This is a genomic window from Pseudomonas sp. K8, from assembly GCF_014889455.1.
Lineage (GTDB): Bacteria > Pseudomonadota > Gammaproteobacteria > Pseudomonadales > Pseudomonadaceae > Aquipseudomonas > Aquipseudomonas veronii.
This window is the reverse complement of sequence record NZ_VJWO01000008.1, coordinates 112324-169032: the sequence shown is the minus strand read 5'-3', so window position 1 is coordinate 169032 and position 56709 is coordinate 112324. Positions and strand designations below refer to the sequence as shown.

Annotated in this window: 53 protein-coding genes and 2 pseudogenes (2 of these 55 cut by a window edge); 36 read left to right on the top strand and 19 right to left on the bottom strand. The window is 61.5% G+C overall.

Translation table 11 applies throughout. From position 1 onward, the window contains the following. From INT12_RS08720 to INT12_RS08705, 4 genes are all read left to right on the top strand, one after another. Positions 1-561, top strand: the 3' portion of a protein-coding gene (locus tag INT12_RS08720) for an amino acid synthesis family protein (protein ID WP_126585847.1). It extends 42 nt beyond the left edge of the window; only the last 561 of its 603 coding nucleotides appear in the window; the start codon falls outside the window, past its left edge; its stop codon occupies positions 559-561. Between the two features lie 63 nt (positions 562-624). Continuing rightward, a complete protein-coding gene (locus INT12_RS08715; RefSeq protein ID WP_017846971.1) occupies positions 625-2232 on the top strand; it encodes a bifunctional 3-(3-hydroxy-phenyl)propionate/3-hydroxycinnamic acid hydroxylase in 1608 nt (535 codons plus the stop codon). Further along, positions 2229-3008: a 2-keto-4-pentenoate hydratase gene (locus INT12_RS08710; protein WP_046483238.1), complete on the top strand. Its 780-nt coding sequence runs from the start codon at positions 2229-2231 to the stop codon at positions 3006-3008. Before INT12_RS08715 ends, INT12_RS08710 begins: the two co-directional genes overlap by 4 nt. Positions 3009-3083: 75 nt before the next feature. Beyond that, the gene (locus INT12_RS08705) at positions 3084-4025 is read left to right on the top strand and encodes a helix-turn-helix domain-containing protein (RefSeq protein WP_017846973.1); all 942 of its coding nucleotides are present in this window, start codon (positions 3084-3086) and stop codon (positions 4023-4025) included. 7 nt (positions 4026-4032) lie between these two features. Here the strand turns inward: INT12_RS08705 and INT12_RS08700 are convergent, their stop codons facing one another. The 5 genes from INT12_RS08700 to INT12_RS08680 all read right to left on the bottom strand — a co-directional run bounded on the left by INT12_RS08700 (position 4033) and on the right by INT12_RS08680 (position 8442). Then, positions 4033-4953, bottom strand: coding sequence for an ABC transporter six-transmembrane domain-containing protein (locus INT12_RS08700; protein ID WP_193058820.1), 921 nt, complete (start codon positions 4951-4953; stop codon positions 4033-4035). Further along, positions 4941-5303, bottom strand: coding sequence for a hypothetical protein (locus INT12_RS08695; RefSeq protein ID WP_104903561.1), 363 nt, complete (start codon positions 5301-5303; stop codon positions 4941-4943). The genes INT12_RS08700 and INT12_RS08695 overlap by 13 nt, the downstream gene beginning before the upstream one ends. A 293-nt stretch (positions 5304-5596) precedes the next feature. Then, positions 5597-6700 (bottom strand): ATP-binding protein, encoded by a 1104-nt coding sequence (locus tag INT12_RS08690; RefSeq protein WP_017846976.1) that lies wholly within the window; start codon positions 6698-6700, stop codon positions 5597-5599. After that, positions 6697-7425, bottom strand: coding sequence for a response regulator (locus INT12_RS08685; protein WP_017846977.1), 729 nt, complete (start codon positions 7423-7425; stop codon positions 6697-6699). Before INT12_RS08685 ends, INT12_RS08690 begins: the two co-directional genes overlap by 4 nt. A 189-nt stretch (positions 7426-7614) precedes the next feature. Then, positions 7615-8442 (bottom strand): AraC family transcriptional regulator, encoded by an 828-nt coding sequence (locus tag INT12_RS08680; protein WP_046483329.1) that lies wholly within the window; start codon positions 8440-8442, stop codon positions 7615-7617. 185 nt (positions 8443-8627) lie between these two features. Here INT12_RS08680 and INT12_RS08675 point away from each other — a divergent pair, with 185 nt between their 5' ends. From INT12_RS08675 to INT12_RS08635, 9 genes are all read left to right on the top strand, one after another. Beyond that, a complete protein-coding gene (locus INT12_RS08675; RefSeq protein WP_026140023.1) occupies positions 8628-9767 on the top strand; it encodes a tyramine oxidase subunit B in 1140 nt (379 codons plus the stop codon). Between the two features lie 31 nt (positions 9768-9798). Continuing rightward, entirely contained in the window at positions 9799-10221 is a 423-nt protein-coding gene (locus tag INT12_RS08670; protein WP_017846980.1) for a RidA family protein, read from the top strand. 57 nt (positions 10222-10278) lie between these two features. Beyond that, positions 10279-11571, top strand: a complete 1293-nt coding sequence (locus INT12_RS08665; protein ID WP_193039657.1) for an NAD(P)/FAD-dependent oxidoreductase — start codon at positions 10279-10281, stop codon at positions 11569-11571. 34 nt (positions 11572-11605) lie between these two features. Beyond that, a complete protein-coding gene (locus INT12_RS08660; RefSeq protein WP_193039658.1) occupies positions 11606-12454 on the top strand; it encodes an alpha/beta fold hydrolase in 849 nt (282 codons plus the stop codon). 221 nt (positions 12455-12675) lie between these two features. Continuing rightward, positions 12676-14805 carry a TonB-dependent siderophore receptor gene (locus INT12_RS08655; RefSeq protein WP_193039659.1) on the top strand — a complete coding sequence of 710 codons (2130 nt, stop codon included), beginning with the start codon at positions 12676-12678 and terminating at the stop codon, positions 14803-14805. A gap of 250 nt (positions 14806-15055) precedes the next feature. Then, positions 15056-15415 (top strand): response regulator, encoded by a 360-nt coding sequence (locus tag INT12_RS08650; RefSeq protein WP_017846984.1) that lies wholly within the window; start codon positions 15056-15058, stop codon positions 15413-15415. Continuing rightward, positions 15415-16026, top strand: a complete 612-nt coding sequence (locus INT12_RS08645) for a chemotaxis protein CheC (RefSeq protein ID WP_017846985.1) — start codon at positions 15415-15417, stop codon at positions 16024-16026. Before INT12_RS08650 ends, INT12_RS08645 begins: the two co-directional genes overlap by 1 nt. A gap of 12 nt (positions 16027-16038) precedes the next feature. Continuing rightward, positions 16039-17367 (top strand): ATP-binding protein, encoded by a 1329-nt coding sequence (locus INT12_RS08640; RefSeq protein WP_017846986.1) that lies wholly within the window; start codon positions 16039-16041, stop codon positions 17365-17367. A 2-nt stretch (positions 17368-17369) separates the two neighbouring features. After that, on the top strand, positions 17370-17807 hold the full coding sequence (locus INT12_RS08635; RefSeq protein WP_017846987.1) for a response regulator: 438 nt from the start codon (positions 17370-17372) through the stop codon (positions 17805-17807). Positions 17808-17828: 21 nt separating this feature from the next. Here INT12_RS08635 and INT12_RS08630 read toward each other — a convergent pair whose 3' ends face one another. The 4 genes from INT12_RS08630 to INT12_RS08615 form a co-directional block, all read right to left on the bottom strand. After that, on the bottom strand, positions 17829-18635 hold the full coding sequence (locus INT12_RS08630; protein WP_017846988.1) for a CheR family methyltransferase: 807 nt from the start codon (positions 18633-18635) through the stop codon (positions 17829-17831). A gap of 21 nt (positions 18636-18656) precedes the next feature. Beyond that, the gene (locus INT12_RS08625; protein ID WP_102618299.1) at positions 18657-19190 is read right to left on the bottom strand and encodes a chemotaxis protein CheW; all 534 of its coding nucleotides are present in this window, start codon (positions 19188-19190) and stop codon (positions 18657-18659) included. A gap of 42 nt (positions 19191-19232) precedes the next feature. Next, positions 19233-20888, bottom strand: coding sequence for a methyl-accepting chemotaxis protein (locus tag INT12_RS08620; RefSeq protein ID WP_193039660.1), 1656 nt, complete (start codon positions 20886-20888; stop codon positions 19233-19235). Positions 20889-21462: 574 nt separating this feature from the next. Next, on the bottom strand, positions 21463-22086 hold the full coding sequence (locus INT12_RS08615; protein WP_193039661.1) for a hypothetical protein: 624 nt from the start codon (positions 22084-22086) through the stop codon (positions 21463-21465). A 435-nt stretch (positions 22087-22521) separates the two neighbouring features. Between INT12_RS08615 and INT12_RS08610 the strand changes: the two genes are divergently transcribed. From INT12_RS08610 to INT12_RS31215, 14 genes are all read left to right on the top strand, one after another. Further along, positions 22522-25416, top strand: coding sequence for a PAS domain S-box protein (locus INT12_RS08610; protein ID WP_226926076.1), 2895 nt, complete (start codon positions 22522-22524; stop codon positions 25414-25416). Next, positions 25416-26045, top strand: a complete 630-nt coding sequence (locus tag INT12_RS08605; protein ID WP_017846992.1) for a response regulator — start codon at positions 25416-25418, stop codon at positions 26043-26045. Before INT12_RS08610 ends, INT12_RS08605 begins: the two co-directional genes overlap by 1 nt. 70 nt (positions 26046-26115) lie before the next feature. Continuing rightward, positions 26116-27393 (top strand): methyl-accepting chemotaxis protein, encoded by a 1278-nt coding sequence (locus tag INT12_RS08600; RefSeq protein ID WP_081610152.1) that lies wholly within the window; start codon positions 26116-26118, stop codon positions 27391-27393. Between the two features lie 13 nt (positions 27394-27406). After that, the gene (locus INT12_RS08595; protein WP_017846994.1) at positions 27407-27775 is read left to right on the top strand and encodes a response regulator; all 369 of its coding nucleotides are present in this window, start codon (positions 27407-27409) and stop codon (positions 27773-27775) included. A gap of 33 nt (positions 27776-27808) precedes the next feature. Continuing rightward, on the top strand, positions 27809-28126 hold the full coding sequence (locus INT12_RS08590; RefSeq protein WP_017846995.1) for a lipid asymmetry maintenance protein MlaB: 318 nt from the start codon (positions 27809-27811) through the stop codon (positions 28124-28126). A 4-nt stretch (positions 28127-28130) separates the two neighbouring features. Next, entirely contained in the window at positions 28131-30272 is a 2142-nt protein-coding gene (locus INT12_RS08585; protein ID WP_193039663.1) for a chemotaxis protein CheA, read from the top strand. Between the two features lie 25 nt (positions 30273-30297). Continuing rightward, a complete protein-coding gene (locus INT12_RS31915) occupies positions 30298-32445 on the top strand; it encodes a methyl-accepting chemotaxis protein (RefSeq protein WP_193039664.1) in 2148 nt (715 codons plus the stop codon). Positions 32446-32448: 3 nt separating this feature from the next. After that, positions 32449-32961 (top strand): chemotaxis protein CheW, encoded by a 513-nt coding sequence (locus INT12_RS08575; RefSeq protein ID WP_226926074.1) that lies wholly within the window; start codon positions 32449-32451, stop codon positions 32959-32961. Between the two features lie 55 nt (positions 32962-33016). Further along, a complete protein-coding gene (locus tag INT12_RS08570) occupies positions 33017-33541 on the top strand; it encodes a chemotaxis protein CheW (protein ID WP_026140027.1) in 525 nt (174 codons plus the stop codon). Between the two features lie 21 nt (positions 33542-33562). Then, positions 33563-34366, top strand: a complete 804-nt coding sequence (locus tag INT12_RS08565) for a CheR family methyltransferase (RefSeq protein ID WP_017847000.1) — start codon at positions 33563-33565, stop codon at positions 34364-34366. Continuing rightward, a complete protein-coding gene (locus INT12_RS08560; protein WP_046483201.1) occupies positions 34359-34880 on the top strand; it encodes a chemotaxis protein CheD in 522 nt (173 codons plus the stop codon). The genes INT12_RS08565 and INT12_RS08560 overlap by 8 nt, the downstream gene beginning before the upstream one ends. Continuing rightward, positions 34877-35947, top strand: coding sequence for a protein-glutamate methylesterase/protein-glutamine glutaminase (locus tag INT12_RS08555; RefSeq protein ID WP_017847002.1), 1071 nt, complete (start codon positions 34877-34879; stop codon positions 35945-35947). Before INT12_RS08560 ends, INT12_RS08555 begins: the two co-directional genes overlap by 4 nt. 371 nt (positions 35948-36318) lie before the next feature. Next, a complete protein-coding gene (locus INT12_RS08550) occupies positions 36319-37071 on the top strand; it encodes a hypothetical protein (protein WP_017847003.1) in 753 nt (250 codons plus the stop codon). A gap of 276 nt (positions 37072-37347) precedes the next feature. Further along, entirely contained in the window at positions 37348-37518 is a 171-nt protein-coding gene (locus tag INT12_RS31215; RefSeq protein WP_226926067.1) for a hypothetical protein, read from the top strand. A gap of 114 nt (positions 37519-37632) precedes the next feature. Here the strand turns inward: INT12_RS31215 and INT12_RS08540 are convergent, their stop codons facing one another. Next, complete coding sequence (locus INT12_RS08540; protein WP_102618293.1) at positions 37633-38784, bottom strand: MFS transporter; 1152 nt, start codon at positions 38782-38784, stop codon at positions 37633-37635. 352 nt (positions 38785-39136) lie between these two features. On the opposite strand from INT12_RS08540, the gene INT12_RS08535 reads away from it, so the two are divergent. Continuing rightward, positions 39137-40132 (top strand): diaminopimelate epimerase, encoded by a 996-nt coding sequence (locus INT12_RS08535; protein ID WP_193039672.1) that lies wholly within the window; start codon positions 39137-39139, stop codon positions 40130-40132. A gap of 43 nt (positions 40133-40175) precedes the next feature. Here INT12_RS08535 and codA read toward each other — a convergent pair whose 3' ends face one another. From codA to INT12_RS08505, 6 genes are all read right to left on the bottom strand, one after another. Beyond that, positions 40176-41411 (bottom strand): cytosine deaminase, encoded by a 1236-nt coding sequence (codA, locus tag INT12_RS08530; protein ID WP_046384046.1) that lies wholly within the window; start codon positions 41409-41411, stop codon positions 40176-40178. Between the two features lie 27 nt (positions 41412-41438). Next, a complete protein-coding gene (locus tag INT12_RS08525) occupies positions 41439-42644 on the bottom strand; it encodes a PucR family transcriptional regulator (protein ID WP_046384045.1) in 1206 nt (401 codons plus the stop codon). Further along, positions 42641-43909 (bottom strand): cytosine permease, encoded by a 1269-nt coding sequence (codB, locus tag INT12_RS08520; RefSeq protein ID WP_193039666.1) that lies wholly within the window; start codon positions 43907-43909, stop codon positions 42641-42643. The genes INT12_RS08525 and codB overlap by 4 nt, the downstream gene beginning before the upstream one ends. Positions 43910-44100: 191 nt before the next feature. Then, a complete protein-coding gene (locus INT12_RS08515; protein WP_017847009.1) occupies positions 44101-44724 on the bottom strand; it encodes an NUDIX hydrolase in 624 nt (207 codons plus the stop codon). A gap of 31 nt (positions 44725-44755) precedes the next feature. Continuing rightward, the gene (queD, locus tag INT12_RS08510) at positions 44756-45112 is read right to left on the bottom strand and encodes a 6-carboxytetrahydropterin synthase QueD (protein ID WP_017736453.1); all 357 of its coding nucleotides are present in this window, start codon (positions 45110-45112) and stop codon (positions 44756-44758) included. 77 nt (positions 45113-45189) lie between these two features. Then, positions 45190-46269 carry a patatin-like phospholipase family protein gene (locus tag INT12_RS08505; protein WP_193039667.1) on the bottom strand — a complete coding sequence of 360 codons (1080 nt, stop codon included), beginning with the start codon at positions 46267-46269 and terminating at the stop codon, positions 45190-45192. Positions 46270-46428: 159 nt separating this feature from the next. On the opposite strand from INT12_RS08505, the gene INT12_RS08500 reads away from it, so the two are divergent. From INT12_RS08500 to INT12_RS08485, 4 genes are read left to right on the top strand one after another with little or no spacing between them, the layout of a single operon-like run. Beyond that, positions 46429-46731 (top strand): PepSY domain-containing protein, encoded by a 303-nt coding sequence (locus INT12_RS08500; protein ID WP_017847011.1) that lies wholly within the window; start codon positions 46429-46431, stop codon positions 46729-46731. Further along, a complete protein-coding gene (locus INT12_RS08495; RefSeq protein WP_017847012.1) occupies positions 46731-47042 on the top strand; it encodes a PepSY domain-containing protein in 312 nt (103 codons plus the stop codon). The genes INT12_RS08500 and INT12_RS08495 overlap by 1 nt, the downstream gene beginning before the upstream one ends. Then, positions 47042-47710, top strand: coding sequence for a response regulator transcription factor (locus tag INT12_RS08490; RefSeq protein WP_193039668.1), 669 nt, complete (start codon positions 47042-47044; stop codon positions 47708-47710). Before INT12_RS08495 ends, INT12_RS08490 begins: the two co-directional genes overlap by 1 nt. Continuing rightward, entirely contained in the window at positions 47707-49020 is a 1314-nt protein-coding gene (locus INT12_RS08485) for a sensor histidine kinase (protein WP_193039669.1), read from the top strand. The genes INT12_RS08490 and INT12_RS08485 overlap by 4 nt, the downstream gene beginning before the upstream one ends. Positions 49021-49263: 243 nt before the next feature. Here the strand turns inward: INT12_RS08485 and INT12_RS31910 are convergent, their stop codons facing one another. Continuing rightward, positions 49264-50019, bottom strand: a complete 756-nt coding sequence (locus INT12_RS31910) for a methyl-accepting chemotaxis protein (RefSeq protein ID WP_376741854.1) — start codon at positions 50017-50019, stop codon at positions 49264-49266. A 102-nt stretch (positions 50020-50121) separates the two neighbouring features. Then, positions 50122-50268, bottom strand: a pseudogene (locus INT12_RS31905) (HAMP domain-containing protein); the annotation flags it as partial. 1385 nt (positions 50269-51653) lie between these two features. On the opposite strand from INT12_RS31905, the gene INT12_RS08475 reads away from it, so the two are divergent. The 3 genes and pseudogenes from INT12_RS08475 (at position 51654) to INT12_RS31895 (ending at position 54725) form a co-directional block, all read left to right on the top strand. After that, positions 51654-52973 carry a Na+/H+ antiporter family protein gene (locus INT12_RS08475; RefSeq protein WP_193041122.1) on the top strand — a complete coding sequence of 440 codons (1320 nt, stop codon included), beginning with the start codon at positions 51654-51656 and terminating at the stop codon, positions 52971-52973. Between the two features lie 72 nt (positions 52974-53045). Further along, a pseudogene (locus INT12_RS31900) lies at positions 53046-53867 on the top strand (cache domain-containing protein); the annotation flags it as partial. Positions 53868-53903: 36 nt separating this feature from the next. Beyond that, a complete protein-coding gene (locus INT12_RS31895; RefSeq protein WP_370737509.1) occupies positions 53904-54725 on the top strand; it encodes a methyl-accepting chemotaxis protein in 822 nt (273 codons plus the stop codon). A gap of 6 nt (positions 54726-54731) precedes the next feature. Here the strand turns inward: INT12_RS31895 and yegQ are convergent, their stop codons facing one another. Continuing rightward, on the bottom strand, positions 54732-56054 hold the full coding sequence (yegQ, locus tag INT12_RS08465) for a tRNA 5-hydroxyuridine modification protein YegQ (protein ID WP_079443293.1): 1323 nt from the start codon (positions 56052-56054) through the stop codon (positions 54732-54734). Between the two features lie 161 nt (positions 56055-56215). On the opposite strand from yegQ, the gene INT12_RS08460 reads away from it, so the two are divergent. Further along, positions 56216-56709 carry the 5' end (the start) of an AI-2E family transporter gene (locus tag INT12_RS08460; protein WP_193058818.1) on the top strand. It continues 574 nt past the right edge of the window, so only the first 494 of its 1068 coding nucleotides appear in the window; its start codon is at positions 56216-56218; the stop codon falls past the right edge of the window.

Sequence of the window (56709 nt, the reverse complement as noted above, 5' to 3'; positions counted from 1 at the left end):
TACAGCTTCATTGAAGAAACCCTGGCCAACGAAACCGGCCAGTTGGCCGATGGCGAACCTGTGTACAAGTACGCCATCGCCGCAGTGATTGCCAACCCCTATGCCGGCCGCTTCAGCCAGACGCTGGATGCATTGGTGGACGACTCGCCGTTGCTGGGCGAAGAGTTCGGCCGGCGCATCAACGCACTGGCCGGCGAGCACGAGATTGTCAGCTACGGCAAGGCGATCCTGGTGGGCAGCGCGGGCGAGTACGAGCACGGCAACGCGTTCCTGACCAACCCTGCCGCCGATCCGATCCGTGTCGCGCTGGGCGGTGGCAAGTCGTGGGTGCCGTCCACCGGCAAACGTGGCGGTCCGGGTTCGACCATTGACGTGCCATTGGCTCACAAGGACGCGCTGTATGTGCGCTCCCATTACGACAGCATGTCGCTGATGTTCGGTGACGGTCCTTCGCCCGACGAGATCGTTGTGATCTGGGCCTTCGCCACGCGCGGACGCCTGCATGCACGGCTCGGCGGTTTGCAGGCGGCGGATGTGCAAGGTCTCGACGGGCTGCACTGAGCCCGGGCGCAAGGCCTTGCGTGGCATTCGATCAACACCACAACAAGAAAGCGGTGACTAGCGATGAAGCAGGACAAAACCCAGGTGGTCATTGTCGGCGGCGGCCCGAACGGGATCACGGCCGCACACTATATGGGGATGTACGGTATCGACTGCGTCGTCCTTGAACTGGCCGACGGCATCCTGCCTTATCCCCGCGCAGTCGGCATGGACGACGAAGCGCTGCGCGTGCTGCAGGGGATCGGCATTGCCGAGCTGGCCGCACGTGACATGATCTGCGATGTACCGCTGCGCTATTACAACGCGCGTGGCGTGTGTTTCGCCGAGGTCAAGCCGAGCGTCGCGCAGTACGGTTGGCCGATGCGGAACATCTTCATGCAGCAATTGCTCGAAGGCACCCTGCGCGAACATCTCGTGCAGCACGCCAGCGTCCAATTGCGCCAGGGCCATGAACTGCTCGAACTGGAGCAGGACGAGCAGGGCGTGACCTTGCAGGTGCGCGATGCCCACGGCGAGCTCTACCAATTGCAGGCGGACTATGTGATTGGCGCCGACGGCGGGCGCTCCACCGTGCGCAAACAGTTGGGCGTCGAACTGCTCGGGCTCACGCATCCGCGCAAATGGGTGGTGGTCGATACGGCCAACGACACCCTGGATGCGCCGTACACCGCCCTGCATGCCGATCCGCAACGGCCCTTCGTGTGCATCTACCTGCCTTATCAGCAGCGGCGCTGGGAGTTCATGCTGCTGGAGGGCGAAGACGAAGCGAAAATGTGCGACGAGGCGACGATTCGTGAACTGATCCGCGGCCATATCGGCGCGGCCGTGGATCAGTTGAACATCATCCGGATCCGCGCTTACACCCATCACTCCCGCGTTGCGGCGCGGTTTGTCCAGGGGCGGGTCGCGCTGGTCGGCGATGCGGCGCATATTTCGCCGCCCTGGGCCGGGCAGGGCCTCAATTCCGGCCTGCGCGACGTGGCCAACGTGGCCTGGAAACTGGCGGCGATCATTCAGGGCCGCGCGGCGCCGTCGATCCTCGCCAGCTACGACCAGGAACGCCGCGGCCACGCCACCGAGCTGGTGGCGCTGGCCGACAACATGGGCGCCGTGCTGGGGTTGACCAACCCGCTGATGGCCGGCGTGCGCGACTGGCTGTTCCAGGCGGTCAACAGTGTCGACAACCTGCGCTCGCACCTCTTGGAATTCAAGTTCAAACCCAAGGCCACCATCACCCAAGGCCTGGTCTATCACGAGCGTGCCGAGCTGCGCGAAGACGACCTAGTCGGGCAACTGTTCGTGCAGCCTTACATCGAAGATGCCCAGGGCCAACGTCGGCGCCTCGACGACATGCTGGGCAACTCGTATGCCGTGCTGGGTTACCGCACCAATCCCCGGGCGCCACTGAGCGAGGACATGGCCGCGTATTGGGCGCGTTGGAACACGCGCTTTATCCAGGTCAACCGTTCGCGCAGCGGCGTGGGGCGCAACCAGCCGCTGACGGCGATGGACGCGATCAGTGTGGAGGACGTGGATAACCGACTGGCCGAGTGGTTCTCCAAGGTGCGCGACTGCATCGTCGTGGTGCGTCCGGACCGCTTTGTCGCGGCCATTACCACCCCAGAGCGGCTTGACGGTGTATTGCGCAAGCTGGCGGAGCAACTGTCATGAGCACGCCCGACGATGTACTCGGCCAACTGCGCCAAGCGAGGCTCAGCGCTCATGCCATAGCGCCTTTAGCACCGCAGGCGCTGGACCGGCAGCAAGGCTACGCGTTGTTGCGCCAGACCCTGGAGCGACGCGTGGCCGCCGGGGAGAAACCGAGCGGCTGGAAGGTCGCCTTCGCCGGCCGCGCCGCGCAAGCACGCTTTGCTCTCGACGAACCGGTGTACGGCGGCCTCACGGAGGCGATGCAGGTTGAGCCGGGGAGTGCGGTGCCATTGGCGCGGCTGATCCAGCCCAAGCTGGAGGTCGAACTGGCGTTCGTCTTCGGGCACGCGCTGGCGCCGGGGGACTACCGCGACCAGGACATTCTGACGGCCATCGCCGAGGTGGCGCCCGCGTTCGAAATCGCCGACTGCCGATGGCAAGGCTGGCGTTTCGGGCTTGGCGCCTTCCTCGCCGATAACGCGGCAGCGGGGCTTTACTGTGTGGGGCCGAGGTCGCCGTTCGAGCCGCAACAGCATGCCTGCGTGCCCTATCGTCTGGAGCACGAAGGGGTTCACCTGGGCAGCGGCGATACGCAGGCTCGGGAAGACAACCCCCTGTTCAATCTGTGCTGGTTGGTGCGCCGGCTCCTGGCGGACGGTCACCGTATCGAGGCTGGGCAGGTGGTGCTGTCGGGCGCGTTGCTGGCACCGATCGATATACAGCCGGGAACCTATCGTCTGCAGATGCTTGGCACGGAACTGGCTTTGATTTTCCAGGCGGACACTGTGCCCGTGTGAATGCCAGCTGCCGTCAGGGATGACTGAGCCCCCTTCAGGCCAATGACAGACACAGGCCGCCGAGGAACGACGAATATGCTCGCTGAAGTCCGAACCTTCAATGATCCTCAACAGCACGCCGGCTCGATCCAGGGCTGGCAGCAGATCTACGACCAACTGGGCCGTGGCTGCCTCACCAGTGAACTGCGCCAGTTGTCCTGCGATCGCTTCCAGATCTTCCAGGAGGTGCTGGACAAGCGAGTGGTGCAGCATGGTTCCTCGCCCAAAGGCCGGTTGTGCGCCGCCATGTCATTGGGCAGCGCACCGGTGGTGCAAGGGCAGCAAGTGGACGCGCAGAGCGTGGTGCTGCTGCGCGATTCAGAGGAGTTCGTATTGCATGCCCCGGAAGGCACGCATTTTTTCGCGATCAACGTCGACGCGGTACGCTTTGCCAAACTGGCGGCTTTCGAATTATCCGGCGAGCAGCTTAAACGCCTGACCACCGTGTCTCAGCTGCGTGTGGATGAGGCGTTACTGCTGCGTATACACCAGCGTATTCACCCGTTGTTTCGTCACCTTTTGGAACATACCGACGCGATCAGCGCCGTCTCGGAAAAGATCCTGGAAGATGAGCTGCTCGGCACCTTCCTGGACCTGTTCACCCATGCCAGCGACGAGGTGCGTTGCCGGCGCGGCAATTTCGCCGTCAGTGCCTACCTGGTCCGGCGTTGCCAGGAGTTGATCGTTGCCAGTGGCGATACCCCGTTGAGCATCCTCGATCTGTGCGAGCAATTGCGCGTCAGCCGCAGGACCCTGCAGAACAGTTTTCAGGCGGTGACCGGTCTGCGCCCGGTCGAGTACCTGCGCAATCTGCGCCTCAACGCGGTCCGGCGGCGGTTGATCGCGACCGCGGCCAGTGAGAAAAACGTCGGTGAGGTCGCCGTGGCCATGGGCTTTTTTCACCTGAGTCACTTCGCGGCGCATTACCGCGAATTGTTTGGCGAGTCGCCCTCGGAAACGCGCAGGGCCGAGCGCTGATGCGCGATCAGTCCGCCGCCTCGCCAAGCCCTGGGTTCACGCGCTTGCCGATGTCCTTGAGCCGCGCCAGTTGGTCGATCATCGCGGGGGCTTCATCCAGGCAACTGACGAAGGTCCACAGGTAAGTCATCACCGCATAGATATGCCCGGCTTTTACGGCCGGTGACAATGCCAGTTGCGTGATAGCAACCACAAACAGTAGCGCCGCCAGAATGCCAATGGACAGGAAGGCGATGGCCTCACGGTCCGACAAGCGGATCCGCAGTCGCGACAGCAGGCGATAATGACGGTGCAGGGTATGCGCGCCGACGGCTTCCACCATGCCGATTTCCTTTTCCAGGCGATTGTTCAAGCGCTCATGCAAGCGCTGGTTACGTCGGGCGAAGCCGGGCATCACGGTGACGCACAGCAGCAGCGCGAGCAGGCATGCCACGCCAACCCAAGGCTCGATCACCAGCAACATGCCGGCCGCGCCAATGATCGAGACCAGCGCGGTGGCGATGATCGGCACGTGCTTCTCGAAAAAGTCGACGAAGTCCCGCGCCAGCACCACCCGCGCCGCCGCCTTGGACGTGCTCTGGCGTTCCAGGCGCTGATTGAGGATCACCGGCACCGCAAGATCGGCGTAGATGCGCGTAAAGGTGCGCGTATCCAGCGCGCGCCGCGCCGCCCCCACCACCCAGAACCCCAGCACCACGCCGGCATAGAGCAGCGCGCTGGCGGCATCGCCACGGATGATCGAGTCCACGGCAAACCCGGCGAACAGCGGGTAGGCGAGCAGCAGTGCATTTTCCAGCGCCACCAGCGACAAGGTCGCAAACAGCTTGCCGGGGTAGGCCCTGGCAATGGCCTTGAGGGTCTGGCTGGCGGATTGCTGACCGCGCTTTTTGCTTTCTTCGAGCACAATCCTAGGGGTTACGGACGGCATGGGCCACCTGTCGAGCGCATCATGGGAGGATAGATACCGCGGGCGACGCCGAGCAGATAGCGCGCCTCCTCGGTCATCAATAACAAATTGATCTGCACTTCTTCGATAACGATTTCCATGGCGATCAATATGCAAATGGCCGGCGCTGTAATCAGCCAGTGACAATAAGACTGTGTGATCAACGACGCGCTCACACCAATCAACCACAATGCCAATACGCAATGCGGCGCGTACTTCTGCAGGGGAATCCAGAAGCGCTGCAACTTTCGCAGTTTGAGTGTGTAGAGCGTCAGTGACGCTTCCAGCTGTTTCGAGTCAACAAGGGGGCGAGCGGAATGCAGAGTCGGCATAACAGTTGTCCGCGTAAAACATTGAACGTCATTTGCCAGGTGTTGCTTCATTGTCCCGGCGCCCGTGGCCTGGAAGGGTTTGATTGAACCAGGCAAGATTGATTGCTGTGATTTCGACCCATTCGCCCTGAGTTGGCATCCTTTCGCAGCTCTTGAACGCGATACAACATCCTTGTGAGTTCAGTAAGGCAAAGTGGCGATATTTCGTGGCTCTATTAACTATAAAAATAGAGAGGCGCATGCCATCACCTTTGTCGGTTTGAATATTCAAGCGAGTTTGGCGTTATATGCAGTTACACCTCAGTAGACTCCGTGTCGGTATCCAGGCTCTGCGTTGTCGTTGGCCAACTGAGTTCAAACACGGTGCCGCCATTAATCGATGTCCGACAGCTCACCGTGCCGCCGTGGGCGATGGCAATCGCGCGCACCACGGCCAGGCCCAGCCCACTGCCTCCCTGGGCACGGGAGCGAGAACTTTCGCCGCGCTGGAACGCATCGAAAATATACGTCGCGAAAGCGTCGTCCACCCCCGGCCCCTCATCCGTGACTCTCAGGAAGTTGCGCGAGTGTTGGCTGCCGAGTTGCACCCAGACGTTGCCCGGCGTCGCATGCCGGCGGATGTTGTCCAGCAGCGCCAGCAACGCCTGGCGAATCCGCGCGCGGTCACAGCGTATCGGCCCCTTGAGCAGGTCCAGGTGCAGCACGAAGCCGGCGCTGCGCAGGCTCGATTCGAACAACCGTGCTTCGGCTTCGAGGTCGGTGGCCAGGTCGGCGTAGTCGGGTTCGAGCTTGAGGTAGCCGCTGTCTCCCAGGCCGACCACGCGCAGGTCTTCAACCAGGCGCGTCAACCCTTCCACTTGCGTCAGCAGGCTGTAGAACTGCGCGGTATCCGGCTCGAACACACCTTCGGCCAGCCCCTGCAGGCGGCCGCGCAAGATGGTCAGCGGCGTGCGCAACTCATGGGCGATCGCTGCGTTCCAGAACGCCTGTTCTTCGGCCATGCGTTTCAATCGGTTGGCCATGCTGTTGAAGTCATCCACTAATAAGGCAGCTTCGCCCAAGGATTGATCCGGCGCCACTGCGCGGGCATCCAGGTCGCCATCGGCCAGCCTGCGCAGGCTGGCCGCCACCGAGTTCAAGGGCATCAGAATGCGCCGGGACAACTTGATCGCCGCTGCGACGCCGACACCCAGGCTGACGCAGGTGATCAGGCTCATCCAGGCCCACTCCATGCCGCTGGGCAGCCACTCATCCATTTCCGCGTCGCTCAGCGGAGCAAACGACCACAGCAGCCCATAAAAGACATAGGTCCCGACAATCGCCAGGGTTATCACACACAGGACCACGGCCGACATCGACAGGATAATCTGCCGACTCAAGCTGTTGGCGCCTTTCATGGCAGGCTCCCGAACCGGTAGCCGACCCCGCGGATACTGGCCGGTACGCCTTGCAGTCCGAGGTCCTCGATTTTCCTGCGTAATTTGCTGATATGGCTGTCGACCGTGCGCTCCAGGCTGTCGCTCTCGGGCGAGCAGAGGGCCAGCAACTCGGCGCGGCTGAACACGCGCCGGGGCGCCTTTGCCAATTGCGCGAGTAACTTGAATTCGGTCACGGTCAGGTTCAATGGGTGTTTCTGCCCGTCGATGCTGACGCTCACGTCATGGTTGTCGATGTCGATTTCGAAGGCGTCCACGCGCAGCACGCTGCGCCCCGTCAAATAGCCATTGTCGACGCAGCGGCGCAGCACCGCCTGGGTTCTGGCGACGACCTCGGCCGGGTTGAACGGCTTGACGATGTAATCGTCGGCGCCAATACGCAGCCCCATGAGTTTGTCCACGTCCTGGTCCTGTGCGGTCAGCATGATGACCGGCGTGTTGCCGCGGTGACGAACCTCCGCCAGTACCATCCAGCCATCCAGTTTCGGCATCAGTACATCGAGCAGCACCAGGTCGGGCTTGAGCGTTTGGTGCAGTTCGAGTGCGCGACGGCCATCCTGCGCATGCGCGGTTTGAAAGCCGGCGCGTTTGAGATAGGCCGTGAGGATATCGGCGATTTCCGGTTCGTCTTCGGCGATCAGGATCAGTGCCTGATTAGCGGTTGATGCAACGAGTGATTCGGTCATGTTCTGCTCGGTCGATGTGCCCTGTGCTGCCGGACAATGCTGCAACGGCGCGCGGTTTTCTGGCAACGGGTTGGATGATGCACGGCAAGCATGCACTTTCAGCGTAGGCTTTATGGAGAAATGATGGAGACGCAGGTTTATTTTTCGTCGCGCGGGGGAGGGGGGTGAACGCTGCCTGATGCGGCGCGTTCAGGCGAAGCTGATGCGGTCGCTGTAGGCGTTCTGCACAATTTTGCGCTGGTAGTCACAGGGTGTCGTACTGACCAGCTTCTTGAAGTCGCGCAGGAAGTGTGACTGATCGGAGAAGCCCAGGTCCAGCGCCAGTTCCGAGAAGGATACATCGTGCTGGGTATTCAATGTTTCCAGGGCCGCCTGGCAGCGAATGATGCGGCAAAAGATCTTCGGCGACATGCCGGTGTCCTGGCTGAACTGGCGATGGATGGTGCGGCTGGTGTAGCCGCTGAGGTCTTCAAGTTGCTGAATGCGCAGGTCACCGCGATGCACCAGGGCCTGTTGAATCACCATCGCCGTCAGTTTCGAGGTCCTGCCCATCAGGCGCGGGGCCAGGTAGTCATTGAACAGCCTCATCTGCTCTTCCAACCGTGGGGTTTGCACGATGTTCTCGAACATGCGCTGGGCAAACCCCGAGACCTTGAGCAGATCCAGCTCCTGTTCGGTCAGGTCCGCGGCCAGCACATTGATGAAGCCTGGAATGACCCCCGGTGAAAAGCGCACACCAAAGTAGTGATGATGCTGATGCAGTTCGACGCGCTGCGCCTCCAGCGGCGTGCCGCAGATCCGCACGGTGGGACGTGTGGTATCGCAGTCGAAAACGATGTCCACGCAGCCATCCGGCACCGCCAGCACGTCGGTCGATTGGGCGACATCGAAGGCATAGAAATGCGAGATCGCCGGGTGCTCGGAAGGCATCACCGAATACCGCGATGAGTTGAGTACGAACCAGGGTTGTTCGTAGGCGGTTGGGTGCCGCGGCCTCGGCGCACACAGGTTGACCATGACGGAACCTTCGATTGGCAATATGCGCGAATATTCAGGCATTTATCGCGCCAACTCAGGTGCCCGCGGCAAGCGCCGATGTCCGAAATTTACAATACCGCCGATAAGCCCAGCCCGATACTCGGACTCGACAGCGTGGGAGCCGCGCCTACCGCAGCGATATCACCTTCAGCCCGAGAATAATTATGTCCACGACTACAAAAATAGACTTCATCTACCTGTCCGAGCAGGACATGATCCGCGCTGGCGTCACCGACATGCTTGCCTGTGTCGACACCATGGAAGAGATGTTCGGCCTGCTGTATATCGGCGATTACCGCATGGCGGGCCCGAACAACGATTCCCACGGCGCGATGGTGATTTTCCCCAAGGAATCACCATTCCCGAACATGCCCAAACCCACCGCTGACCGACGCATGATGGCGATGCCGGCCTACCTGGGCGGCAACTTCTGCACCGCCGGCGTGAAGTGGTACGGCTCCAACATCGCCAACCGCGACAAAGGCCTGCCGCGCTCGATCCTGATGTTCACGCTCAACGACCCCGACACGGGCGCACCGCTGGCGCACATGTCGGCCAACCTGCTGTCGGCGTATCGCACCGGCGCGATTCCCGGCGTGGGCGCGCGCCACCTGGCCCGCAAGGATGCCAAAGTCGTCGGCCTGCTGGGCCCGGGGGTGATGGGCAAGACCACGCTGGCCGCTTTCATCGCGGTGTGCCCGCAGATCGATACCTTGAAGATCAAGGGACGCGGCGAGAAAAGCCTCAACGATTTTATTGCCTGGGTAAAGCAAACCTACCCACAGGTGACCACGATAAAAGTCGTCGACACCCTCGAAGATGTGGTCCGCGACGCCGACCTTGTTACTTATTGTAGCTCCGGTGAGGTCGGCGACCCCTCGAACTACCCAATCGTTAAGCGTGAGTGGGTCAAACCGGGCGCCTTCATGGCGATGCCGGCGTCCTGCTCCCTGGATGAAGGCATGGAGAGCTCCGAGGTGCGCAAGGTGCTGGATAACACCGGCCTCTATGAAGCCTGGTTCGAAGAGTTGCCCAAGCCCGCGCACCACTGCGTACCGGTGATCGGTGTGCGGTTCATGGACATGATCGCCGAGGGCAAGATGCAGCGCGACGAGCTCGAAGACATCGGCAAGATCGTTGCCGGCGATGCCCAGGGCCGCCGGAACGATGAAGAGATCATCATCATGTCGGTGGGCGGCATGCCCGTGGAAGACGTGGCCTGGGGCACGGTGGTGTACCGCAATGCCATCGCAAAAGGCATCGGCGTGAAACTGAATCTATGGGAAACCCCCGCGTTGCGCTAAGCCACCCTTATCCATCTGAAGAGGCAACGACATGACCAAAATCATCAAGCTCAAGACCGGTTCCCCGTTTGAAGACCAAGCCAGCTATTCACGCCTGGTGGTGGTGGACAACTGGATCTATGTCTCCAATACCGCAGGCCGCAACCCGCAAACCAAGTTGATCCCCGAGGACATCCTCGAACAGACGCATCAGGTATTCGCCAACATCGAAACGGCCCTCGCCGCCGTCGACGCCAGCCTGGCCGATGTGGTGTGCTCGCGGGTGTTCATCCAGGACCCCAAGGACGTTCCGGCGGTCATGGGTCTGATCGGCGAGAAGTTTCGCGGTGTCGATCCGGCCAGTACCGTGACCTGCCCGCCGTTGGGCTCGACGGTCTACAAGGTGGAACTGGAAGTGACGGCCTATCGCAACGCCTCCAAGGCGCAGGTCGAAGTCATCCGCCTGTCGCAATGACCGCTACGCGGCCGTGCGCTTGCGCGGCCGACCTCAATCGCTCACAGAGTCTTGATCATGGCCCCGACTATAGCGCCCGTGAACACGTCAACTACGTTCCCCTTCGCGACGTCCGTCGTCATTATTGGCGGCGGGATCATCGGCTTGACGGCTGCGCTGACATTGGCCGAACGCAATATCGCGGTGGTGGTGCTGGAAAAAGGCCGTATCGCCGGCGAGCAGTCCTCACGCAACCTCGGCTGGGTACGCAAGACCAGCCGGCACGCCGCCGATATCCCCCTGGCCCTCGCCGCAGATCGCTTGTGGGCGCAGATGCCTGAGCGGGTCGGCGCCGACGTCGGGTATCGGCAAGAGGGCATCATGTTCCTGGGCCGCAACGAGGCGCAGATGGCGATGCATGAAAGCTGGCTGAAATCGGTCGAACATCTGTCCCTCGACTCGCGGTTGCTGAGCCAGCGCGAGATCGCGCAACGGGTGCCGGGCGGCGTGGCTGACTGGGCCGGCGGTATCTTTACGCCATCCGATGCGCGGGCCGAGCCGACCCTGGCCAGCAGTGCGATCGCCAAGGCGGCCATGGCCAAGGGCGTGGTGATCATCGAGCAGTGTGCGGTGCGTACACTGCAGATGTCCGCCGGTAAGGTCAGTGGGGTGGTCACTGAAAAGGGTGAGATTCGCTGCGATCAGGTATTGCTGGCCGGGGGGATGTGGTCGCGGCGCTTTTTGGGCAACCTCGGCGTGGCGTTGCCGACCTTGGCCTTGACCTGTTCGGTGCTGCGCACACATCCGATGGACGGGCCTACGGAAATCGCCGTGGGCGCGCCGGACTTTTCCTTTCGCAAGCATAAGGACGGCGGTTTCATCATTACCCAACGCGGCAAATTGGACGCCTACCTGACCCTCGATCACCTGTTGCTCGCCAAGCAATACATGCCGCAGTTTCGCGCGCAGCGCAGCGTGTTGAACGTGTCGCTGGGCAAGTATTTCTTTAACGACCTGGCGCTGGCCCGGCGTTGGTCGGCCGACAGTATCAGCCCGTTCGAACGGGTGCGGGTGCAGGACCCGGCCGCCAACCCGCGGCTCAACAACGATGCGATGAACAACCTCAAGGCCGCCTGGCCGGTATTCGAGCAGGCGCGGATTGCCCAGGCCTGGGCGGGCACCATCGACGTGACGCCGGACTCGAACCCGGTGATTGGGCCGGTCACGCAAATTCCCGGGTTGACCGTCGCCACCGGTTTCTCGGGGCACGGTTTCGGTACCTCGCCGGCGGCCGGCCATCTGGCGGCGGATATCGTCAGCGGGCATACCCCGATCATCGATCCGAGCCCGTATCGTTTCGATCGTTTCTAAGCCGGCCCAAGCCCAGCCTTCATGGAGCACAACGATGTCGCCTGCCAGCTGTTTTTTTACTAATCGCACAGGCTTGCGCCTGCATTTTCTGCAATGGGGCGAGCCGAGCGGCGAGCCTCTGGTTCTGCTGCACGGCTTGCGGGCCTATGCGCAGACCTGGGAGTCGCTGGTGCAGGCGTTGGGCCCCGGTTACTGCGTTTACGCCCTGGACCAGCGCGGTCGCGGGTTGAGCGATTGGGCCACGCCGAGTAGCTACCACACGCAATCTTATGTGGAGGATGTGGAGGACTTCGTCGCCCACCTCGGTTTGCAACGCTTCGTGTTGCTGGGGCATTCGCTGGGTGGCGCCAATGCCCTTGAATATGCACGGCAAAACCCAGGGCGTTTGCACGGGCTGATCATCGAAGACATCGGTCCCGGCTCTTCGAGCCAGGGCGACGGCGCGGCGCGTATTCGCCGTGAAATGAGCCAGACGCCGTTGCACTTCGACAGCTGGGCGAGCGCCCGCGCTTTCTGGCAGGCGTCGCGCCCGGGCTTGTCGGAACAGGGCCTTGCTTCCAGGCTGGCGCATTCGATGAAAGAGCACGAAGGGCTGATCAGTTGGCGGCACGATCAGCAAGGCATCGCCGAGGCGCGCCTGAGCATCGAGCCGACCGACCTGTGGCCGGCGGTGCGGGCCTTGGACTGCCCGACGCTGTTCATTCGTGGCGGGCGTTCGGACTTCCTGCCCACCGCGACGCTGCAGGCGATGCGTGACAGCAATCGGCAGGTGCAGACGGTGGAAGTCGCGCACGCCAGTCACTATGTCCACGACGATCAGGGCGAGACGTTCAACCGGCTGGTCGCTGACTTTCTCGCCAGCCTCACGACTCCGAGCCCATGAAGGCAAGCGCCAGCACTGCCGTGGCAGGCGGCCATGGCAAAAGCGAACCACTCTAACGAGTGGTTTTTTTTGCCTGGATTTTTACGCGGTTGATACAAAGCTGATACGCGAAAAACAGTTAATGAGAATCCATGTCATGCGCGAATGGTTTGGTATATCATGCGCCGCGAATTCTTGGCAGGTTTGCCTGCGCGTCGGCTCATCCATGAGGTCCAACATCCATGCGTCACACCCTGATTTCCCTCTGCGTGCTTCAGGCGTTTACTCCTTTTGCCTGGGCGCAGGTTGCCGCCTCTGAACAAAGCAGCCTCGAGTTGCAGGCGACCACGGTCACCGGCGAAATGGACTACGAGACGGCTCAAGGGCCGGTCAAGGGCTACCGCGCGACACGTTCAGCCAGTGCGACCCGTACCGACACTTCGATTCATGAAACGCCGCAGTCCATCAGCGTAGTGCCCAAGGACGTGGTCGAGGACATTGGTGCGACTCGCCTGCAGGAAGCCCTGGACTACGCGGGCGGCGTCGGCCGGGCGAACAACTTCGGCGGGCAAGGGCTTACCAGCTTCACCGTGCGGGGCTTTACCACTGCCGAGTTCTACCGCAACGGTTTCCCGATCAACCGCGGCTACCCGAGCATGCCCGACGCCAACAGCATCGAGCGCCTTGAAGTGCTGCGCGGGCCGGCGACCATGCTGTATGGCCGTGGCGATCCCGGTGGCACCTTCAACGTGGTATCCAAGCAGCCGCTGGCCGAGCCCACGGTCACGCTGGGTAGCCAATTGAATGACCAGGGCATGAAGCGCGGCACCCTCGATGCGTCCGGCCCGCTGGATGAGCAAGGCGCGCTGGCCTATCGTCTGAACGTGGTGGGCGAGGGCGGCGACACCTTCCGCGACCATGTCTCGAGCGAACGCTACGGCGTGACCCCGGTGTTGACCTGGCAGGCCAATGACGCCACCAAGGTGATCTTCGAAGGCGACTTCATGCGTAACAATCGCCCGCTGGATCGCGGCCTGACACGCTTCGCCAACCAGCGTGGGACGCCGTCCCGTGACACCTTCTGGGGCGAGAAGTACGCCGGCGACCTGCACAACGATAACAACATGGCCCAGCTGCGCTTCGAACATCTGCTCAACGACAACTGGACCCTGGGCGGTGGTTTCCAGTGGCTGGACGGGACGATGAAGGGCAATGGTGTCGAGGCCAACGGCGCGACCAGCCTGGATGCCGATGGCCGCACACTTCAGCGCAACTTCAACTACCGCAAGCTGGAATGGACTGACAAGGACTACCAACTCAACCTGACCGGGCACTTTTCCACCGGCGGCTTTGATCACACCTTGCTCACTGGCATCGAATACGAAGACTACGACTACAAGTCGATCATCCAGCGTTCCGCCGTCTTGGCGGGGACCTTTCCGATCGATATCTACAACCCGGTCTACGGCCAGCCTCGTCCGGCGCTGACCCGCACGCCGACGCACGATAAAGAAAACCTCAAGACCTACGCGGCCTTCGTTCAGGACCAGGTGGCACTGACCGAGCGCTTGAGAGTCCTCGCCGGTGCGCGCTTCGAGCGCTTCGAGCACGAGTACGAATCCTACGTTGCCAAAAGCTGGAACGCCGCCGACAACGCCGTCACCCCGCGCGTCGGCGTGATGTATGACCTCACCGACACCGTCGCGCTCTACGCGGATGCCGCGCGCTCGTTCAAGCCCAACACCGGCGCCAGTCGTCAGGGCGGCGGGTTCGATCCGGAGAAGGGCAAGTCCTACGAGATGGGCGTGAAGTGGGAAGCGCTTGACCGACAGCTGAGCGTCGATGCGGCGATCTACCAGATCGAGAAGAAAAATGTCCAGGGTCTCGACCCCTTTAACTCCGACTTCAATGTCGCGACGGGCCAGGTCCGCAGCCGCGGCTTTGATCTGAACGTGGCCGGCAACCTGACGCCCGAGTGGCGGATGATCGGCGGCTATGCCTATGTGGATGCCGCCGTCACCAAGGACACCACTGTCCGTACCGGAACGCGTTTGGCCAACATTCCGCGCAATAGCTTCAGCCTGCTCAACGTGTATGAGTTCCAGGATGGCGCGCTCAAAGGCTTGGGCCTCGGCGCCGGTGGCAAATACGTGGCCGAGCGTGCCGGGCAGACGGCCAACAACACGTTCGCGATGGACGCTTACACGGTCGTCGACCTGCTCGGTTACTACAAGGTCAACGAAAAGGTCAGGCTCAACCTGGACGTGAAGAACCTGTTCAATCGCGAGTACGAAGAGGGCTCGTTCTTGAACTTCTACGCCTACCCTGGCGAGCCGCGCACGGTGCAAGTGGGTATTTCCTACACTCTGTAGCGCGGTCAGCGCCCGGCGCGATGTGCCTCGTCGGTTGATCCGGTGGTATGCCGGGCGAAGATCACGCTCCACACTTTTTGGCGGCCTGTAGGGAAACCCCTACAGGCTCCGAAAATCCCTCGCGCAATATCAGGATTGGATGATGGCTCTTTGCTAGATGTCGGGTTAGAGTGATTAAAAGGTTCTTGCGAATCTTCGTTTCTGCGACCCCTCCCGAGGCTGCAGGACACTTCATAATGTGGAGTGCATCATGAAAGTCCTAATCGCTGATGACTCATCCATGTCCCGCAAGCTGGTCTTGCGTTCCCTGCCAGAATCACTGACCGAAGATGTTCGCCAGGCCTGTAACGGTGCCGAGGTGATGGAGGCGTATCACGCCGGTTTGGTGGACCTGCTTTTTCTCGACCTGACCATGCCGGTCATGGATGGCTTCCAGACCCTTGAGGCGCTCAAGCGCGAGGACGCGAATGTGGTTGTCGTGGTGATCAGCGCCGACATCCAGCCGCTGGCCAGGCAGCGCGTATCCGATCTGGGCGCTGCTGCATTCGTCGCCAAGCCGGTTACGGCGCAAGCTGTACTCAATGCCTTGCACGTCATAGGGGTACTTTGATGGAAACCTTGGCCGCGCTAACCGAAGACCAACGTGACGCCTTGCAGGAATTGATGAACATTGCCATGGGGCAGGCCGCCGAACGACTGGCCCGGCTGACCAACACCATGGTTACGCTTTCGGTTCCTTTCATTCACCCTCTGATCCGGGAGCAGGACAACCTGTTGATTCCGGACCATCTTCGTCGAAGCTCCATGATCGTCACCCGTCAGTCGTTCCTGGGGGAGCTACGCGGAGAGGTGTTCGTTTGCTTTGGTTCCATGGGGGCCGACAAGCTCGCCGAATTGCTCGGCTATAGCGACGGCGGCCCTGCGCAGCAGGAAGAACTGATGCTGGATGTCACCAACATCCTGTCCGGCGCCTGCATCAGTGGCCTGGCCAAGCAGGTGGCGATACAAGTGAGCTACGACGCGCCGTCGATTCTGGTCCACAGAGAAGAGTCCACGAACGCACTGGATGAATTGAACCTGAACGAACACCTGGCGATGGTGTTGGAAATCCGTTTCGAGGTGCAGGCTCATCAATTCTCCTGCGACCTGCTGATCTGTATCACCGAACGTACAGCAGGCGTTGTGGTCCGGGCCATCGATCGCTTGCTCTATGAGCTTTGAAGGGGCGTCTTCATGACAGACAACAAGGCAATTTCCCGGGAAACCCTTGAGTCGATGCTCAAGGCCATCAACATGGGCGTGCTGCTGGTCGACCATGACTGCAAAGTGCTGTTCTCCAACCACTTCATGTCCATCAACAGCGGCCGCAGCGCCGAAGAGCTCGTCGGTCGCACGCTGTTCGAAGTGTTTCCGGAACTGCCCGAGGTCTGGACCCGGCAGAAGATCAACAGCGTCGTCACGCTGCAGAACTTTGCGTTCACCTCCTGGCAGCAACGGCCGCATCTGTTCAACTTCGAAAGCACCCGGCCGATCAGTGGCTTGGTCGGGCACATGTATCAGAACTGCACCTTCTTCCCGGTGCAGGACGCCGATGGTGGCAGTCTGGGGGTGGGCCTGGCGATAAGCGATACGACCGACACCGCTGCCCGCCAACTCGAACTGACGCACCTCAACGAGTTGCTGGAAGAGGAAAAGAGCGCCCAGGCGCTGCTGATCGCACGGCTCGAGGAGGCTCAGGCGCAGTTGCTGCAGTCCGAGAAAATGGCTGCGATTGGCCAGCTTGCGGCGGGCGTGGCCCACGAGATCAATAACCCGATCGGCTTTGTGTGCTCCAACGTCAACAGCCTGCGGCGTTACCTGGTGGATCTTTTCGCATTGCTCGACGCCTACGAACAGGCCAGTGACGAAAAACATGCGCAGGCTCATCCCGAGCTTGCGGCCATGCGGGACAAGGCGGATTACGACTTCATGCGGCAGGACATCGACGAGCTGATCGTCGAGTCGGTCGAGGGGCTGGACCGGGTCACTCGTATCGTCAAGGACCTGCGCGAGTTCTCCCATGTCGACAGTTACGAATGGCAGTTGGCCGATCTGCACAAGGGGCTGGATAGCACCCTCAACGTTATCTGGAACGAGATCAAGTTCAAGGCTCAGGTGATCAAGCGCTACGGCGATATCGAGCCTATCGAGTGCATGGGCTCGCAGATCAATCAGGTGTTCTTGAATCTGCTCATCAATGCGAGCCATGCCGTGGGCGTTGATGGCGAAATCATCATCAACAGTGGCAGGGAAGACGGCGGTGTGTTCGTCGAGGTCGTCGACAACGGTCACGGCATCCCGCTGGACATCCAGAACCGGATATTCGAACCGTTCTTCACCACCAAGCCGGTAGGCATGGGCTCGGGCCTGGGCCTGTCGCTGTCGTACAGCATCATCGTCAAGCACCATGGAAGGCTCACCGTCGAAAGTGAACCGGGCCGGGGCAGTTGCTTCCGCGCGTGGCTCCCGTTACGTCAGCCCCAGGTACAGGCCCACGCTACCTCTGCCGTTGAAGGATGCTGAGCATGAACACCACCGAGTTGAGCGAAAAACGCTACACCGTCATGCTGGTGGACGACGAAGAAAGTATCCTCAACAGCCTGCGCCGCTTGCTGCGTGGCAAGCCTTACGATTTGCTGCTGGCCACCAGTGGCGCGCAGGCGCTGAGCCTTTTCGAACTGCACCCCATAGACCTGATCGTCTGCGACGCGCGCATGCCGTTCATGGACGGCCCGACCCTGCTCCGTGAGGTGCATAAGCGCGATCCGCACTGCATGAATATCCTGCTGACCGGTTATGCCGACATGAGCATGATCACGCAGGCACTCAGCGATGGGTACATTTTCCGCTACATCAGCAAACCCTGGAAGGATGAAGAGCTTCAGCTCACCCTCGATGAGGCTTTGGAAATGCAATGTGTGCTGCGTGAACGTGACAACCCGAAGAAGCTCATCAGCGAATAGTGGCTCGACAGCTTCGGCGCCTCACGGTTTTTGATAAATCGAAGGCGCCACCAGCTTGAACGCATCGCTGACGCCGTTCAGGCTTTCCGAATGGCTGATCATGAAATAGCCGCCACGTCGCAGGAATGGGAGCAGGCGACTGACCACTTTTCGCTTGGTCTCCTGATCAAAGTAAATCATCACGTTGCGCAGGAAAATCACATCGAATTCGCCCAGTTGGGGCAGGGTTTCGATCAGGTTGACTTGTACGAAACTGACCCGCTGGCGCAGGGATTTATCGATCAGGAAGGTGCCTTCCTGCTGGCCGATGCCCTTGAGGCAGTATCGACTGAGCAAGGACTGCGGCAGTCTGTTCGCGCGTTCCATCGGGTAATGCCCGTTCCGGGCCTTGGCCAGTACCTGGGTGCTGATGTCCGATCCGATGACCTCCCAGGGCGTGCTGCGCAGGGTTTCGGCAAGGGTCATGGCCAGGCTGTAAGGTTCTTCGCCCGAGGAGCTGGCCGCGCTCCACACCCTGAAGGTCTTGCCTGGCGACGCGAAGGGCAATACCCGTTCGCGCAGGAACTCGAAATGCTTGGGTTCACGAAAGAAATACGTTTCGTTGGTGGTCAACAGGTCCAGGGCGAACTGCAGTTCGTCGGGGTTCTCCTTGCCCATTATCATTTTGAAATACGCGCCGTAGCTCTCCAGTTCATGGAACTGCAGGCGCTTGAACAGACGCCCGGCAACCAGGGCTTTTTTCATGGGTGACAAGTGGATGCCCGCTGCACCATAGAGCCAGGACTGGAACTGGGTGAATTCACGATCTTCAAGATTGATCTGTTTCAATCCGAACTCCTTGTTCGTGACTTACAGGTCCTGGAGGCTGGGGCTGTCACCGGCGTCCGCCAGTTGAGACATTTCATCCATCGATAACACCTTGTCCACCTGCAAAACGATGACGAACGTGCCGGCGACCTTGGCCATGCCGCTGATGAAGTCAGGGCGAATGCGCGCGCCAAAGCTGGGGGCCGGCTTGATCTCGTCCGCCGGAATTTCCAGTACCTCTGACACACTGTCCACCAGAAGCCCGATATCCTGGGCCTGGTGGTCCTCGCTGCTGGCTTCGAGGATCACCACACAGCTGCGTCGATTCACCTTCGTGCATGGCTGCCCGAACCGTGCCTTGAGGTCCAGCACCGGCACCACGGCACCTCGCAGGTTAAGCACGCCGCGCACGAAGTCGGGCATCATCGGCACCGGAGTCACGTGTCCGTACTCGATGATTTCCTTGATGCCCTGGATATCGATGGCGAACATTTCGCCGCCCAGCAGGAGCGTCAGGTACTGCGCCTCCTGCTTTTGAATCGCCGTCGGCTGTCGGGTATCGGTTAACGCGCCCATGTCGCTCTCCTGCATGAAAAAAGCACCGCGTCCGGTTTGCGCTTAGAACCGCGTGAACTCGCTTTCGTCGGGGCCTGCGCTCTTGAGGAAGGTTTTGTGCGGGACCGCTCGCGGTGCCCGCGCCATCGCACGCGATACGCTGCTTGCCTGGCTGGATTTGCCCAGTGTGACGTTCGATGCCTGATCGCCTGCGTCCAGCCTGAAAAAACTCATGGCCTGCTGCAACTGTTCGGCCTGGGTACTCATTTCTTCGGCGGTGGAAGCGAGCTCTTCGCTGCTGGAGGCATTTTGCTGAGTGACCTGGTTGAGTTGGTTCATCGCCGAATTGATCTGCGCCACGCCGGCTGCCTGTTCTTCGGAGGCGGCCGTGATTTCCTGGACCAGATCGGAGGTCTTGTTGATCGACGGCAGCATCTCACCAAGCAGATGGCCGGCCCGTTCGGCCATTTCGACACTGCTGGTGGACAGCTCGCCTATTTCCAGAGCGGCCACCTGGCTGCGCTCGGCCAGTTTGCGCACTTCGGCCGCCACCACCGCGAAGCCCTTGCCATGTTCGCCGGCTCGCGCCGCTTCGATGGCGGCGTTCAAGGCCAGCAAGTTGGTCTGGTAGGCAATGTCATCGATGATGCTGATGCGTTGCGCGATTTTTTTCATCGCCTGCACCGTCTGCTGAACAGAGTCGCCGCCGTCTCCTGCTTCCTTGGCTGCCTTGCTGGCCATGCCGTCGGTTATTTTGGCGTTCTCGGTGTTCTGGTTAATGCTGGCACTCATTTGTTCGATGGACGCACTGGTTTCTTCGACGCTTGCGGCTTGTTGGCTGGTGGTCTGGCTGATGGCCTGGGCGGTAGCGCTGACTTCCTCCGACGCGCTGGCCAGACCGTCGGCGGCATTGCGCACCTCACCGATAATCTGCGAAAGCTTGCCGACCATGGCCTGCATCGCCGTGAGCACACGCCCGGTTTCGTCCTTGGAGCCACCTTCGATCTTCACGGCCAGGTTACCTTCGGCCAGTTGGCTGGCCACATCCACGGCCCTTTTCAGCGGGGTGGAAATGATGCGTGAAATAAACAACGCCAGCGCGATACCCACCAGCAAAGCCACGAGTACCGCGGCGATGATGGACAGTCGCGCATTGGCGTAGATTTCGTTACCGCGTTGATTGGCTGCCGTGGCTCCGGCGTCGTTGAGGTCGACGAGTTTTACCAAGTCGCTGGAGATCTGTTCGAAGTCCCGTTTCGAATCCCCTTTGAGAATGACACTGGTCTGTTCCTTCAAACCCTGCCGCGACTCGGCCAACAGGTTCTTGCTGGTATTGAGGTAGCTGTTCCAGTTGGTCTTGAGCGTATCGAACAACGCCTGTTCCACCGGGCTTGAGATCAGCTCTTTTTCATAGCGCGCCATGCGGGTCTCGACTTCCTTGCGGGCATCGACGATCTCCTGTTCATATTGCGCCTGTTCCGTCGGGCTGTCGGCCATCAGATAGCGCAGTTCCGTGACCCGATAGTTGGCGACAAAAAAACGAATGCCGGAGACAACCCGTACCGAAGGCAACCAGTTGTCGCGCATTTCAGTGGCAGTTTCGTTAACCAGGCCCAACTGGATGATGGCGAACACGCCCGTCATGGCCGTCAGCACCAGCACCAGCAAGAACGAAGTGATGAGCTTGGTAGCTATCCTTAAATCGTAGAACCATTTCATTGAAAGGCCTCTCCATGTGCGGTGCGGTTGGCTGAATTGCCGGGTTTGCTATCGTTCGAGGAATAAACAGCGGTTTGCCCAGGCGTTTGCTGGGCGCGTTGCCTGGTTGTCGGCGCGCCAGTCGCTCAATAGCAGGGCGCATGCGCCACAGGCAGCGGGTACGAGCGGTAAGCGGAAAAAAGTGCGAGCCTGAGGAAGCGGCTGCAAGTTGCTGTATGACGACATAGGTTCCTCCCTGAATCAGTAAATAGCGATCCTTCTCACATCAGCCTATCGGCTCGGGCCAAGATCAACTTGAGCGCAGAACAGGTCAGTCGTCGGTCAGCGGTAAAATAATTCGGTTTTACCGGGGCGGTAAGTAAGGGCTGTAATAAAAAACGGCCAGGCAGCGGTGGTTTATATAATCGGTAGACGACTGGCGCAGGCGTGGCGTTATATAAATAGCGCGCAATCGCCGCGTGCGAGTCCTTCAACGTCATGATTGCCTCCTGGTTTCTTTGTCCTATCCAGGTTTCTAAAGCCTTGGAACTCATAGGTTTTTCTATCAAGTAACGCTGCAGAACTTCTTGGTTTTCTACACCTTCTGCAACGACTCGGTAGCCGATATTTTGAAGTTATGCAGAATACGTTCGCAAATTTGCTCAGGGCCCGGCTCATTCATTGAGAATGAAGCCGAATCGCGTCGGACTGATTTTATAAAGCAAGCAATTATTGGGTAGCACTTTTGTAGGCGCGACGTTATCGCCAGGATCAAGTCTTGTGCACAGATATAACCCGGTGCCTTGACTATATCGTTGAGGACTTTCGGCATAATGACGTCGACTGCGTCAATCTCGCATGCGCTGTTTACCCGGACCGTTTGATGTATATGTTCCTCAAACCTCAATCGATTAAACAACCCGGTGGGTTGGTCTACGAAGTTACGAGCGCGCCTGTTGCAGATACGCATCATGACCCGTTCAGCGAAGTCATTGAGCATGCCTCTGTCCAACTCGCTCATGGGCGCGCGCGTGACAGTGTCAATAATGCAGAGCTCATCGACGATTGAGGCCCGCGTGACCGGCGCGTTGAAGTACGCCGAGGTGATTGCGGCGATTTTGTCGAAGACTTCGTCGGAGTCGCTGCCCACGGGGCAAAATTTGGCGACCTCTTTTAGCCTTTCAGCTTCATTCGACGGAATAGGAGCGCCTTCGCCCATGATGACCCTCGCAATTGCTTGGTTCTACCTACAAGGTATCAGGTGATGATGTCATTATGATATCATTTTTTCGTTCGCTGCAAGGCTCAAAGGTCTGCGCCTCGGCGGTGCGGGTGAGCATAGACAAGAAGTGATGCAAAACCCGCGGCCGCCCATGTGTATTGACTTGGATCATCTCCTGTAGCGCCTTCTCTTCTATCGTGCTGCAGCTCTTCGAAGCCTGATATTGGGCTACAGTTCGAGCAAAGGATTGAGTCGTGGGTCTGAAGGCGCTTTAACGCGAGACAGACAAGTTGGCGGTGAGGGTCCGTGCTCTCGTAAAAAGGTCAATGTTCAGGCGTTTCCGATTTCCAGCGCTGCGTAGAAGGTTGCTAGGCGTTTTACCCGCCTTGCAAATATCGTTAAGTCCGTTCAACGACCGAGGGCACAGGGATGATGGCTCGCGACGCACAGGCAGTGGCTGACGACGATACGTTGCGAACCCTCGAGAGTGTGCTCGGCTGTCTGTCCATTGCGGTTGTGGCGCTGGACCGCGCCGCTCGGGTTGTCGCCGGCAATTCCGCGTTCGCCCATCTGCAAGTTCAAAATGGCGTTTCTCCGACAGCGGGCGGCGAGTTCATCGCCCTCCTGCGGCCCGAAGACCATGGGCTGTTTTATGCCGCGCTAGAAACGGCCGCAGGGAACACGCGGGCTGGTTTCGCGGCATTGAGCAGAGGAGCGTGCGGGCTGGACTTCTCCCTGACGCTGTGGCGCGATGCGTATTTTATTGTCGAGGTCGTTGCCCGCCAGGGCGCGTCGGCCCCGCCATCCGAAACCGAAAGCTACGCGCAGATCCCGCTCAGGTCGATTTTCGATTCCTCCGGTACCGGCCTGGCGCTGGTGTCGCTGGACGGTCGTTGGCTACGGGCCAATGGCGTCATTTGCACATTGCTTGGGTATAGCGAAGCGCAGTTGCAAACCACCACGTTCATGGCACTGACCCACCCCGAGGACCGCGAGGTCGGCAAGCAGTTGATCGACGAACTCAAGCGCGGTGCGAGGTCAGGCGCGACGTTGCATAAACGCTATATCCATCGCGACGGGCGGGTGGTGTGGGCGCGGTTGACCGTGGGAATGGTGCGGGACGATCAGGGGCAGCCGCTCTGCTTTGTGTCCCAACTGGAGGACATCACCGAGAACTGGCAGCTGCGCGAAACGCTGGTGGGCAGCGAACTCAAATTTCTCACCCTCGCGGAAAGTTCACCCAACATCATCGTTCGCTACAACCGCAACCTGTTGCGCACTTACGTCAACCCGGCCTTTTTGCGCTTGACCGGCATGTCTTATGACGAGTCGATAGGCGGGAGCCCCGACGAGGACGCGGGTGACTATATCAACCAGCTGCGCCATGTCGTTGCGACGGGCGAAACCGCGCAATTCCTCGACAGTTGGACCTTCGCGGACAGTACCGAGTTGGTCAGTTGTGCGGTCAGCCTGACGGCCGAGCGCAGCCCGACAGGCGAGGTGATCGGCGTGTTGGCGCTGGCCCACGACATTACCGAGTTGTGCAAGCAACAGGTCCTGGAAGACGCGCGCTTGGGGATTTTCGAAAAAATGGCGACAGGCGCGCCCCTGGAGGAAACGCTCGGGCTCCTGGTGGACTATCTGCAATTGGCCTTGCCCCATCGGTCCTGCCGGGTGCAGCTGGTAGCGCCGCTCGGCACCGGCGCGGTGATGAATACGGCGTCTGCCGTAGGCTGGTCCGAGCCGATCGTGGACAAACAAGGCCACGTCCTCGGCACTTTCGAGTTGTCTCAGTCGTCCGGCACCGGGCCGGATGAGAGCGACATCCTGCGCGTGCGCCAGACCTGTCATATTGCGGCGATCGCGATCGAACGCTGGCAATCAGAGTCGTTGCTCCGCGAGCGCGAGCGTCGTTACCGTGACATTTTCGACCACACCCTGGACATGCTTTGCCTGCTGGAAATGACGGCGGTCGGTTGCCTGCGTTGTGTCGAGGTCAACCCGGCGTTGTTGCGCGCGCTGGGCAAACCGCATGCCGACGTTATCGGTGAGCCGCTGGAGTTGATCTTTGGTCGGTTGGGCGCGCAAAAAATCCAGGCGCTTTGTGAGCAATGCACAACCGCCGGGCGGGTGGTTGAGTCGGATGAGGGCATGGTGCTTCGCAACGAAGTCCGTCAACTGCACTTTACGCTGGTGCCGGTGGCGGATTCAGGGCGTGTGGCGGCACGGATATTGGTGATCAGCCGCGACATTACCCTGTTGATCAGGGCCCGGCAGAAAGAACTCGGACGCCAGCACGACATCAGCGCACTGGTCGAAAACAGCCCGGACGCTATCGCTCGGTTGAGTGCTCATGGCGAAGTGCTCTACGTCAATGCGCAGCTGCGAAGATGGGTGGGCGGGGCCTGGCCGGAACTGATGGGCATGCCCATGGACGCGGTGGCGCCGCTGAACCACCAGTCTCAGCTGTTTCGCGAATTGGTGGCCCAAGTGATTCAGGAAAATAAAGCGACGGAGCAGGAGTTTCTGCTCTCGGGGTTGAAGAGCGCACCCAAAGTGGTACTGATCCACTTTGTTCCAGAGGTCGACGGCCAGCGGGTCGTGAGTGTGCTGGCGGTGGGGCGCGATATTTCCAGGCTGCGGGCTGCCGAGCGGCGCCTGGCCAACTCCAATGCACAATTGCGCGATCTGTCGACCCGTCGCGAAACGGCGCGGGAAGAGGAGCGCAAACTGATCGCCAGGGAGATCCATGATGAGCTGGGCCAGCACTTGACGGCACTGCGCATGGGGATATCACTGTTGAGGTTTCAATTCGGCGCCTCGACGCCCGAGCTGACCCCGCAGGTCGAGCGGCTGATGGTGCTGACCGACAAGACGATCCAGGTCGTGCGTGATGTCTCCACCAGCCTGCGACCGTCCGCGTTAAACCTGGGGCTGGTTTCCGGTCTTGAGTGGCTGACCACCGAGTTCGTCACCTTGACCCGGGTTCCCTGTGTGTTACACCTGCCGTCGATTCCCCTGATGCTCCCCGATACCCACGTCACCGCCGCGTTTCGCATCGTGCAGGAGTCGTTGACCAATATCGCGCGTTACGCCGAAGCGACACAGGTCAGCGTCACCCTGAGCCCGCAGGAAACCAACTGGCTGCTGGAGGTCCAGGATAATGGCAAGGGGTTTGACCCCGACGCCGTCACCCGGCAGACCCTGGGGTTGGCCGGGATGCGTGAGCGTGGCCTGATGTTGGGCGGCAAAGTGATTGTTTTCAGCCATCCCGGACAGGGCACAACAGTCCAGGCATTCATTCCGATGCACAAGGATACGTATTAATGATTCGCATGCTGATCGCCGATGACCACACCATCATGCGCGAAGGGCTCAAGCAGTTGTTCATGCTGGTCGCCGATGTCCAGGTGGTGGCCGAAGCCGAGAGTGGCACGCAAGTGATCGAGCTGTTGCGCCAGGTCGAGATCGACCTGCTGCTGCTCGATATGAACATGCCGGGTATCAGCGGCGAAATCCTGATCGCCCGCCTGCATACCCAGTACCCGGAGCTGCCGATCCTGGTGTTGAGCATGCATAACGAAATCCACATTGCGCAACGCGCACTGCGCGCTGGTGCGCTCGGCTACCTCACCAAGGACCGCGACCCCGAGACCCTGTTGGTTGCCATGCGACGAGTGGCCAGCGGCCAACGTTACCTGGACCCGGCGCTGGCAGAGCAGATTGCCCTGCAAAGCAGTGGCCTGAAGCAACAGACCTACGTTGAAAGCCTGTCCGATCGCGAGTTTCAGATTCTGCGCTTGCTGGCTCATGGCATGAGCGTCAACCAGATCGCCGAACAGTTGGTCATCAGCAACAAGACGGTCAGCACCCACAAGACCCGGCTCATGGAAAAGATGGGGTTCGGCTCTACGGCGGACATTGTGCGCTTCGCCATGACCTTGGGTATTTCGTGAGCAACCCCCTTGTGTAGGGATTTTCCTACCTTGGTTGCCGGTATCCCTACCCTGGAATAGGGATGGTCCGATGGCCGTGGTGCCATTATTGGGCCAGTATCCCTCTCAAGCAATCGAACTGCCGATCAACCGGCGACGAGATGCTTCGATTGGGAGACAGACCGTGAGCGAACAGACCACACCCCCCTCGGCTGCTTTGATAGTGTTTCCGGTCGCCTTGGCCGGTCTGCTCGGAGGCCTTGCGGTTGCCTACAGCAATGACTTCAGCGCATGGGCTGTGGCGGCAGGGGGCGCGTTGTTGGCGCTGTGCGTTGGCTTGGGCCTTTGGGCAAACAGATGCTTTCAGGCGCATTGCAACAGCCTGCAACGCCAGCTCGATCAGCCGCCCGAGGTCTCGGCGACATTGGCCGTCGATAACGGCCTGGCAGACGTGTGCCTCAGCGTGCTTCCCGTTTGGTCCAGGCAGATCGAAGCCGCGCGCGTGATCAGCGAAACGTCCATCCTCAAGCTCAGCGAACGTTTTGGCACGCTGTCATCGAACATCAGCCACAGCGTGGCCAGCAACGGCGGGCAAGATGCTTCCCAGCAATTGGTCGACTTGCTGGAAGTCGGCCAGCGCGACCTCAATTCCATCGTGCTGGCCCTGCGCTCCGCGCTCTCCAATAAAGAGAGCGAACTCAAAGAAGTCCTGCAGCTCTCCGGCTTCACCGAACAACTTCAGCAGATGGCCAAGTTTGTCGGTGACATCGCCAGTCAAACCAACCTGCTTGCCCTCAACGCCGCCATCGAGGCCGCGCGCGCCGGTGAGGCGGGGCGAGGTTTTGCGGTGGTCGCCGATGAAGTGCGCAAGCTGTCGAGTATGTCCGGCGAGACCGGGCGCAAGATCAGTGAAACCGTGAATACCGTCAATGCGGCCATTGCCCGCACGGTGCAAATGTCCCGCCACCACGCTGAACAAGACACCTTGACCCTTGCGGATTCGGAGCGTGTGGTCTCGCAGGTCATCGAACATTTTCGCGGTACCGCCCAGACCCTCGTGCGCAACAGCCATGACCTGCAACAGCAGAGCGCCAACGTCGCCGACGAGATTGCCCAGGTGCTGGTTGCCTTGCAGTTCCAGGACCGCGTCAGCCAGATGTTGACGCTGATTACCCGCGACCTGGACAAGCTCCAGCAGCAATTGGACGAGCGCCAGGCATCGAGCCTGAGCGGGCATACCCTCAGCCCGATGGTCAGTGATCGTTGGCTGCAAGAGCTTTCAACGGCCTACACCATGCCGGAGCAACACGCTATCCATGGCGGTAACACGCACGCCAAGTCCGATGACAGCGAAATCACCTTTTTCTAGAGGAGCTTTTCCGATGAGCAAAACCATTCTGATCGTCGACGACTCTGCCTCCATCCGGCAGGTGGTCAGCATCACTCTCAAAGGCGCGGGTTATGACGTGATCGAAGGCTGTGATGGCAAAGATGCGCTGAGCAAACTGGACGGACGCAAAATCCACCTGATTGTCAGTGACGTGAACATGCCCAACATGGACGGCTTCAGCTTCGTCAAGGCGGCCAAGTTATTGCCGGCCTACAAGTTCACGCCGGTCATCATGCTGACCACCGAGGCCAGTGATGCGATGAAGCAGCAAGGCCAGGCCTCCGGTGCCAAGGCGTGGATGGTCAAGCCCTTTCAGCCAGCGCAAATGCTCACTGCCGTCTCCAAGTTGATCCTGCCATAGCAATGACCAGCGACCGCTGGCCAGGAGGTTTCCATGAAAAGCACCGTACCGATGCTACGTCGAATCCAGGTCATGGAAGGCCCCCTGACGATCTACACCGCCACTGAACAAAAAGACCTGTTGTTGTCGTTGTTTCCGCTGGCGCATGAGGTTGAGTTGGACTTGTCCAATGTCGACGAACTGGACAGCGCCGGTCTGCAATTGTTGATCCTCATCAAACGCGAGTCGCTCAAGGACGGAACACAGCTGTTGCTGAGCAACCCGAGCGCGACCGTAATCGAAGCAATACGGCTCAGCGGTCTTGACGACTACTTCGCCAATCCGCTTTTCGCCCAGTCGCTTGGAGCATGATCGTATGGCCCAGCCCATGAACATGGATGACGTGCTGCAGACTTTCATTGCCGAGAGTCGCGAGCTCCTGCTGCAAATGGAAGACGCACTGCTGCAGATCGAGAGGTCGCCGCAGGACCTCGACACCATCAACGGCTTGTTCCGCGTGGCCCACACCATCAAAGGCTCGGCCGGCTTGTTTGGCTTGATGCCCATCGTTGAGTTCACCCATGTCGCCGAAAGCGTCCTGGACCGGGTCCGCAGCCTGGAAGTGCGCGTCGACGAGGCATTGAGTGCGTTGTTCCTCGATGCCCGTGACCATATCGGCCAGTTGATCGACCTGCTGGCCGAGGATGGCAACCTTGACCGATTGGACGAACCGCTGCGGGTCCAGGGCCAATGCCTGGGCGAGCGGCTCGCGCAGTACCTGGAAGGCTCGGTGCCGAGCGCTTCGCCCGCTCCAGCCACGCAGCCGGCGGACGAGCCGGGCGCAAGTCCCGGCCACTGGCACTTGTCCCTGCGCTTTGGTCCGGATGTATTGCGCAACGGCATGGACCCGCTGGCGTTCCTGCGTTACCTGAGCACGTTGGGGCAGTTGCTGCATACCGTCACACTGTGCGAGGGGTTGCCGCCGTTTGCGTCGATGGACCCGGAAACCAACTACCTGGGCTTTGAACTCGCGCTGCTCAGCGATGCCTCGCGGGAGGTCATCGACGGAGCCTTTGATTTTGTGCGCGATGACGCGCTCGTCCAGATCCTTGCACCGCAAGCCTCTGTCCAAGCCTGTCGCGCGCATCTCGACGGATTGCCGGAAGACAATGCCGTGCTGCTTGAGCTGCTGGTGCGTTGCGGCACATTGACGGAGTCCCAGGCCCTGCTCGTCACCCAGGAGGGTGAGCAAGTTCCGGTCGAGATGCGCGGCGAGCTGGACGCACCACCCGATTCAGTCGCGCCGTTGATCAAGGCCGGCAAGGGTGCGGCGAGCAACGAAGGCAACCTGATCCGCGTCGATGCCGCCAAGCTGGACCAACTGATCAACCTGGTTGGCGAGCTGATCATCGCCGGTGCCGGAGCCAACCTGGTGGCAGTGCGTAGCGGGATTGGCGAGATGATCGAAGCCACCAGCCTGTTATCGCGCTTGGTGGAAGAGGTGCGTGACTCGGCACTGACCCTGCGCATGGTGCAGATCGGCGCGACATTCACGCGCTTCCAGCGGGTGGTGCGCGACGTCTCCAAGGAACTGGGCAAGGACATCGTGCTGCAGATCGGCGGTGGCGAGACCGAGTTGGACAAGACCGTCGTCGAACGTATCGGCGACCCGTTGACGCACTTGGTGCGCAACGCCATGGACCATGGCATCGAGGCCGTGTCGACGCGCCTTCAACGGGGCAAGCCGGCCCAGGGCACGGTACGCCTGAATGCCTACCACGAGTCCGGCAGTATCGTGATCGAAGTGTCGGACGACGGCGGTGGCCTGGCCAAGGACAAAATCCTGGCCAAGGCCCGCGAGCGTGGCCTGGTGGGGGACGGCCAGCTACCGGCGGATAAAGACATCCTGAACTTGATTTTCGAGCCGGGCTTCTCCACCGCCGACCAGGTCAGCAACCTGTCCGGCCGCGGGGTGGGCATGGATGTGGTCAAGCGCAATATCACCGCGTTGCGCGGCAGCGTGAGCCTCGAGAGCGAAGAAGGGCAGGGCACAACGGTACGGATTCGTCTGCCGCTGACCCTGGCAATCATCGACGGCTTTCTGATCGGGGTGGGCAAGGCCTCTTATGTCATCCCGTTGAACATGGTGGAGGAGTGCATCGAACTGGCGCCTGGACAGGGCGCAGACACCGGCTACCTGGACCTGCGTGGAGATGTGCTGCCGATCCTGCGCCTGCGGGACATGTTCGATGTGCAAGAACCCCGAGGCAGTCGAGAAAACGTGGTCGTCGTGCAATACGCCGGCCTGCGTGCTGGCTTGGTGGTCGATCGCTTGCAGGGGGAGTTTCAAACCGTGATCAAGCCATTGGGCAAAGTGTTTGGTGAGGCCCATGGGCTCGGCGGGTTCACCATCCTTGGCAGTGGAGCCGTCGCCCTGATTCTGGATATACCCAATTTGTTAGGACACGTTGCCAAGGACGCCACCCACCGTTCGATCCCAAGTCCGTTATCGACTTAATGAGCGTCATCAGGAGTTCCTCGCCATGACCGTTATCAGAAATATCATGCTGTTGGTTTTCACCGCAGCGCTCGGCGTTGTCGTGTTGGGTGGTACCAGCCTTTACCTGGCTGGTGAAATCAATACGAGCGCCAGTTATGCCAACACCAATACCGTGCCCAGCTTGCTGGAAATCGACCGTGCGGCGGCTGCGTTCACCGACCTTCACACCCTGGAATGGCAACGTCTGAACGATTCCGAAAAAAACTTCGTGTCCAGCTATGCACAGAACGTGGCACAGAACTTCAGCGCGATTGGCAAAGCCCTGGATCACTATGAGGGCGCATTGGTCTCCGACGACCATGACGCAGCACTGTTGAAGCAGTTACGTGGCCGCTTGGCTGAATTCGCGACCCTGCAGGCGCATTTCGACAAGTTCATCGACGACGGTGATCAAGCCTCGGCCCGCGCATTGATCGAGGCCAGCCAGCCATTGCAGAGCGCGGTGCTGACGACGATCGGTGAGCTGCGCGAATACAACCTGGAACTGGGGCGCAAGGGCCAATTGGTTGCCACCGCCACTGAGAAGAATGCCCGCTCCCTCATCCTGCTGGTCAGCGCGCTGACATTTTTAGCCACCGCGTTGGTGGGCGCACTTCTGGGACGCAACCTGATGCGCCAACTCGGCGGCGAACCGGTGGCCGTGCGCGCTTTCGCCGCTCGCTTGTCAGCGGGGGAGCTGGATGCCAAAGCCACGCTCAAGCCCGGTGACACCACGAGCTTGATGGCGTCCATGCAACAACTGGGCGCGAGCCTGCATGGGCTGGTCGCGGAGATAAACCGCATGTCCAGTGAACACGACAAGGGCGACATCGATGCACAGATCGATGCTGGCCGCTTTCATGGCAGTTACCGCTCCATGGCCCAGGGCATCAACGAGATGGTCAACGGCCATATCAGCGTGAAGAAAAAAGCCATGGCCTGTATCCGCGCGTTCGGCGAAGGCAATCTGTCGGCACCGCTTGAGCAATTCCCCGGCAAAAAAGCCTTTATCAACGAGAACATCGAGCAACTGCGGGCCAATATCCTGGCGCTCGTCGAAGACACCAGCCAGATCAGCGACAGCGCGCTGATCGGCAAACTCGATACCCGGCCTGACGCCGCTCGGCATCAAGGTGATTTCCGCCGCATCATCCTGGGGATCAACGGTTCGCTGGATGCGATCATCGTGCCGATTACTGAAGCCATGGATGTCTTGTCGGCGATGTCCAATGGCGACCTGACCCGGACCATCAACGGCGACTATCAAGGCAAGTTCCTGGAACTGAAAAACTCGGTCAACGGCACCGTGGAAAAACTCTCGGAAATCATCGGCGAAGTGCGCGGCTCAGCCGATTCGCTGTCCAGTGCTTCCGAGGAGATCTCCGCCACTGCGCAAAGCATGGCGCAGTCGGCGTCCGAACAGGCCGCGTCGGTGGAGCAGACCTCGGCATCGATGGAGCAGATGTCGGCGTCCATTGCTCAAAATACCGAAAATGCCAAGGTGACCGACGGCATGGCGGGTAAAGCCAACAAGGAAGCCTCGGAAGGCGGTCGCGCCGTGAAGGACACGGTGGCGGCGATGAAGACCATCGCTGAGAAAATCGGCATCGTCGACTCCATCGCTTACCAGACCAACCTGTTGGCGCTCAACGCGGCGATCGAAGCGGCGCGTGCCGGCGAGCACGGCAAAGGCTTCGCGGTGGTGGCGGCCGAAGTACGCAAACTGGCCGAGCGCAGCCAGATCGCGGCGCAGGAAATCAGTGAAGTGGCCAAGAACAGCGTGGCCTTGGCGGAACGGGCGGGCAACCTGCTTGACGAGATTGTGCCTTCGATCGCCAAGACCTCTGATCTGGTGCAGGAAATCGCGGCCGCCTCGGAAGAACAATCCATCGGCTCCGAGCAAATCAACAGCGCGATGTCGCAGATGAGCCAATTGACCCAGCAAAACGCTTCGGCCTCCGAAGAGCTGGCGGCGACGGCCGAGGAAATGAGCGGCCAGGCCGAGCAGTTGCAGGAACTCATGGGCTTTTTCAGCGTACAGAGCAAGCGCGCCGGGCGGACCGCCTCGATGCCCGTGATCAATCGCGCGGCATCCACGTTCGACCAGGATAGCCGTGCGGTGGAGAGCGGTTTCGTCCGCTTCGGGAGCTGACCCATGAGCGCCACAGCCGTTATGCCGAACACTTTGGAGTCAGCGCCGCAGGTCGATGAGCCCTTGCAGTACCTGACCTTCTTGGCTGACCAGCAGATGTATGCGGTCAATACACTGAACGTTCGCGAAATCATCGAATACAACCAGGTGACCACGGTGCCGATGATGCCGACATTCCTGCGCGGGGTGATCAACCTGCGCGGTTCAGTGGTGCCGTTAGTGGACCTCAAGGCGCGGTTTGGCAAGGGTGTGACGGTGCTGGGCAGCCGAACGTGCATCGTCATTCTTGAAGCGGCGAAGGAGGGCGAGTCCCAGGTGCTGGGGGTGGTGGTGGACTCGGTCAGCGAAGTGATCGAGATCCTCGATATCGATATCAAGCCCGCGCCGGCCTTTGGTAACCCTATCCGTACCGACTTCATCCGGGGGATGACCAAGGTGCGAGGTGCTTTTGTCACGCTGCTGCAAATCGAGCAGGTGTTGTGTGTCGATGAGATGGCCGGCTTGATGCGAGCTTGACGTGTACGACCGCGCCTCCCGGCGCGGCCGCAAAGTAATCGATGCGAGGTGAGTCATGGCGTTATCCATCGCAAGTCCAGGTAAAGCCACGGTCTCGAGCCCTAGCCAATACCTCACCTTCGAGTTGGGGGATGAGATGTTCGCCGTCGGCACGCTCAACGTGCGAGAGATCATCGAATACGGACCGATCACCAGCGTGCCGTTGTTGCCGCCCAGCATCCGCGGCGTGATCAATCTGCGCGGCGCGGCGGTTCCGGTGCTGGACCTGGGCGTGCGCTTTCGCGGCGAGCGCACGGTGCAGACCTCGAGGACCTGCTTTGTGATCCTTGAGGTACAGGCCAATGCCGGGGGCAAGCCGGTGGGCATCATTGTGGATGCGGTCAGCGAGGTCCTTGAAATCGCCGATCAGGATATCGAACCGTCCTTGAATTTCGGGACCGATGTCAGAGCGGACTTCCTGTTGGGCATCGGCAAATTGGAGAGCGGTTTTGTGTTGTTGCTGGATATCGGTCGCGTGTTGTCCCTGGAGCAGGTCGATGTGCTGGCAACCCTTGATCCCTTGCTGCCTTCAACTGCCTGATTGTTTTTTGGGAGTGTCCTCATGAACGTGATTCTCTCCGATGCGGAGTTCCTGCAGTTTCGCACTCTCATTCATCAAATCGCCGGCATCAGCCTGTCGGATGCCAAAAAACAGTTGGTGAGCGCTCGGCTCGCCAAGCGCCTGCAAGTGTTCAAGCTCAATACCTACGGCGCGTACTACAAAGTGCTGATGAAGGACGCGACGGAACTACAAGTGGCGGTCGATATGCTGACCACCAACGAAACCTACTTCTTCCGCGAGCCCAAGCATTTTGATTTCCTGCGCGATGTCGCACTGCCCGAACTGCGTGGCAGCGGGCCTTTGCGTGTATGGAGCGGCGCCTGCTCGAGCGGTGAAGAGCCCTACACCCTGGCCATGGTCCTGGCGGACAGCCTCGGCGGCCGGCCCTGGGAAATCGTCGCATCGGATATCAGCAGCCGGGTACTGGAAACGGCCCGCCAGGGGCGCTACCCCCTCGAAGGCACGCGCGGCATTCCCCAAGCGTTGCTCAACAAATATTGCCTCAAGGGCGTCGGCGCCAACCACGGTTGCTTCATGGTCGAACCGGCGCTGGCGTCGAGGATCGATTTCCAGGCTATCAACTTGAACAATCCGCTGCCGAAACTGGGAATGTTTGACGTGATCTTCCTGCGCAACGTGATGATCTATTTTGACAGCGAGACCAAAGTGCAAGTGGTCAAGCGCCTGGTCAGCCACCTCAAGCCCGGCGGCTATTTCCTGGTCAGCCATTCGGAAAGTCTCAATGGCGTGACCGATGAACTGCGACTGGTCAAGCCTTCGATCTATCGGAGGCCGCATGCCTGACACCCCACCGTCCCGCGAGGTGTACCTGAATCCCGGCGAGTGGTTTTTCGGTTCAGGCGCCATTCGGCTGCGCACCGTGCTGGGCTCATGCGTTGCATTGGTGGTCTGGCATCCGCGGCGCTTGTTGGGCGGCATGTGCCACTACCTGTTGCCGCGGCGCGCAGTGAAGAGATCGGCTGCACTGGATGGTCGCTACGGCGATGAGGCGCTCCAATTGCTGCTCGGCCGAATGCACGCGATCAAGGTGCCGCCGACGGAGTTCAGAATCAGCGTGTATGGCGGCGGGGATATGTTTCCGGGGCTGGCGCGTTCGGACAATCACTACGTTGGCCAGCGCAATGTCGAGCAAGCCAGGCACCTGCTCGATTCGCATCATTTGCGGTGTCACAACTTTCATGTGGAAGGCGTGGGTTATCGAACCGTGGTGTTCGATCTGGCCAATGGCAACATCGAACTCAACTACCTGGCCCTGCATTGGCCACTCAGCAGCCCTCATGGAGAGCGTGCGATATGAGCCTTATCAAAGTACTGATCATTGACGACTCCGCGGTGGTTCGCCAGGTGCTGACGGCGACCCTTGGGCAAGACCCGGCCATTGAAGTGATCGGCGCGGCGGCGGACCCGGTGTTCGCCATGGACAAGATGAACAAGCAATGGCCGGACGTCATCGTGCTGGACGTCGAGATGCCGCGGATGGATGGCATTACGTTCCTCAAGAAACTGATGGCCGAACATCCGACGCCAGTGGTCATCTGCTCCACGCTGACCGAGAAGGGCGCGGCCACCACCATGCAAGCGCTGGCGGCCGGTGCGGTGAGTATCGTGACCAAGCCGCAACTCAATTTGCGTCAGTTCCTGACCGACAGTTCCGATGAATTGGCCGGTGCCGTCAAGGCCGCAGCCCGGGCCAACATGAAACGCATGGTGCCGTCCAGCGAGCGAGCCCCGGTCAAGCTGACTGCCGACGTCATACTGCCGGCGAGCACGCAGGCCATGGCGCGCACCACCGAAAACATCGTCGCCATTGGTACGTCCACCGGCGGCACGCAAGCCCTGGAGCTGGTGCTGACTGCCTTGCCCAGGGTGTGCCCGGGAATCGTGATCGTGCAGCACATGCCGGAACACTTCACCGCGGCATTTGCCGAGCGGCTCAACCGCCTGTGCGAGATCGAAGTCAGGGAGGCGAAAAATGGCGATCGCGTCATTCCCGGTTGTGCGTTGATTGCTCCCGGCGGCAGGCACATGTTGCTCAAGCGCAGCGGCGCCCAATACCTGGTTGAAATCGTTGATGGGCCCCCTGTCAGCCGGCACCGCCCTTCGGTGGACGTGCTGTTTCGTTCGGTCGCCCGCAGTGCCGGCGGCAACGCGCTGGGCATCATCATGACGGGCATGGGGGACGATGGCGCTCGCGGGTTGAAGGAGATGCACGACAACGGCGCGCTGACGCTGGGCCAGAATGAAGAGTCGTGCGTGGTGTACGGCATGCCTAAGGAGGCCTTCAAGCTCGGTGCGGTGGAGCGCGAGTTGCCGCTCGAGCAAATTCCAGCCGCGATTCTGCAGTCCATGCACCTGCGCCGCTGACGGTTGATGCTGGTGAACCGAGGTTTTTTGCGCGCCTGGGTCGGGTTGGGCGGCGAGGGGGTTGGCTGCGCCGAAACGGCTTGGGAAGGTGATGAGTTCCGTATCTCAGCAGATGCTCTTCCTACCTGGGCGCTGGAAACTTTCAGCGCGATCAGGAACCGACTCCCACAGTTCTGCCACACAGGATAAGCCTGCTTCCGCTGGTTTGCTTGACGATTTGTCGATCGTCGGGGCGCCTGGAGCGCTGAGGCAAGGCGTCTGATCAAACCGAACTGGAGAACTAAATGTCGGCATCAGTATTCATGCAGTCTGTCGCTCACTCCTCTGATGACAAGTCTTTCAGAGACCCCATGTCCATTGCCGAGCGGTCTATGAGCTCATCGGCCAGCCAGAGCCTGTTCTGGGATTCGTATCACTTTGGCTCAGCATTCGGCAGCACGTCGTCGCGCCCGTACTTCGGCCACGGTCATTATCACTCGGGGCCGCCGCAACGTCCGCTGCCCGATAATGTGCGCCCGAACCCCGGCCCACCGCCGCGCCCAACCCCCGAGCGGCCGGACCCGCATTACTCCAAGCAAAGCAATCAGCAACTGGCCCAGGCGCTGCTGAGCAATTACGGCGCGTTCAGGGAAGGGCATTTTTCGCGGCAAGTCACCCTCGAAAGCCTGAAAAAAATGGCCGAGCGACCGTTGACCGGCAACCCGCAGATGGACGCCAATATCCGCCTGGCGAAGGAACTGCTGCGGCGTCCCGAGCTGGTACGCGCGCTCGATCGAAACATGAGCACCGGTGCTTCGGATGGCCGCTTGTCCAGGGACGACATTATGAGCGTCATCGGTTCCGATAACCCCTTTAAACTCAAAGACGACAAACAGCTGATCAAGGAAATGCTCGGCCATTTCCAACAGTTGAAGGGCAACGGTCGGGGCGACAGCATCAAGCTCGACAAGCTCAAAGAGTTTGCGGCGCAGGCGTTGACGGGCAACCCCTTCACTGACCATCTCATCCAATTGGCCAAGGAAGTCATGGCCCGTTCGATTCTGCAGGGGCGGATGGACAATGTTGACGAGTGGCAGCGCGACGGCAAGATTTCGCGACGCGAACTGCTGAAACTGCTGCGTTAACTCTGGCACAGCCGAATGCCGCGTCACTCGCGGCATAGGTTGGCAAGCGTAGTGAGCAGGAAGCACCACTTCAGTCAGGGAGGAAGGGTTTTACCACGAAGAGATTGCCATCGGCCGTTGAATGGCTGCCGGTGTCTTCACCTACCGAATCAGGTCTGGACTATGAATTCGACATCCTTTGAATCTCAGCCCTCCCAGTACACGGTTGCGAGCCTGGCGATGCCTGCACGGGAAGCAGGCCTCCCAAGCACATCCCGTTCGCAGGCACTCAACCTCATGTCTTCGCCGAAGTTCAGCTTCAGGGCGCCCACCGCCGAAGACTTCGATAAAGGTTCTCGAACATTCACGGAGGAACCGTTGTCCAGCCCTGTGTTTTCCACGCTCGCCGGGTTATGGCACAAGTTGTCTTGCCGTCTGGCCAATGACACCGAGCGGCATCTGGGCTAACCACTGAACCGTTCTGCCAGGCACAGCGCTGCGGACGGGAAACGATAAGGCAGGGAAGAAACGATCAGGCGTACATGAGCTACTTGAAGGATTCAGGCCGCTCATGTCCTTTGCTCATACCCGCAGTATTTTGCCGCTGACCGCCACCGCTGCGAGCAATCCCCCGATCAACAGGAAGGCAGTCGCCAGGCTGCTGCCATGGGCAATGAAACCGATCACCGCGGGCCCCGCGAGAATACCGGCATAGCCGAGGGTGGTGATGGCCGGCACGGCGATGTGTTCCGGCATGACGGTCTGCTTGCCGACAGCGGTGTAGAGCACCGGGACGATATTTGAACATCCGGCGCCGACCAGCGCATAGCCCAGCAGGGACATGGCCCAGGCCGGTGACAGGGTCGCGAGGAAGATCCCGGCCGCCGCCAGCGCCCCGCCGGTGACGATCACCCGGGCAGCCCCCAGTCGACGGACAATCCGGTCGCCGGTCAGGCGCCCGGCGGTCATGGTCAGGGCAAAGGCCGCATAACCCAGGCCGGCGTAGGCTTCATCCAGGCCGCGTTCGGCGCTGAGGAACACCGCGCTCCAGTCGAGCACGGCGCCTTCGGCCAAAAACACGATGAAACACAAGCCGCCGATAAACAGCACCACGCCGTGGGGAATGGCAAACGGCGGCCCGGCGCTTTCACTGCCGTAGGGCAACCAGTGGGGGGCGGCCTTGAACAGCGCCAGCGCCATGATGACGATCACCACCAGGGTCGCCTGCAGCGGCGAAAACCCCAGCCCCAGCAACCCGGAAACCCCCGCTGCGCCGACGATGCCGCCCAGGCTGAACAACCCATGGAAGCCCGACATCATGGTTTTGCCGCTGGCGCGCTCGACGATCACCGCTTGCAGGTTGACCGTGGAGTCGACCGTACCCAGGCCCGCGCCGAACAGGAACAGACCGGCCATCAGCAACGGGATCGAACTGACCGTGGCGAGCATGGGCAACGCCAGGCAGATCAGGACCGTCCCGGCGCTCAGTACGCGCCGGCAACCATAGCGCGAGGCCAGTGCGCCGGCCACCGGCATGGCGATGATCGAGCCGCCCCCCAGACACAGCAGCAACAGGCCCAGGGTGCCCTCGTTGAGTTCGGCGCGGGCCTTGGCATACGGCACCAACGGCGCCCAGGCGGCGATGCCGAAGCCGGCGATGAAGAAGGCGATGCGCGTCGACATTTGCTCCAGCCGCCCGGGAACCACGGGCGCTGGGGTGGGGATGGCAGTCATGGAGAATCCTTGGTTTTGCGTTCAACGAACGATGTCCGGCGCGACATCCTTACACATCAAGCCTGATCGAGCGAGCCAGGTTCACGCGGCGTTCGCGCTGGCGACGGGTTTTATTTTCGCCAGCACGGAACGCTCTGGACACTGGCTGCCACCTAGAGGACATCGACGTGTAGGAGGTGGTCTGGAAGGTGCGTAATCCCCGTGAGAATTGCTGAACCCCAGGCTTCCTGCGGCGGATGACGCACCTTCCAGACCACTTCCCACGCGCCGACCGTTCTGTAATACGCTGCTGCTTCTGTGTGCAGACGATTGGACGGACGAAGCGATGAAGGACTTTCAGCCAGGCGACCCCTTGACCCGGTTCTACGATGCCCGCGGCAATATCTATGGGGTGGTCAGCCCGGCCTGTTTGCGTCGCCACGGGGTCGAGGTGCCCGACACTGCGGCCCTCGCGGCGAGCCGGCGGGACGCTTGGGCACTGCCGGCCATTGCCGCCGAATGTGGCTGGGGGCCTTCGCCGCGTCCGGCCGGCGCCAAGGCGCACCGTTGTGATGGGTTGTTGGTCGGGCCGTTCCAGGCGGCGCCGCCGTTCGACCTGTTGATCGTCAATACTGACGGCTCCCTTGCGGAGCGCAGTGGCAATGGACTGACCATCTTCGCCCAGGCGCTGAGCGATCAGGGCTTGATGACGCAGGGCTGCGAGCTGCGGGTGCATCACGATAAACAGGATGCGAAGTCGCCGCTGGCCACCTATGTCGAACCGGCACTGCACGAGCAGGTGCGTGGGTTCTGGCTGGCGTTGGGGCAGCCGGCGTTCGGCCCCCTGGCGGTCGGCGCGGACCTGCCTGGCACCGAAGAGGGGGCGTTCAGCCATGTGCCCGCGCTGGCGGCGATCAACCCGGCATGGACGCGCAGCCAGTTTGTGCGGGTGGGCAACCCCCATTGCGTGACGTTGGTGTACCAGGCCGCTGCGCTGCCGGACAATCTGCCGATGCACCAGAGCGCACTGTTCGAGCCCTTGCAGGCGATTGCATTTGCGCCACCTGCCGGGCGTGGCCAGCCCTGTGTGGCCGGGGTCAACTTGCAATGGGCTGCCCAGGCGTCCGGCAATCGAGTGCTTGCGCGGGTGTTCGAGCGGGGAGAGGGGCCGACGGCGTCCTCCGGGACCAGCGCCTGTGCCGTGGCGTGCGCCGCGTGGCGCGCCGGTTGGGTCGCGGGCGGGGAGGTCGCGGTGGTGATGCCGGGCGGTACGGTGCCGGTTCGGTTGCAGATTCAGGATGCGACAGTGCTGAGCGTCAGCCTGTTCGGGGCTGCGCGGCCGCAGCTCGATGCAGGGCCGCGCGGCTGATCGCGTCGAGTCGTATCAGCGGCTGTCCATCGAACCCCGCGTGCTACAAAAACGTCACCTGCGCCGGCTGGCGCTTCATCAACACCTTGCCGTTGCGGATCGAGTACAGCGCCAGGCCCTGGCTGCGAATCACCTCGTAGTCGCTGTCGGCCGAGAGGATCAACAGGTTGGCCGGCCGGCCGGGTTCCAGCCCATAGCGATCGCCGAGGGCCATGGCCTTGGCGCTGTTGTCCGTGACCAGGTCCAGGGCGTTTTGCAGGTTGCGGTAGCCGAGCATGTGGCAGATGTGCAACCCGGCTTCGAGCACCCGCAGGATGTTGCCGTTGCCCAGGGGATACCAGGGATCGACGATGGAATCCTGGCCGAAGCACACGTTCATGCCGGCTTCCAGCAGTTCGTTGACGCGGGTGACGCCGCGCCGTTTCGGGAAACTGTCGAAGCGCCCTTGCAGGTGAATGCTTTCGGTGGGGCAGGAGACGAAGCTGATACCGGAATGCCCGAGCAGGCGGAACAGTTTGGCGCAGTAGGCGTTGTCGTAGGAACCCATGGCCGTGGTGTGGCTGGCGGTGACGCGGGCGCCCATGTCGCGGCTGCGCGCTTCTTCGGCGAGCACTTCGAGGAAACGCGAGTGCGGGTCGTCGGTTTCGTCGCAATGCACGTCGACCAGGCAGCCGCTGCGTTCGGCCAGGTCCATCAGGAACTTCACCGAACTCACGCCCTGGTCGCGGGTGTATTCAAAGTGGGGGATGCCGCCGATCACGTCGGCGCCCAGGCGGACGGCTTCTTCCATCAGCTCGCGGCCGTTGCGGTACGACTCGATGCCCTCCTGGGGAAAGGCGACGATTTGCAGGTCGATCAGGTGCGCAGTGTCCTCGCGCACTTCGAGCATGGCTTTGAGCGCGGTGAGGTCCGGGTCGGTGACGTCGACGTGGGTACGCACATGCTGGATACCGTGGGCGGCGAGGGCCTGGATGGTTTTCCTGGCGCGGGCCTTGGTGTCTTCGTGGGTGATGGTGGCTTTGCGTTCGCCCCAGCACTCGATCCCTTCGAACAGGGTGCCGCTCATGTTCCAGCGCGGCTCGCCGGCGGTGAGGGTGGCGTCGAGGTGGATGTGCGGTTCGACGAAGGGCGGTATCACCAGGTTGCCGGCCGCGTCGAGGTCGTCGGGCCCCGCCGTGGGGGCTGTGGTTTGCGGCGTGATGCTGGCGATCCGGCCGTGTTCCAGGTGCAGATCATGCAGGCCTTCACGGTTGCGCAGGCGGGCGTTGATGATGTGCATGGGCAAGTTCCTCTTGGCTAAAAACAATCAGGCAGACAGCCGCCAGATCATCAGCGCGATGCCGATGTCCAGGCGGTCATACGAATTATCCAGCCTCAGCCCGCACAGGGCTTCGATGCGCTGGACGCGGTGCGTCAGGGTATTGCGGTGGACGGCCAGGCGCTGCGCGGCGGCCACAAGGTTACCATTCTCGTGGAACCAGGCTTCGAGGGTCGGCAGCAGGCTTGGGCCATGGTGCAGGTCGTGGCGCAGCAACGGGCCCAGGCGGTCATTGAGAAACTGGTCGAGCAGCGCACGATCGCGCACGCCGCTGAGCAGCTTCAATACGCCGAGTTCGTCATACACGCAGAGCCCGGCGCGTTCGCTGAAGCGCCGCGCGGCGGCCAATGCCTGGCGCGCTTCATCCTGCGCCTGGGCCAGGCGCGCCGGCGGGTGGGCGGCGGCGCTCAGGCCGATGAACAGTTTCAGCGGCGCCAGGCGCAGGTTCAGCGGCTTCAACCAATTGGCCAGTTGCTCCCGGTTAGCCAGCGCCGCGACGGCATCGGCGGCCGGCAGCAGCAACGTCCATTGGCCGGCGCGCCCGAGTACTGGCACTGCGGCCGACAACTGCCGCAGGCGCCGGGTAATGCTGTCGTGTTGCCGCGCCAACTGCGCTTCCATCTGCGCCGCCTCGCCCTGGGCAAATAACGCGTCGCTGCCCTCCAACTGCAACTGCACGATTTGCCAATGGCCGGCCAGGGGCATGCCCAACTGGGCGGCGCGGTGCAGCAGCAGATCCAACGATTGATAGTCACCGGCCAGCAACCGCTCCAGCACATCGTGCCGCGAGCGGCCCAATTGTTCGGACTGGATCAACGCTGAACCGATCGCCTGGGTCACCAGCACCATTTTCAGTGAGTAAGGCTGTTCGATCAGCGGCATGTCGGCGGCTTCGGCGGCGTCCAGCAAGCGCTGGGGAATCGCCTGGATATAGGCCGGCCCGGTGAGAATCACCAACCCGGCCACCTGACGCAGGCAGGCTTCCTCCAGCAGTTGCAGCAAATTCGCTTCGTCCCGTGGGTGATTGATACCGGTGACGAACACCAGTTCGCCCCCCAGCACCCACTCGGCGATGCCGCTGTTCTCTGCGACATACGGCCAGCGCACGGCATTCTCCAGGCCCGCCGCCCCGGCGCGCAGGCACAGGGAATCCAGCCCTGGCAGGGCGAGCACATCGGCAATGGTCAGGCTCATGCCTGTGCGTCAGCCAACGGTGCCCGCACACGCAGTACGGCGCTGAGTAACGTGTAGGTCAGCGACGCGGCGACGATCCCCACCAACGGCGCCACCCAGGGCGAATTGAACGCCAGTACGGTGCCCACGGCGTAGGCGGTCAGCCCCGGCCAGTTGAACGCCGGCAGGCGCGCATCGGCCAGGCGTGGATAGCGGCCGCGGTAGCGATAGAAAAAGTCCGCCATGATCACCCCGCCAATCGGTGGAATTACCGTGCCCAGCAGGATCAGGTACGGCACCAGCATGTCGTACATGCCGAGCAGCGCCAGCAGCGTGCCGATCACTGCACCTGCCAGGGTCACCGTCTTGCGGCGGCGGGTGCGCAGCAGGTTGCAACCGGCCACGGCGAAGTTGTAGATGGTGTTGTCCTGGGTGCTCCAGATATTGAGCAGCAACATCGCCATCGCGGCCGTGGCAAAGCCTTGCAGCAGCAACACCTCCACCACGTCGGGCTGTTGATAGACGATGGCGCCATAAGCCCCGATCAGCACCATCAAGCCATTGCCGACAAAAAAACCGATCAGGCTGGCGAGCACCGCGACCTTGGCCGAGCGCGAAAAGCGCGTCCAGTTGGTGGCCTGGGTCGCGCCGCTGACAAAGGTGCCGAACACCAGGGTGATCGCCGTCGACACGTCCAGTTCCGACGTCGGCACCACCGCCAGCAAGCCTTGCAGCCCGCCGACTTTCACCGTGGCGACCCACATCGACAGGCACAACAGAATGCCCATGGCCGGCACCGCGATGTAGGACAGAATCTCCAACCCGCGATAGCCCACGTAGGCCGTGGCGCAGAACAGCAGGCCAAACAGCACCATCAGCACCAGCACGCTGCCCTGGCTCAGCTCGAAATATTTGCCCAGCACCACGGCGGCGGTGGCGGTACCCCAGGCGTACCAGCCGATCTGGGTGAAACCGAGGATCAAATCACTGAGCTTGCTGCCGACTTCGCCAAAACAGAAGCGCCCCATCAACACCGAATTCAGGCCGCTCTTGAACGCGATGTAACCCAAGCCTGCGGCATAAATGCCCAACAGCAGGTTACCCAAGGCCACGACGCCGAGCATGTCGACGAAACTGAACGCCACGCCCAGCTTGCCGCCGGCAAACATGGTCGCGGTGAAAAAGGTGAAGCCCAGCAGCACCATGGCGGTGGACGCCAGGCCCTTGCGTGCGTGCATCGGGACTTCGCTGAGGGGGTAATCGTTGCCCGGTTCTTGCTGCGTCATGTGCCTTGCTCCCTGAATGAGTGACGCAGGCCTATTGCACCGCGCGTGCCAATTGAGCAGCAGTGACGGGCGCACGGTGGGTGTTGTGCAGTATGCACAGGATTTATCGCCAGACAGGCGCGGAACACGGGCGGGAGTGGTCGCGGTGCCCAATCAGGCACGAAAGCGGTGCAGCGGTGATACAAATTGGATCAGTCGAACAGCGTCAGCGTGGTTTCGCCGCGATGAAACGCAAAGGCCGCCTCGAGATCGCTTTCGATGGTGCGCCCACGGGACAGCGGCGGCAGGTCGTCGAGGGCGAAAAAGCCCACCTCGGTGGTTTCGAACCCGGCCGTCGGCGCCAGTTGGTCGACCCGTTCACACAGGAAATACAGCTTGTAGAAGTCCCGCACATCCGGGCGATACAAGCCCTTGGCCTTGTGCGTGACGCTGTAGAGCGCCCGCGCCGTCACCGTCAGCCCGGCTTCCTCGCGGATCTCCTTGACGATGTTTTCTGCGGCCGACAGACCGATATCGGCATAGCCCCCCGGCAGTGCCCAGCAACCATCGGTCGCCTCGCGCACCAGCAGAATGCGCTCGCCGTCGATCACTGCGCCGCGGACATCGATCATTGGCGTCGAATAGCGCTGGGCGAAATCCGGGACCAGCCCGCTGATGCGCTCCAGCGGCACATTGCCCAATTGCGCGAGCATGCTGTGGGCGATCTCGGCAATTTCTTCCAGGCGCTCGCGTTCGAAGTCGTCGGTGCAAAAGTGCAGCCCCGTGGAAGCCAATGCCTGCAAGCGTTTGGCCTGGGCCAGCCAGGTGTTTTCCATGGGGCGCTCCCGCAGGGCGTTGACGTGAGGGTTACTCGCCGCGATAGATGCAGCCGCTGGTGCAGGTTTCGTGGATGCGAATCGCGCTGAGTTCGGGCAGCAGGGGTTTCAATTCGGTCCAGATCCACTTGGCCAGTACTTCGCTGGTGGGGTTTTCCAGGCCGGGGATGTCGTTCAGGTAGTTGTGGTCGAGGCGTTCATAGAGCGGCTTGAAAATCGCCTTGATCTCCGAGAAGTCGCGAATCCAGCCGGTATGGGGGTCCAGGTCGCCGCTCAGGTGGATCGCCACCTTGAACGAATGCCCATGCAGGCGCCCGCATTTGTGGCCGTCTGGCACGTGGGGCAGGCGGTGGGCGGATTCGAATGTAAATTCCTTGAAGATTTCCACAGTATTTTTCAGCTCGGTCAGGTTTCTGGCAGGCGGCGAGTTTAACAGCTACATCGCGCCTCGCGCATACCGCTGGGTCAAAGCGCCTGCAAGCGCTCGCCCAGGCCACCCTGGTCGGCCAGGTGCAGAAACTCATCGCCCAGGCGCCGGCTCTCGCTCATTGCGGTTTGCCAGTATTTGTTGCGAGTCGCGTCATCGCCCAGAAAGCGCTTGAAGTCGCTGCGGTCCGGCAGTTTGCCGTGGGGCAGGCGGGCCAGGTAGTCCTTCGACGGCGCCAGCAGCAACACGTCCTGCAAGCCTTGTTGATTACTGCGTCGCCACGGCAGGCCCTTGTCGAACCAGCCGGGGATGACGCGGTCGGTGAAGTGCGGGTACAGCACGATGTCATCGCCGTGGTAGGGCAGGTCGAGGTGGTAATCCAGCAGGCCGCCGTCGCGGTAGGTGCCGGCACCGGCGCCAGGCAGGTCGCGCACGCCTTGCATCACCAGGGGAATCGAGCCGGACGCCAGCAGCGCCTGGCGCAGGTTGCCCAGGTTCAGGTCGAGAAAGCGCGACGGAAAATCCCGCAGCGCATGCACCGGCGGCGCCTGGCGCGGGTCATGGATGATCAGCCGCTCGAAATGCCGCGACAGCCGCGCGCGGCCGCGCAGGTTGTCGGCAATCACCGACGACAGGCCCAGGCTCAGCCGCCCGCGGTGGTCATCGGCGAGCAGGCCGTGGCTCTTGACCACCATGATGTTCAGCCGATAGCCGGGGTTGTCCAGTACCCGCGCATCGCGCCCGGCCAGCAGGTCATCGAGCATGCGCCGGCAGCTCTGGCTGACCTCGGCCATGGTCACGCCTTTGGCGAAGCGTTGTTCGTTGTACAGGCGGCCGAGGTCGAGCAGGCCTTGCACCGGGTCGGGCAGGCAGGCGCTGGCAAACCGCCAGGAACCGATGGAGGCACCGATCAGCGCACGTTCGCGTGGCGCGCGGGGCAGCCACTCGCCGAACAGCGCCAGGTCCAGGCCCTGGATGCCCAAGGCCTTGGGCCCGCCTGCCGCACCGGGAAGGATACCGACATCGGCAGGCTTGAGGCCTTGCTCGCGAATGCGCGCAAAGGCGCGTTTGCCGGCCTTGAGGGTCAGGGCGGGAAACTTGATGTGGATGGCTGTCATACCGGTCTCTGTTGAAGCGAGCGGGGCAGTATAGAAAATCTCGCCGGGTGAAGGAAAACGCGGGTGACGCGAATTGCCATGGTGGCAATTCAGTTTCAGTTAAGTTGCCACGGATACGCTGGCGGGCGTAGGACAAATATCGTGAAACGGAGACTCAGCATGAAGCGTCTTACAATGCTGGTCGCCGCCGGGTTCATTGCCTCTTTGGCGGCACAGGCCCAGGCAGTCGACCCCGACAAGTCACTCCGCGGGCCCGGCACTGTTACTATTGTCGCCTTCGATCAGCTGGACGCCACGGCCCTGGCCTTGCATCCTGGTTCGACCCTGCTGGACACCGACCTGGACGAGGTCTACGGCAAGTACCTCTACGAGGTCGAACTGGAGGATGTCGACGGCATCGAATGGGAGGTTGAATTGGACGCGCTCACCGGGCATGTGCTCAAGAATCATCAGGATACGTAATGAAGGTATATCGACGCGCCGCTGGTTGGGCGGGGCTGGTGCTCCTGGCGTTTTGCTCAAGCCTGTCAGCCCGCGACCTCAACCAGGACGAAGCCTTGGCACTGCGCCAGCAGGGGGTGATCCTGCCGCTCGAGCAACTGTTGCAGCAGGCCATGGCGCGCCACCCCGGCTCGCGGCTGCTGGAGGCCGAGCTTGAGAAAAAGGACGAGCAATATGCCTATGAGGTGGAACTGGTGACGACCGACGGGGTGGTGCGCGAGATCAAACTCGACGCCACCAGCGGTGCGCTGATCAAAGACGAGGAAGACTGATGCGCCTGCTGTTGGTGGAAGACAACGTACCGCTGGCCGATGAACTGCTGGCCGGCCTGCAGCGCCAGGGCTATGCCGTCGATTGGCTGGCCGATGGGCGCGATGCCGCGTACCAGGGCCGCAGCGAACCCTATGACTTGATCATCCTCGACCTCGGCCTGCCCGGGTTGCCCGGGCTCGAGGTGTTGGCGCAATGGCGCGCGGCCGCGCTGGCCACTCCGGTGCTGATCCTCACCGCGCGCGATTCCTGGGCCGAGCGCATCGAAGGGCTCAAGGCCGGCGCCGACGATTACCTGAGCAAACCGTTTCACCCCGAAGAACTGCACCTGCGTGTCCAGGCGCTGTTGCGCCGTTCCCATGGACAGGCCAACCAGCCGACCTTGCAAGCGGCCGGCCTGCAGTTGGATGAAGGGCGCCAATGCGTGCTGCGCGACGGCGACGAAATCCAACTGACCGCCGCCGAGTTTCGCTTGCTGCGCTATTTCATGTTGCACCCGCAACAGATCCTGTCGAAAAGCCATCTGGCCGAGCATTTATATGACGGTGAGACCGAGCGCGATTCGAATGTGCTTGAAGTCCACGTCAACCACCTGCGCCGCAAATTGGGCCGCAGCGTGATCGAAACCCGGCGCGGCCAGGGTTACCGGTTCGGCGCCAGTTCTGCATGAAGTCGATCCAGCGGCACCTGAGCCTGGGGCTGATCAGCGTGATGGTGGTGGTCGGCGTGGTGCTGGCGCAAACCAGCCTGTGGTTGTTCGAAGCCGGTTTGCAGCGCTATTTGGAGGCCGGCCTGCGCAACGACAGCGAGAACCTGCTGGTGGCGCTGGTGCGCGGGCCGAATGGCGTGCAACTCGACGAGCAACGCCTGGCGCCGGCCTATCAGCGGCCGTTCTCGGGGCATTATTTCCGTATCGATTTCGCTGACACCCACTGGCGCTCCCGCTCGTTGTGGGACCAGGAGCTGCCACGCCTGCCCGCGGCCGGGCTCAAGGGCAATCTGCAACTGGGGCCGGAAGGCCAGCAACTGTTGGTACTGCGTTCGGACTACAAGCGCTTCGGCCAATTGATTTCCATCAGCGTGGCCCAGGACTACACGCCTGTGCGTGAAAGCTTTCGGCTGATGCGTCAGATCGGCCTGGTGCTGGGGGTGGCGGCCCTGTTGCTGGTGTTGATCCTGCAACGGGTCACGGTCCGTCGCGCCTTGCGCCCGCTGGAAGTTGCGCGCAACCAGATCGCCCAGCTGCAACAGGGCCAGCGCTCGCAACTCGACACCCAGGTGCCGCTGGAGCTGGAACCGCTGGTGGCGCAGATCAACCACCTGCTGGCCCACACTGAAGACAGCCTCAAGCGTTCACGCAATGCCCTGGGCAACCTCGGCCACGCGCTGAAAACCCCGCTGTCGGTGCTGTTGAGCGCGGCGTCGAGCGAAGCGCTCAAGGACCAGCCGCGCTTGCGCACGCTGCTGCGCGAACAGCTTGAACAGGTGCAACAGCGCCTCGACCGCGAACTCAACCGCGCACGCCTGGCCGGCGACACCCTGCCGGGCGCCTTGTTTGATTGCGCGAACGAACTGCCGGGCCTGCTGGCGACCCTGAACATGGTCCACGGCGACCACCTGGACTTGAGCCACCACGCCGTCCCTGGCCTGCAATTGCCCTGGGCCCGCGAAGACCTGCTGGAGCTGCTCGGCAACCTGCTGGACAACGCCTGCAAATGGGCGGATGCGCAGGTGCGCCTGAGCATCGGCGAGACGCCGCACAGTTACCTGTTGGTGGTGGAAGACGACGGCCCCGGCATTCCCGAAGCCCAACGCGACCGAGTGTTCAGCCGTGGTACGCGCCTGGACGAGCAGACCGACGGCCATGGCCTGGGCCTGGGGATCGTGCGCGATATCGTTGAGGTGTGGGGCGGGGTGTTGCAGTTGCAGGAAAGCCAACTGGGCGGGCTCAAGGTGCTGATCGAGCTGCCCAAACGCTGAGGTCGATCAAAAAGGGGGGGAGGGGCTTACCCCGGTGCAGACCGGAGACATCCTTTACGTTTGGAACCGGAGACATCGTTTACATGTATTAATCATGGCCAGGCGATGACCAGCCGATCAAAAGTGTGGGAGGGGGCTTGCCCGATAGCGGTGAATCAGTCGATGTAGCCTTTGACTGACCCACTGCAATCGGGGGCAAGCCCCCTCCCACATTGGATTTTCTTCAGCGTTGGTGTCGGTCACTCATACTTGGAAATGATCCATCAACCCCTGTTGCTGATTGGCCAGGTGGTTCAACGCCTGGCTGACGCGCGCCGATTCGTTGGCCTGTTCTGACAGCGACTCGGTGACATCGCGGATTGTCGCCACGTTGCTGTTGATCTCTTCGGCCACCGCGCTTTGCTCTTCGGCGGCACTGGCGATTTGCAGGTTCATGTCGCTGATCACTGTGACTGCGGCGCCGATCTGGCGCAGGGCGGTGACCGCCTCGCCGACTTGTTCGACGCTGCTCTGGGCCTGGCGATAGCTGTTGCCCATGGCGCCGACCACATCGGTGGTGCCGCTTTGCAGTTGCTCGATCACCAGGCGGGTTTCTTCCACCGACTCCTGGGTACGACGCGCCAGGTTGCGCACTTCGTCGGCGACCACGGCAAACCCACGGCCGGCCTCACCGGCCCGGGCCGCTTCGATGGCGGCGTTGAGGGCCAGCAGGTTGGTCTGCTCGGCGATGCCGCGAATCACTTCGAGCACCGAGCCGATCTGCGCACTGTTGGTCGCGAGGCCTTCAACCTGGGCCATGGCGGTGCTCATGTCCGCCGCCAGATGGCCGATGTTGGTGGTGGTGCGGTCGATCACCTGCAGGCCGTCACGGGTGGCCTGGTCGGCATCGCGTGCGGCGTGGGCGGCCTGGGCCGCACTGCGGGCGACGTCCTGGGCGGTGGCGCTCATTTCATGGGAGGCGGTGGCCACCTGGTCGACCTGGCGGTATTGCTGCTCCATGCCGGCGCTGGTTTCGCTGGCGATCGCGGCGGATTGGTCGGCGGTGCCGCGGGCGTCCTGCACCGAGCGTTTGACCTCAGCGATGATCGGCTGCAGTTTGTCGAGGAAGCGGTTGAACCAGCCGGCCAGTTGCCCCAACTCGTCCTGTTTGGCGTAGTCCAGGCGGCGGGTCAGGTCGCCTTCGCCGCTGGCGATGTCTTCGAGCATGTGCGCCACGCTCAGGATCGGCCGGGTCACGCTGCGCGCCATCAGCCACACCAGCCCCAGGCCGATCACGGCGGCGAGCAGGCCCAGGCTCAACTCGAGCAGGGTGCCGCGGGCGTTGTCGGCGTCCAGTTGCGCTTTGAGCGCTTCGGCCGGGCCCACCAGGATTTTTTCCGGCACATCCAGCAACACGCCCCACGGCTTGCCGCCGGGGATCGGCGTGAACGGTGCCAGGACCTTGAGTCGATGGTCGGCACGCAGGCTGCTGATCCGCGTACTGCCGGCCAGGGCGCTGAGCAATTGCGCGCCGCTGGCGGTGTCGACCTGGTCCAGGCGCTGGCTGAGCTTGCTCGCATCCGGGCTGTAGCCGGCCAGCAAGCCGGTGGCGCTGAGAATGCTGACCTGGGTCTGGCCGTCATACAGCGTGTGGCTCGCCTGCTGGCTCACCGCCTGCAGGCTGTTGAGGTTGATGTCCACCGACAGCGAGGCAATGACTTTGCCATTCACTATCAGCGGGAACACGAGGCTGGTCATCAGTACGTTTTGGCCGTCGATGACATAGAAGTACGGTTCGATCACACACGGTTTGAGGGTGGTGCGCGGGCAGGTGAACCAGGCGTTGGCCTTTTCTCCACTCGGGCCGATGCTGGTGTCGGACATGTCGCTTTCGGGCAGCGACATGGCGGTGAGTTTGCCGGGCGTCGGCTGTGACCAATAGAGGGCGAATCGGCCTTTGTCGTTGCTGCCCAGCTCTGGCTGGTTGACGAACAGCTCATCCTTGCCGTCCAGGGCATTGGCTTCGAACACCAGGGACAAGCCGAGCAGGTCGGGGTTGGCCTGCAAGGCGGCCTTGACCTGGCGGGTCAAGTCTTCACGGGTGTCGAAGGCGTCAAGGAAGCGCTTTTCCGCCTGTTCGCGCAGGAACAGCACCTGGCGGGAAAACCCGTGACCGTATTGATAGGCATCCATGAACTGCTGGCGGATGCCCAGCGCCTGCGCTTCGCCCTGGGCTTCGATACGCGCCCGGGCCGCTTCGTCGAGCATGTGCATGCTGGAGGCTTTGACCTGCTGCGAACTCTGTTCCATGCGATACAGCGACAGACCCACCAGCAGGGTCACGATCCCCAGCAGGCAGAGGCCGGCGAGCAGGGTGATTTTCCATTGAATGGACAGCTGTCTGAGGGACATCGCGGAGCATCCTTTACCTGAAAACATAGAGAGCCTTTATATCGGCGGCTGTGTTTTTTTCTTTATTCAAACGTTCAATTTAAATTTGCAGGCGACGCCGTTTTTTGACATGCGACCGCGCCTGCTGCAAAGTGCGCGCCCTCTAATAAGACCTCCTTCCAGCCTGCTCACCGGCAGTCATCCTCCATGGCCGCGCGGGTGCGGGCATGCCTGTATTTTGTTTTTTGCTTGAGGTAACCATGATTAACGCAGTCATCGCCGCGGTCGGCACCATGCTGGTGCTCAGCCTGTCCCGCGTGCATGTGGTCATCGCCATCATCGTCGGCGCCCTGGTGGGCGGGCTGACCGGTGGCCTGGGCATCGACGCCACGCTCCAGGCCTTCAACGGTGGGCTGGGTGGTGGCGCGACAGTGGCTTTGTCCTACGCATTGCTCGGCGCTTTCGCGGTGGCGATTGCCAAGTCCGGCCTGGCCCATGCCCTGGCGGACAAGGTGTTGCTGCTGGTCGATCGCCAGGAAGCCAGCGGCGGCAGCCATGTCAAATGGCTACTGATCGGCCTGCTGTGGGTGGTGGCGATTGCCTCGCAAAACATCCTGCCGATTCATATCGCGTTTATCCCGCTGCTGGTGCCGCCGTTGCTGTATGTGCTGACCAAACTGCAACTGGACCGTCGCCTGATCGCCTGCGTGATGACCTTCGGTTTGATCACGCCCTACATGTTCCTGCCGGTGGGCTTCGGCAACATCTTTCTCAACCAGATCCTGCTGGCCAACGTGGCCAAGAGCGGCGTGGATATCAGCCAGGTCAATGTGACCCACGCCATGGGCCTGCCGGCGCTGGGCATGGTGGTCGGCCTGCTGGTGGCGGTGTTTGTCAGCTACCGTAAAAAGCGCGTGTACGACCTGGAGAAAATCGAGCGGGTCGAACAGGTCGCGGTGCAATACAACCCACTGACCCTGCTGGTGGCCGGCCTGGCGATCGCCTCGGCGTTCATCATTCAGTTGTGGTTGGACTCGATGATCATCGGCGCCCTGGCCGGGTTTTTGATTTTCTCGGTATCGGGCATTGTGCGCTGGCGTGAGACCGACGACCTGTTCACCGAAGGCATGAAGATGATGGCGATGATCGGCTTCATCATGATCGCCGCTTCAGGCTTCGCCGAAGTGCTCAAGGCCACCGGAGACGTGCGCTCGCTGGTGGAAACGTCGGCGGCGCTCATCGGCCATAGCCGTGGGATCGGGGCGTTGCTGATGTTGCTGGTGGGGCTGCTGGTGACCATGGGCATCGGTTCGTCGTTTTCCACGGTGCCGATCCTGGCCGCGATTTTCGTGCCGCTGTGTGTGCAACTGGGCTTCAGCCCGCTGGCGATTGTGTGCATCGTCGGCACGGCCGGCGCCTTGGGCGATGCCGGTTCGCCAGCGTCGGACTCGACCCTGGGCCCGACGTCCGGCCTGAATATCGACGGCCAGCACCACCACATCTGGGACACCGTGGTGCCGACATTCCTGCATTACAACATCCCGCTGCTGGTGTTTGGCTGGGTGGCGGCGATGACGCTCTGACGAGGTCGTCCTACAGAATCCGCGCAACTGGCCGTTAACCTCTCAAGCCGCCACTAATAAGAGAGAAAAGCCATGCGTCTGAGCCTGAAGGTCAAAGTCCTGTGCCTGGCCATCGTGCCGGTGCTGTTGTTTGCATTGGTGATCAGCCTGACCACGGTGTGGATCCTCAAGGGGCAAGCGCGCAACGAGGTGGATGAGACCCGCCAGCACCTGCTCGACGCCGCCAAGGCCACTCTGCAGAGTTATGTGGAAGTGGCCATGACCACTATCAAGCCGCTCTACGACGCCGCCGCCCCGGGCGATACGGCGGCGCGTGCCGAGGTGGTCAAGCTGCTGTCCAATACCAGCTACGGCAAGGATGGCTACTTCTTCGGCTACGACTCCGAAACCATCCGCCTGTTCAAGGGCAACAGCCCGGACGGCGTGGGCAAGAGCTTCAAGGACAACCGCGACCCGAATGGCGTCTACGTCAACCGCGACCTGGTCAAGGTCGGCAAGGACGGCACCCACTACCTGCAATACAGCTCGACCCAGCCCGGCCAGACCGAACTGGTGCCCAAGCTCGGCTACACCGAGTACCTGCCCAAGTGGGACATGGTCATCGGCACCTCGGTCAACCTGGATGGCATCGATGCCCAGGTGGCGGTGGTCGAGGCCAAGGTCAAGAAACGCATGGAGGGCGTATTGCTGAGTATCTTCGGTGTGGCCGTGCTGGTGCTGCTGGTGATTGCGGCGGCGGGCATGGTCCTGGCCAATACCATCCTGCGTCCGCTGCACCTGATGAAAGCCAACCTCGACGATATCGCTGCCGGTGAGGGCGACCTGACGCGGCGCCTGGCTATCACCAGCCAGGATGAGCTGGGCGATCTGGCCGGGGCCTTCAACCGGTTTGTCGAAAAGATCCACGGTTTGGTGCGCCAGATCACCGAAATGACCGCGCAACTCACCGGGCTGGTGGGCCAGGTGTCCGACCAGGCGCAGCGTTCGGAGCAGGCCATGGAGCGTCAGCGTCACGAGACCGACCAGGTGGCCACCGCGATCAATCAAATGTCTTCCGCCGCCCAGGAAGTGGCGCGCAGTGCCCAAGGCGCTTCCGTGGCTGCGCAACAGACCGACGCCGAGGGCCAGGCCGCCAAGCGCGTGGTGGACGGCAGCATCGCGCAGATCCATGCGTTGGTGAACGATATCCGCAGCAGCGGCGTGTCCCTCGACAGCTTGCAGCAGGATGTGTCGTCGATTGTCAGCGTGCTCGGCGTGATCCGCTCGATTGCCGAGCAGACCAACCTGTTGGCCCTTAACGCCGCGATCGAAGCGGCGCGGGCGGGGGAGGCCGGTCGCGGCTTTGCCGTGGTCGCCGACGAAGTGCGCGCCCTGGCCAGTCGTACCCAGACCAGCACCCAGGAAATCCAGGGCATGATCGACCGCCTGCAAAAAGGCACCGTCGCCGCCGTGGAGGCCATGCGCCGCTCCAGCGATGCCGGGGACGGCACCTCGGCCCAAGCCAACGAAGCCGGGGCGTCGCTGGACACCATGGCGCAGTTGATCGGCACCATCAACTCGATGAACGCGCAAATTGCCAGCGCCGCCGAAGAACAGACCGCGGTCGCCGAAGAGATCAACCGCAGCGTGCATCAGATTGCCGTGGCGGTGGACAGCGTGGCCGATGAAACCCAGTTGGGCGCCCAGACGTCGCGCAGCCTGGCCGACCTCGGCCAGCGCTTGGGCCAACTGGTGGCCCAGTTCAGGATCTGAGCGGGGTTACTCGACGTCGCGCATCAACAGGCCGAAACGCAGATCCATCTGCGCCGGCAAGGGCACATACACCGTGTGCCCATCCCCCGGCGCCACCTCGATGGCTTCGCCCTTGGCGTTGTGCAGGGTGGCCAGGTCGAAGTGAAAGTTGCCGGCGGGGGTCATCAGTTCCAGGTGATTGCCCACCGCAAAGCGGTTCTTCACCTTGACCTCCGCCAGCTCGCCCCGGCGCTCGCCGGTCAATTCGCCGACGAACTGCTGACGTTCCGACACCGAACTGCCGTTCTGGTAGTTCTGGTACTCGTCGTGTACATGGCGACGCAGGAAACCTTCGGTGTAGCCGCGTTGGGCCAGTGACTCCAGGTTGGTCATCAGGTTGCGGTCAAATTCGCGACCGGCCACGGCGTCATCGATGGCCTGGCGATACACCTGGGTGGTGCGCGCGCAGTAGAAGTGGGACTTGGTGCGGCCTTCGATCTTCAACGAATGCACACCCATGCGGGTCAGGCGCTCCACATGCTGCACCGCGCGCAGGTCCTTGGCGTTCATGATGTAGGTGCCGTGCTCGTCTTCGAAAGCGGGCATCTGTTCATCCGGGCGGTTGGCCTCCTGCAACAGGAACACCTGATCGGTCGGCGCGCCAATGCCCAGTGTGGGTTCCGGTTGATATTCCTGGACGATATCGCCGGTGACGTTTTCCACCGCTGGCGTGGCCTGGTATTTCCAGCGGCAGGCGTTGGTGCAGGTGCCTTGGTTGGCGTCGCGCTTGTTCATATAGCCGGAGAGCAGGCAGCGCCCGGAATAGGCCATGCACAACGCGCCGTGGACAAACACTTCCAGCTCCATGGCCGGCACTTGCTCGCGGATTTCGCCGATCTCTTCCAAGGACAATTCCCGCGACAGGATCACCCGGCAGATGCCCTGCTGTTGCCAGAATTCCACACTGGCCCAGTTCACGGTATTGGCCTGCACCGACAAGTGGATGGGCATCATCGGGAAGTGGCGACGCACCAGCATGATCAGCCCGGGGTCGGACATGATCAACGCATCCGGGCCCATGGCGATCACCGGGGCCAGGTCCTTGAGGAAGGTCTTCAGCTTGGCGTTGTGCGGCGCGATGTTGACCACCACGTAGAAACGCTTGCCCAGTGCATGGGCTTCCTCGATGCCCAGGGCCAGGTTGGCGTGGTCGAATTCGTTGTTGCGCACGCGCAGGCTGTAGCGCGGCTGGCCGGCGTATACCGCATCGGCGCCGTAGGCGAAGGCGTAGCGCATGTTTTTCAGGGTGCCGGCGGGGGCGAGCAGTTCGGGTGCAAGGACGAGAGACATGGGGAGTGGGGCCCAAAAGGCCGCGAGCGTAGCCGAACGCGTGCAGGGATTTATTGATCCAGGTCTACGCTTGCTGCAACAAAAAAGGCACTCCCGGGATTTGCGACGGACTAAGCACTTGGACGCAAGCGCGCGCCCGGCTTTTTTGACCTGGATCGGACATGAATCAAACCAACCTGCAATTCAAGACTCTGCTGTTACTGCTGGCCCTGGTGACCGTTGCCTTTATCTGGATATTGCTGCCGTTTTACGGCGCGGTGTTCTGGGCGGTCATCCTGGGCATCATCTTTGCCCCGATGCAGCGGCGCCTGCAGGTGAAATCAGGCTGGAACCGCAACCTGACCTCCCTGGCCACCCTGACGGTGTGCCTGGTGATTGCGATTCTGCCGGTGATCATCATCAGCGCCTTGCTGGTGCAGGAGGGGGCCACGCTGTATAAAAATGTCGAAAGCGGCAAGCTGGACGTGGCCGGGTATATCGAACAGTTCAAGAACTTCCTGCCACCTTATTTTCAGCACCTTCTGGACCGCTTCGGCATGGGCAACCTGGAAAGTCTGCGCGAGAAAATCGTCAAGAGTGCGATGCAGGGCAGCCAGTTCTTCGCCAGTCAGGCGTTCAGCTTTGGCCAGGGCACGTTCGATTTCCTGGTGAGTTT

Bases quoted from the DNA above. Each gene is read 5' to 3' on its own strand.
- INT12_RS08715 (WP_017846971.1), top strand. From the start codon at position 625: ATGAAGCAGGACAAAACCCAGGTGGTCATTGTCGGCGGCGGCCCGAAC.
- INT12_RS08710 (WP_046483238.1), top strand. From the start codon at position 2,229: ATGAGCACGCCCGACGATGTACTCGGCCAACTGCGCCAAGCGAGGCTC.
- INT12_RS08705 (WP_017846973.1), top strand. From the start codon at position 3,084: ATGCTCGCTGAAGTCCGAACCTTCAATGATCCTCAACAGCACGCCGGC.
- INT12_RS08700 (WP_193058820.1), bottom strand. From the start codon at position 4,953: ATGCCGTCCGTAACCCCTAGGATTGTGCTCGAAGAAAGCAAAAAGCGC.
- INT12_RS08695 (WP_104903561.1), bottom strand. From the start codon at position 5,303: ATGCCGACTCTGCATTCCGCTCGCCCCCTTGTTGACTCGAAACAGCTG.
- INT12_RS08690 (WP_017846976.1), bottom strand. From the start codon at position 6,700: ATGAAAGGCGCCAACAGCTTGAGTCGGCAGATTATCCTGTCGATGTCG.
- INT12_RS08685 (WP_017846977.1), bottom strand. From the start codon at position 7,425: ATGACCGAATCACTCGTTGCATCAACCGCTAATCAGGCACTGATCCTG.
- INT12_RS08680 (WP_046483329.1), bottom strand. From the start codon at position 8,442: ATGGTCAACCTGTGTGCGCCGAGGCCGCGGCACCCAACCGCCTACGAA.
- INT12_RS08675 (WP_026140023.1), top strand. From the start codon at position 8,628: ATGTCCACGACTACAAAAATAGACTTCATCTACCTGTCCGAGCAGGAC.
- INT12_RS08670 (WP_017846980.1), top strand. From the start codon at position 9,799: ATGACCAAAATCATCAAGCTCAAGACCGGTTCCCCGTTTGAAGACCAA.
- INT12_RS08665 (WP_193039657.1), top strand. From the start codon at position 10,279: ATGGCCCCGACTATAGCGCCCGTGAACACGTCAACTACGTTCCCCTTC.
- INT12_RS08660 (WP_193039658.1), top strand. From the start codon at position 11,606: ATGTCGCCTGCCAGCTGTTTTTTTACTAATCGCACAGGCTTGCGCCTG.
- INT12_RS08655 (WP_193039659.1), top strand. From the start codon at position 12,676: ATGCGTCACACCCTGATTTCCCTCTGCGTGCTTCAGGCGTTTACTCCT.
- INT12_RS08650 (WP_017846984.1), top strand. From the start codon at position 15,056: ATGAAAGTCCTAATCGCTGATGACTCATCCATGTCCCGCAAGCTGGTC.
- INT12_RS08645 (WP_017846985.1), top strand. From the start codon at position 15,415: ATGGAAACCTTGGCCGCGCTAACCGAAGACCAACGTGACGCCTTGCAG.
- INT12_RS08640 (WP_017846986.1), top strand. From the start codon at position 16,039: ATGACAGACAACAAGGCAATTTCCCGGGAAACCCTTGAGTCGATGCTC.
- INT12_RS08635 (WP_017846987.1), top strand. From the start codon at position 17,370: ATGAACACCACCGAGTTGAGCGAAAAACGCTACACCGTCATGCTGGTG.
- INT12_RS08625 (WP_102618299.1), bottom strand. From the start codon at position 19,190: ATGGGCGCGTTAACCGATACCCGACAGCCGACGGCGATTCAAAAGCAG.
- INT12_RS08620 (WP_193039660.1), bottom strand. From the start codon at position 20,888: ATGAAATGGTTCTACGATTTAAGGATAGCTACCAAGCTCATCACTTCG.
- INT12_RS08615 (WP_193039661.1), bottom strand. From the start codon at position 22,086: ATGGGCGAAGGCGCTCCTATTCCGTCGAATGAAGCTGAAAGGCTAAAA.
- INT12_RS08610 (WP_226926076.1), top strand. From the start codon at position 22,522: ATGGCTCGCGACGCACAGGCAGTGGCTGACGACGATACGTTGCGAACC.
- INT12_RS08605 (WP_017846992.1), top strand. From the start codon at position 25,416: ATGATTCGCATGCTGATCGCCGATGACCACACCATCATGCGCGAAGGG.
- INT12_RS08600 (WP_081610152.1), top strand. From the start codon at position 26,116: ATGGCCGTGGTGCCATTATTGGGCCAGTATCCCTCTCAAGCAATCGAA.
- INT12_RS08595 (WP_017846994.1), top strand. From the start codon at position 27,407: ATGAGCAAAACCATTCTGATCGTCGACGACTCTGCCTCCATCCGGCAG.
- INT12_RS08590 (WP_017846995.1), top strand. From the start codon at position 27,809: ATGAAAAGCACCGTACCGATGCTACGTCGAATCCAGGTCATGGAAGGC.
- INT12_RS08585 (WP_193039663.1), top strand. From the start codon at position 28,131: ATGGCCCAGCCCATGAACATGGATGACGTGCTGCAGACTTTCATTGCC.
- INT12_RS31915 (WP_193039664.1), top strand. From the start codon at position 30,298: ATGACCGTTATCAGAAATATCATGCTGTTGGTTTTCACCGCAGCGCTC.
- INT12_RS08575 (WP_226926074.1), top strand. From the start codon at position 32,449: ATGAGCGCCACAGCCGTTATGCCGAACACTTTGGAGTCAGCGCCGCAG.
- INT12_RS08570 (WP_026140027.1), top strand. From the start codon at position 33,017: ATGGCGTTATCCATCGCAAGTCCAGGTAAAGCCACGGTCTCGAGCCCT.
- INT12_RS08565 (WP_017847000.1), top strand. From the start codon at position 33,563: ATGAACGTGATTCTCTCCGATGCGGAGTTCCTGCAGTTTCGCACTCTC.
- INT12_RS08560 (WP_046483201.1), top strand. From the start codon at position 34,359: ATGCCTGACACCCCACCGTCCCGCGAGGTGTACCTGAATCCCGGCGAG.
- INT12_RS08555 (WP_017847002.1), top strand. From the start codon at position 34,877: ATGAGCCTTATCAAAGTACTGATCATTGACGACTCCGCGGTGGTTCGC.
- INT12_RS08550 (WP_017847003.1), top strand. From the start codon at position 36,319: ATGAGCTCATCGGCCAGCCAGAGCCTGTTCTGGGATTCGTATCACTTT.
- INT12_RS31215 (WP_226926067.1), top strand. From the start codon at position 37,348: ATGTCTTCGCCGAAGTTCAGCTTCAGGGCGCCCACCGCCGAAGACTTC.
- INT12_RS08540 (WP_102618293.1), bottom strand. From the start codon at position 38,784: ATGACTGCCATCCCCACCCCAGCGCCCGTGGTTCCCGGGCGGCTGGAG.
- codA (WP_046384046.1), bottom strand. From the start codon at position 41,411: ATGCACATCATCAACGCCCGCCTGCGCAACCGTGAAGGCCTGCATGAT.
- INT12_RS08525 (WP_046384045.1), bottom strand. From the start codon at position 42,644: ATGAGCCTGACCATTGCCGATGTGCTCGCCCTGCCAGGGCTGGATTCC.
- codB (WP_193039666.1), bottom strand. From the start codon at position 43,909: ATGACGCAGCAAGAACCGGGCAACGATTACCCCCTCAGCGAAGTCCCG.
- INT12_RS08515 (WP_017847009.1), bottom strand. From the start codon at position 44,724: ATGGAAAACACCTGGCTGGCCCAGGCCAAACGCTTGCAGGCATTGGCT.
- INT12_RS08505 (WP_193039667.1), bottom strand. From the start codon at position 46,269: ATGACAGCCATCCACATCAAGTTTCCCGCCCTGACCCTCAAGGCCGGC.
- INT12_RS08500 (WP_017847011.1), top strand. From the start codon at position 46,429: ATGAAGCGTCTTACAATGCTGGTCGCCGCCGGGTTCATTGCCTCTTTG.
- INT12_RS08495 (WP_017847012.1), top strand. From the start codon at position 46,731: ATGAAGGTATATCGACGCGCCGCTGGTTGGGCGGGGCTGGTGCTCCTG.
- INT12_RS08490 (WP_193039668.1), top strand. From the start codon at position 47,042: ATGCGCCTGCTGTTGGTGGAAGACAACGTACCGCTGGCCGATGAACTG.
- INT12_RS08485 (WP_193039669.1), top strand. From the start codon at position 47,707: ATGAAGTCGATCCAGCGGCACCTGAGCCTGGGGCTGATCAGCGTGATG.
- INT12_RS31910 (WP_376741854.1), bottom strand. From the start codon at position 50,019: ATGGAGCAGCAATACCGCCAGGTCGACCAGGTGGCCACCGCCTCCCAT.
- INT12_RS31895 (WP_370737509.1), top strand. From the start codon at position 53,904: ATGACCGCGCAACTCACCGGGCTGGTGGGCCAGGTGTCCGACCAGGCG.
- yegQ (WP_079443293.1), bottom strand. From the start codon at position 56,054: ATGTCTCTCGTCCTTGCACCCGAACTGCTCGCCCCCGCCGGCACCCTG.